This window comes from Qipengyuania algicida (assembly GCF_009828025.1).
GTDB classification, from domain to species: Bacteria; Pseudomonadota; Alphaproteobacteria; order Sphingomonadales; family Sphingomonadaceae; genus Qipengyuania; species Qipengyuania algicida.
In genome coordinates, this window is the sequence record NZ_WTYA01000007.1 from 173,015 (window position 1) to 214,544 (window position 41,530).

Sequence of the window (41,530 nt, forward strand, 5' to 3'; positions counted from 1 at the left end):
CAGGTGGCCACCCTCAGCGTGTCCCGTAGTACCGGCCATGCTTCCCCCTGCCTTCAGTCCAGCAATCATGCCAACAGAAGCGAGCAACATCGATCTTCGTTGCATCCAATGCGCTCCGGTCACGGCAAAACTTCTGCCAATGCTAGGGGCAGCGGCGCAATCCGCGCGAATAGATAGGCGAAGGTGGGCCATAGCCGGTGGTTATTCCGGCTCCGGTTGCGGGAAATGTGTCAGGGGCAATCAGGCACCGATTTGCGCAACAGCACACGTCCGGCGGTGGCGCCTGTCGTCTTGCTGTCAGACACCGCCAGCTTGCCGTTCACGAACAGCGCCTTGACCCCGACACTCAGTTCGCGCGGATGCACATAGGTGGCGCGAGGTGCGTAGGTCTTGGGATCGAACACCAGCACATCGGCAAAATTACCCGGCTTGAGATAACCGCGCTTCTCGATGCCGTAGATGTCCGCCGTTTTGCCGGTCGACTGGCGAATGAACTGGCCGAGCGTCAGCGTGTGGTTGTCCAGCACATATTTGCGATACTTCTTGGGGAAGGTCGCGAACATGCGCGGGTGGCCGTTCGATCCGTCGGACGAGGTGACGACCCACGGTTGCTTCATGAACAGCTCGACATCGCTTTCGGCCATGTTGAAGGATGCGACATCCATCCCGCCGCCACCCTTGGCGAGGCTTGTGCGCATGATCTTCACCGCCGCATCGATCGGCGAAATCCGCCAGACTTCGGCCATCTGTGCCAGCGTCTTGCCGGTCCATGGCTCATCCTGCGAGGTGAGCAGCATCGACGATGCCCCGCCACGTCGGCGCAAGTTTTCGACCATGGCTTTCTTGATCTTCGCCAGCTGTAACGGATCGTCCAGTCTCTTTGCCAAAGCCTTGCTGCCACCATCGTTGGCCCAGACCGGAAGCAAGGAGGCATCGACGCTCGTCCCGGAGGCCAGCCAAGGATATTGGTCTGCGGTGACCTTGAGGCCTTCCTTGCGCGCGGCATCGATCAGGGCGATCACCTGCGGCGCTTCGCCTTGCACGTCCACGCCCAGTGCCTTGATATGCGCGAAATGGACCGGCATTCCCGCCTCACGCCCGATGCGCAGCACTTCCTTGACCGAGTTGAGCAAGCCGATCGTATAGGATGATTCGTCGCGCTGGTGGGTGTCGTACATTCCTCCACGCTTGGCCGCTTCCTTGGCCACCGCGATCACTTCATCTGTCTTGGCGAAGCTCTGCGGGGCGTAAAACAGGCCCGTAGAAAAGCCGCGTGCGCCCTCACACATGGCGTTGGCGACGAGCTGCTTCATCTCACCCAGTTCCTTCGCAGTCGGAGCACGATCGGCCTGACCCAGAACACGGCTGCGCACGGCTCCGAAGCCGACGAAGGGAATGACATTGGTGCCGACCCGCGCCTTCGTCAGCTTGCTGGCGTAGTCCGTGACATCGGGCGTGCCTCCGCCATCCACGCCAACCACCACGGTGCTGACCCCCTGATCGAGCCAGGCGGCATTGACCCGCTCGGCCCGGGTCGGGGCCTCAAGGAAAACATCGGCGTGCGTATGCGCGTCGATAAAGCCGGGGGTGACGATCATGCCCTTGGCCTTGATCGTTTTGGTTGCCTCGATCGCGCGATGGGGCCCGACATAGGTGATGTGATCACCCACCAGCGCAACGTCTCCGACGAAAGGTGCTTTCCCGCTGCCATCGTAGATCGTGCCGCCTTCAATCAGGACGTCGACTGTTGGCGATGGCGCGGCATGCGCTGCGATCCCGCCGAGGAGGCCGATCGCGATGACGGCTATCGAAGCGTGAAAGGGTCCGCGGTGACGGGCTGAGATCAAGGGCAAGTCGAAAACTCCGGCTGGGCAGGGCTGGACGCGCCCCTGTTCATTTCCCCTGCGAAGTTCCGCGAAAGTGGGGGTAATGTCCATATCAGGGCTTGCGGCCCGGCATAGCCTGCCGGAATGTCCGCCGTGCTTGGGATCGTCAATGAGCATGTAAGGTCGGTAGTCGATGAATTTGCGCCAGATCGAGATTTTCCACGCGGTTTACCTGCACGGCACGGTGAGCGCGGCGGCGCGTGCACTGAATGTGTCGCAACCTTCGGTGACCAAGGTCCTGCGCCATGCGGAAAGGTCCATCGGCTTGCCGCTGTTCGAGCGGGCAAAAGGTCGTCTGGTGCCCACGCAGGATGCACGCACCCTGTTCGAGGAAGTGTCCGACATTCAGGACCGCGTGCGTTCGTTCCGGCGCGCTTGCCAGAACCTACGCCAGGGCGAGGGCAGCGTGTTGCGCATCTCCGCTTTGCCGTCGCTCGGGCTTGGCGCGATCCCCGAAGCGGTGGCGCGCTACATGGCGGGGCACGAGCACATATTGTTCGATCTCCAGACCTCGCATCATGACGAGATCCTGCGGCGCCTCTACGAACGCGAAACCGATATCGCGATCAGCTTCGACGTGCCTGCCTCCGCCCCAGTCTCGCACCAGGTGATCGGCGAGGGCGAGCTGGTCGTGTTGTTCCGCGAAGAGGATTATCCCGACGCGCCGCCACGCATTCATCTAGAGGATTTGCGCGATCGCAACTTCATCAGCCCGGTCCAGAGTGGCCCGATCGGCGATATGCTTGCAGCCGAACTCGACCGGCTGGATGTAAGCCTGACCGAAACGATTTCCGCCCGCACGTACTACATCGCCGCCGCATTGGTCCGCGCGGGGCTTGGTATGGCCATCGTTGACAATTTCACCGCCGAAGCCTCGCTCGCCGCGGGGCTCGCAAACCGGCCTTTGCAACCGGCACTGACCTTCAACGTCAATGCGGTGCATCTGGAAAACCGACCACCACCCCATGCTGCGACGGATTTTCTCTCCCTGCTGGCAGAGGTGATGGAGGAACTCTAGGACGATTCCATAGGATCAAGCTATAGGGTCGGGGGCGTGCGTTGTATGGGCGCAGCCGCACTATCGCGATAGGCTTTGTGGCCTGTTGGGGGATAGCGATACGATGACCATACCCACGCCCTATCTGCTGTATCTCGGCGATTCGGCCGATCCTGCCGACGTGAAGACTTCGCGCGGCATTGCGGCCTTCCGTCCGGATGTCTGCGTCGGTGAGTTCCGCCATGAAGATTGCGCGCTGACACTGAACCTGCCGCGCATGGGCTTTGAACAGGCGGTGGCGGCTGGTGCGAAAACGCTTGTCCTCGGTGTGGCCAATGCCGGAGGAAAGCTTGGAGAAGCGTTGATCGAGGATGCGCTCGCTGCTCTCAAGGCTGGACTCGATATTGCTGCTGGGCTGCACCAGCGCCTGGCAAACGAGCCCCGCCTTGCCGAAGCCGCACTGAAACACGGCAGGACCCTGCACGACGTGCGCGTACCGGCGAGCGACATTCCGGTCGGGACGGGCTTCCCGCGAGCAGGCAATCGCCTGCTGACCGTCGGAACCGACTGCTCGGTCGGCAAGATGTACACATCGCTAAGCCTCGTCGATGGACTGCGGGCGAGGGGCGTTTCGGCGGATTTCCGGGCGACCGGTCAGACCGGCATTCTGGTGTCGGGCAACGGCGTCCCGCTCGACGCGGTCGTGGCCGATTTCATGTCCGGCTCCATCGAGCAGCTTGCACCAGCCCGAAATGACGATGGCTGGGACGTGATCGAAGGGCAGGGATCGCTGTTTCACCCATCCTTCGCAGGTGTGTCCATGGGCCTGCTGCATGGCGCGCAGCCTGCTGCCTTGGTGATGTGCCATGATCCTTCGCGCGCGCATTTGCGCGGTATACCGGGACGCAGCTTGCCCGATGTTGCCGAATGTCTTGCCGCCAACCTCGAGGCGGCGCGTCTCACCAGCCCGAACGTGCGTGCGGTGGGCGTCGCGCTCAACACATCGGCAATGGACGAAGACAGCGCCAGACGCGCTTGCGAGACGATTGGCGCGGCAGTGCAACTGCCATGCAGCGATCCTTATCGTATGGGCGTTGACAGCATTCTTGACCGTCTGCTGGAGAGTGGCAAGTCATCGGTAGAGGTTGCCGCGTAGCAGCATGTCATGAGCCGCAAACTGACCATTGCCAGCGAATCCCTGCCGCTTTCCCGCCCGTTCCGCATTTCGCGCGGGGTGAAGAGTGCAGCCGACGTGGTCGTTGCAATGGTCGAGCAGGACGGTGTGGTCGGGCGCGGCGAATGCGTTCCCTATCCCCGGTATAACGAAACCGTCGAGACGACCGTCGCGGCGATCGGCAAGCAGCGTGAAGCGATCGAGGCCGGCGCCGGGCGGGATGACTTGCTCCGGTCAATGCGCGCCGGCGCGGCGCGCAATGCCCTCGACTGCGCCCTGTGGGATCTCGAACTGCGCTTGTCCGGGCAGGATATTTTTTCTGCCCTTGGCTTGCCCCGCCCTGAGCGCATCGCAACTGCGATGACGGTGGGGCTGGATCGGCCGGACAGGATGGCGATAGCGGCCAGGGACTTGGCCGATGTTCCACTTATCAAGGTGAAGGTCGACGCCAGTGATCCTGCGGCGCAATTGCTTGCCGTTCGTTCGGCAGCACCCGGACCGAAGATGATTGTCGATCCCAATGAAAGCTGGTCGATGGCAGAAGTTGACGGCCTGCAGGACCTGATGATCGAACTGCGGGTGGGCCTTCTCGAACAACCCTTGCCATCTGCAGATGACGCCGAGTTGCAAGGCTATCTTTCGCGTATCCCTGTTGCTGCGGATGAATCCCTGCACACCGTCGCGGACATCGGCAGCCTGCCCGATGGATACGGTGTTGCGAACATCAAGCTCGACAAGGCGGGCGGGCTGACGGCGGCGCTCGCGCTGGCAGATGCCGCGAAGGCGAGGGGAATGGAGTTGATGATCGGCTGCATGATCTCGTCCTCCCTATCCATCGCACCTGCGCTGGTGCTGGCTGCACGTTGCTCCTTCGTCGATCTAGATGGCCCGCTATGGCTGGCGCACGACAGGGCCGGCGGTGTCGGGGGAGACGCTGGCTATCTCACCGGCCCGGCAACGGGTTTTTGGGGGGAGCCGCGCAGCCGATAGCGCTTGCCAAGCGCTGCCATTCACGCGAGCGGAGGGCGATGATGGGATTATTCACGAAATGGCAGCGCTGGCCCTTGTGGCGGCGGGTACTGGTGGGCCTCGTCGGCGGCGTGCTGATGGGCGTGTTGTGGCCGAACGCGACGCCGTGGATCGCCTTTGCCGGTGACCTGTTCGTCCGGCTGATCCGGATGCTCGTGGTCCCGGTCGTTTTCGTCAGCATCGTATCCGGTGTCACGGCGCTGGCCGATCCACGCAGCCTTGGCGCGGTCGGCGGTCGGACGCTGCTGATTTTCGCCGCAACGACAGCCTGCGCGGTTGCCATCGGAATGGCGCTGGGTTTGACGATCCATCCAGGGGCCGGGGCTGCCATCGGCAGTGCGCAAGCCCATGTGCTGGGTGAACCCAAGCCGCTCTACGATCAGCTGATGGGCATTGTCCCGGTGAACATCGTCGATGCCTTGCTCAAGGGCGATATGCTGGCGATCATCTTCTTCGCCATGACCTTTGGTTTCAGCATCGTGCTGGCGGGGGAGGAAGGACAACCGCTTGCGCGCCTGTTCCAGTCCGCAGCCAGCGTGTTGTTCCGGCTGGTCGGGCTGGTAATGGAGCTGACACCCTATGGTGTCTTCGCATTGATCGCCAATGCCGTGGCGCAGAACGGCGTGGCGGTGTTCGCGAACATCGGCCTGCTGGCATTATGCACGGTTCTGGGCGTGATTGCACAGATCGTGCTGGTGCACATGCCGATGATCGCGCTGCTGGCGAAGCGTTCGATCCCACAGTTTTTCCGCGATGCGCTCGACGCGCTGATCGTGGCATTCTCGACAGCATCCTCCGCAGCGACGCTTCCCATCGCCTTGCGGATAGCGCTGGAGGACATGAAGATACCTCGCGGTGTCGCTTCCACGGTGCTGCCGATCGGCGCAAGCATCGGCAAGGATGGGACGGCGATGTATGTCGGCCTGCTCAGCGTTTTTGCTATTCAGTCGCTGGGCGTGGTGCCTGATCCCGCGATGCTTGGGATCGTGTTCGTCACTGGCGCTCTGGCCGCTTTCGGTACTGCACCGATCCCCTCGGCATCGCTGTTCATGCTGGCAGCGGTGATGGCCTCGGTCGGCATTTCGCCCGCTCAGACCGCGCTGGTCATTGGCTTCGTCCTGCCCTTCGACCGATTGCTCGATATGACCCGTACCGTTGCCAGCGCCAGTGCAAACCTGACGGTTACGGCGTCGGTCGCGCGCTTGCAGCGGGGCGAAGCTCCTGAGCAGTAAAAAATGTTCTCAGAGCCATTCTGGGTAGCGACCGATCTAGCTTATTTCATCACTGCCTAAGTGCGCTCCCTAACGCTGCGCACTTAGGCAAAAAGAAAGGCGCCGGGGCGATAACCCCGACGCCTGTTCCTCCTGACTGATCGTGCGATCAGAAGTTGACCTGAGCGAGGATCGTGAACGACCGCCCGCGAGGATCGGCTACACGCGGCTCCCACGAGCTGCCCGCGCCGGTGTTGCTGTCATAGGTGATCGCGAAGGGCGGGTCGGTGTTGAACACGTTCTTGATCCCGGCTGTGATCTTGAATGCTTTCGTGACCTGCTGGGACACGGTCATGTTGTAGATGATGTAGGGCTTCACCCGCGGGTTGAAGTCCGGTGGCGACACGGTGCCATTCGCAACACCGGGAAGCTCCTGGTTCTCATACCCGCTGCGGAAAATCTGCGAGAAGGTGAAAGTGAAGTTGTCCTTGCGATAATTGATCCAGGCGTTGTGCTTCCACTCCAGGCCGAGATCCCCGGCAAAGGTGAATACTCCCAGCTGGTCTTCGTAAGGTGCAGTCGGGAACAGTTTCTGCTTCTTTTCCAGCAGCCAGGTGCCATCCAGTCCGATGTCGACGCTTCCCCCGAACAAATCCGCTCCGCCGCGGAATGACACGTCAATGCCTTTCGTTCTGCGCGATCCGATGTTGTCGTAGGTCAGATCGACGAGCGTCAGCACTCCATTGGTTCGCGTGAAGCGCGACGGGTCTAGGTACTGGATATTGTCCAGAGCCTGCTGCAACGTCAGAGCACCAATCACATTGTCGACCGATATCGACCAAAAATCGGCGGTTGCGCTCCAGCGCCGTGCCGGGCGGAAGACCACTCCGACCGAATATTGCTTGGACGTTTCGGGCCCGAGGTTGAGATTGCCACCGAACAGCGTGTCCGGTGTGATCGCGGCACAGCCGGGCGCCGAACTTACCGCGCCGCCGGGGCAGGTGGTCGGATCGACCAGCGTATTACCCGGATTGGGGCTCTGGCTGACGGCATTGTAGATTTGGTTGAAGGTCGGGACGCGGAAACCGGTCCCGTACGATCCGCGGAACATCAGCCAGTTGGTGGGCGTGAACTTGACCGAGAATTTCGGATTGAACGTGCTACCGAAACCCGAATAGTCGTCCACACGGCCAGCCGCGCTCAATTCTAGCACGCTCAAAAGCGGGATTTGCAATTCTGCGTAAGCTGCCTTGACCGTGCGAGTCTTGTCCTGCAGCGCATTGGCATTGTCGAATGCCACGTTGAAGATCTCGGGTTGGTCGATGGCCGCATCGGGCGAGCCATTGAAGGTATAGCTCTCGCGCCGCCAATCAACACCGGCTGCGAGCTTGACCATGCCGCCCGGCAGTTCGAACAACGATCCGGAAACCGAGGCGTCGCCCTGCCAGACATCGTATATGCCGCCGTACAACACCGTGCCGTCGGCGGAAACCGACTGGAGAAGAGCGAGTTCTTCCGGCGTTTTCGTGTCGGAGAAAACATTGATCAAACCGCTGTTGAGCAGGCCGATGATGCCGGGCTCAGACGCGCCAGGGGCGGTTGGAGCGCGTGGGTCGACATCTCCACGCATTGCCCCCGCTACGCCCGAGGCGTCAGCACGCGATTGGGACGAAAAAATGCCGCGGTAGGAATAACCGGTTCCGAGAACGGAATTGGATTCGCTTCGCGCATAGGAAATTCCTGCGTTGTAATTCCAATCACCAGCGATTGGACCGTCAGCAAAAAGTCCTGCGCGATAGGTCTTGGTGTTGGTAATATATTCGCGCGGTCCGCAAGCGGTGCAGCGCCAGCGATAGGCAATTGGTCTGCCGTAGTTGCCAACATTATCAACAGTTCGATCACCCACCGCACCAATTGACGGGAAGACCGCCGCCAATTGATCGTAAACACTGTCATATGTCGTCTTTGTATTAGAATTCAGCGGGTAATAGAGCGGCGTTGTGCTCGTATTGCCGGCGTACTGGTTGGAAGAAAATATCTTCGATGAAGTCGCGTCCGAACCGGTGAATTCGGCTGAAATCCTGTGCTCACCGATCGCAACGGTCGCACGGCTATAATACGTCAAAGTGTCGATAGGTTGCTGCAGGACCGCGGCTCGACCGGTATCCCAAGCGCAAGCGTAATACGCAGGATTATTTGCCCAAAGTTCGTAATCGTAGGCCATGCCCCCGTCGAAGGACTCGCATCCGGCTCCGCCCGGCAGATTGAGTGTATTGACACCACCTGTCGCCTGAAATGTCTGGCCCGGAACTGTGAGGTCCGCGCCGCTCAGTAGACTGCCGTCTGGAGCGAAAATAGCATTGGCTCCATTTGGAAAAATTGTCGCAATCGGCGTCCCGCGGGTATCGATGGAAAGGCCCCTGTTGGGCTGGTTGCCGTTGACGAACGCACGATCGGACCCGCGCAAGATGCCATTCCAGCTCTTGCTGACCGAGGCCATGATGTTGAAGCCCTGCTTGTCCAGATCGCCGTAGCCGACGGTGCCCGTAAGACGGTATATTGGGCTGTCGCCTTCCTGAGTTATATCGCTGTAGCCCGATGCGGACACACCCTGAAAATCGGTCTTGGTGATGAAGTTGATCACGCCGCCGATTGCGTCCGTTCCGTAGATCGCGGAAGCGCCATCGTTGAGCACTTCGACACGTTCGAGCGCGGCGAAGGGGATCTGGTTGACGTCGACCGCCGACCCGGTGAGGCCGTGTGCGGCGACGCGGCGGCCATTCAGCAAGACGAGGGTCGATGCCGATCCCTGGCCGCGCAGGTTGGCGGCCGAAAGGCCGTTCGTACCGCGCTGGGCGCCACTGGTGACGTCGCTGTTGGACGCAAGGTTGTCCGCGCCGTTACCGTTCGAGGCGAGGTAGGAGATCAGCTGTTCGGGGCTGTTGATGCCTTCGCGCGTCAGATCTTCAGATGTGAAGATCTTCAGGGGCAGCGCACTGTTGGTGGGATCCTGCTTAATGCGCGAACCGGTAACGACGATTTCCTGACCGGATGCCGGCTGGCTATTGTCGTCGATCGTCCGGTCGCTGATCTCGGTGCTGGGGGCCGACGTCGCCTGATCTGCCGATTGATCCTGTGCCACCGCCGGTGCGGAGGCCGCAATGGCTGCAAATGCACAAGTTGTCGCGAGACCGATCCTGAGAGAAGTAATTGTACGCATGAAGACCCCCTGAGTGCCTTAAAAATTCACTCTGCATTAGATATCAGCACTGTTGCAAGCCGGTATAATTGTATTTCAGGTGCCCATAACCCAGCGGCATTGAGATAAATTATATCATTGTAATAAATACGAAAAATGCGAAAAATTTGAGGAGTTGGGCTCGCCTGGACAGCATAAATCGTGCTTTTGCGGCAACAGGTCCGGCGCAAGCGTAAAATGGCCTTACTGTGCGACAGGCAAAACAGGCATATTCGGTGCAACCGCGCAGCGTTCGATCGCATGCGATCTGGCTCAGGGAGATATGGATGTGTTCTGGCGAATTGCAGCGCTGGCCCTTGTTCCGGCCTTGCTGATGGCACCTGCCAACGCCACGGCGAGCGAAGTGGCTAAGGAGCCGAAACGGCAGGATCCGGTTGCGCAGGTATGGGTGCGTTTCGATCGATCGGGAATCGAGCAAGTGAAAGCGTCTGGCATTGCCGATCTGCGGACCGGAAGACCTGTCAGCGTCGACGATCCGGTGCGGGTCGCCTCGATCTCGAAACTGATCACATCGATTGCGGTCATGCGACTGGTGGAGCAGGGCAAGCTCGATCTCGATGCCGATGTGTCGCGCACACTCGGTTGGCGTTTGCGCAACCCTGCGTTCCCCGATGTCCCGATCACCTTGCGGCTGCTGCTGTCGCATCGCTCGAGCCTGACGGATACGATCGACTATGTTCTACCGCTCGACTCAGACATGCAAAAGGTGCTCGCCAATCCGGCGGCCTGGGATGCTGACCATGCTCCCGGTACCTATTTCCGCTACACCAATTTCAACTTCCCGGTCATCGCAGCGGTAATGGAAAAGGCGACCGGGAAGCGGTTCGACCTGCTGGTGAAGCGGATCGTGCTGAAGCCGCTGGGGATCGAGGCCTGCTTCAACTGGATCGCCTGCAACAGCGATTTTGCCGCCCGCGCAGTCGTCCTCTATCGCGAAGCGGTGCCGGTCAAGGACGACAATCACGGTGTGATGCCTGAGTGCCCGGTAACGCCCGCGCAGGACGGAAGCTGCGACATTGCCGCGAGGTGGTCGCCCGGCAGTAACGGCGCGATCTTCTCCCCGCAGGGAGGATTGCGGATCACGATGAAGGGGCTGGCGAAGATCGGCCGGATGCTGCTCGGCAATGGCAAGGTCGATGGGGTGCGCCTGTTGTCCCCCGGATCGATCCACACATTGCTGACCCCGGTCTGGACCTTCGACGGCAGCAATGGCGATACGCAGGATGGCTTCATTTGTCGCTACGGCCTTGCGAGTCAGACGCTCGCAACGTCCGTCGAGGGATGTCACGACGATCCTTTCGCAGATGGAGTGCCGCGTGCCGGCCATGCCGGAAGCGCTTATGGCCTGAAAGCCGGCCTGTGGATCGACCGCAAGCGCGGCACCGGTGTCGCCTATTACGCGACCGATGTGCTTGACGACGACAGCGGACTCCATTCCGCGTTCACAAGGATCGAAGAGCAGCTGGCGACAGCCGCGAAAAGTCCCGTCTCGATGAGCGAAGGGAAATGACGTAGGTCGCGATTTGGCCGGGAAGAAAAAATGGTCGGGGAGACAGGATTCGAACCCACTTTATCGATCACAAAAAGTGACGGTTTTCTGCGGTTTATAATAGCCCCTTCAAAGCGTGTGCTACATATTTGTGTACCGGTCCAGTGCACCGCTTTGTGCACCTGTGGATGCGGCATAGTCGGTACGACCTAATACCATTCCAACTCGACGATTCAGGGGAATGCCTGTTGCTCACCGCAATCTGAGTTGGGAGAAAACATTTTAAGCTTGAAATATATCACTCCTGCTCGCTACGGTGAGATCGTCGCATCGGACGTTGGAGACTCGCTCATGAAAGTCGCGTGCATCGGAGGTGGGCCGGCAGGCCTCTATTTTGCGATCTCTATGAAGTTGCGTAACCCGGAGCACGACGTCACCGTTTTCGAACGAAACCAGCCGGGCGACACATTTGGTTGGGGTGTCGTTTTTTCAGATCAGACAATGGAACAGCTCGTCTTGAATGATGAGCCGAGTGCGCGTTCGATGATCGATGAACTGGCTCATTGGGACGATATCGCAGTACATGTTGAGGATGGCGATGAGTGCAGCACGGTTCGCTCAGGGGGACACGGCTTCATTGGAATTGGGCGCAAACGCCTTCTTAATATTCTGCAGGAGCGCGCCTCGGAGTTAGGCGTCAATCTGGAATTTGCTACCGAGGTCGAACCGGACGCAGATTTCCTATCTGGCTATGATCTTGTCGTTGCCGCCGATGGCGCGAACAGCAAATTGCGTCGACGATATGAAGAGCATTTTCGTCCCGATATCGACATGAGGCGCAATCATTTCGTGTGGCTGGGTACGCGACAGAAATTCGATGCGTTCACATTCGTATTTCGCAAGACGCGGCACGGCTGGATATGGGCGCACGCATATCAATTCGATCGCGATACAGCGACATTCATCGTAGAATGCGAACCTGAGACGTTTGAGTCATTTGGCTTCGCCAACATGACACAAGAAGAGACATGCCGAGCGTGCGAAGAAATCTTCGAAGATCATCTTGGCGGTCACGAGCTGATGAGCAATGCAGGGCACATCAGGGGGTCTGCGTGGATCAATTTCCCGCGAATTATATGCGAGCACTGGAGCCACGAGAATATCGTTCTGCTGGGTGATGCGGCACACACTGCGCATTTTTCGATTGGTTCTGGGACGAAGCTGGCGTTGGAAGATGCGATCAAGCTTGCTGAGGTGATGAACCGCCCCAACATTGACCAAAAAGCTAAACTTGATGCGGCGCTGATTGATTATCGCGAGGAACGCCAGCTTGAGGTGCTCAAGCTGCAAAACGCCGCCCGTAATTCAACAGAGTGGTTCGAAAACCTCGATCGCTATCTGCATATGCCGCCCATGCAGTTTGCGTACACACTACTGACGCGCAGTCAGCGAGTAAGCCATGAGAATCTGCGCCTTCGCGATCCGGCTTGGCTGGCCGAATTGGAGCGACATTTGGCGGAGGCCGCACTCGGTCGCCCCGTAGAGGAACCGGTCCCACCTATGTTCCTACCACTCACGCTACGCGACATGACGGTTCGAAACCGGATCGTGGTGTCGCCGATGGCGATGTATTCGGCGATCGACGGAATACCCGACGAGTTTCATCTGGTGCACTATGGCGCGCGCGCGCTCGGAGGAGCGGGGCTTATCTTCACCGAGATGACCTGCGTATCACCTGAGGGTCGTATCACGCCCGGCTGCACTGGACTGTGGAATGACGAGCAAGCCGAGGCTTGGCGGCGGATTACTGATTTCGTCCATCGCACGCCGGGTGCTCGCATATGTCTGCAGCTCGGGCATAGCGGTTCGAAAGGATCGACAAGGATCGGTTGGGAAGGGATGGATCAGCCGCTAGATATCGGCAACTGGCCCCTTTTTGCTGCCTCGGATGTAGCGTGGGATGAAGTAAACCAGAAGCCGACACCTCTCGACCGAGAAGGCATGGATCAAATTCGTCAGCAGTTTGTCGCGGCGACACGTCGCGCAGAAACTGCAGGCTTTGACATGGTCGAGCTTCATTGTGCGCACGGCTATCTACTCTCCGGTTTTATCAGCCCCGTACAAAACAAGCGATCTGACGAATTTGGAGGCAGTCTGGAAAATCGCCTTCGCTATCCACTCGAGATCTTCAAGGCGATGAGAGACGTCTGGCCTGACCACAAGCCGATGTCGGTGCGCATCTCGGCCCATGACTGGATGGGTGAGCATGGCGTCACACCCGACGAGGCGGTGAAAATTGGCCGCGCGTTCGCGGATGTCGGAGTCGATCTGGTCGATGTGTCGGCTGGGCAGGTCAGCAAGGACCAGCAGCCTGTTTATGGCCGCATGTTCCAGACGCCCTTCTCAGACAGGATACGCAATGAAGCTGGCGTCGCGACCATGGCGGTAGGTAACATTTACGAGGTTGATCATGCCAATTCAATCGTCGCGGCGGGGCGCGCCGATCTAGTCGCACTGGCTCGTCCACACCTGATGGACCCCGCATGGACGATCCGCGCTGCGGCCGAGCAGCAACTCGACGATGCGCCGGTGCCGGTTCAGTATGAAAGCGGATATTCGCAGATGCGGCGTAATTTTGCGCGGGCGGCACAGATCGCGGCGCAATCATGAGCGATAGGCGCCATGTCATTGTTACCGGTGGAGGAAGCGGGATCGGTCTCGCGATTGCCCGCGCCCTTGCAGCGACTGGCGACAAAGTTACGATCATGGGCAGGGCGCTCGATCGGCTCGAACGCGCGAGCAGGGAATGCGGCAACGCACTTTTACCAGTGGCCTGTGATGTCGGCGATGAAACGGCGGTCGGCAATGCCTTTGCCGATGCCCTCACGCGAAATGGACCTGCGTCGATGCTAGTCAATGCGGCGGGCATTGTGCGGACCGCACCATTTGCGAAGACCGGGGATGATGTCTGGAATGCGCTCTGGCGAACAAATGTTCTCGGCGCAGTTCATGCTTGCCGCCAGGTGTTGCCGGGCATGCGCAGCCTGAAATCGGGACGCATCATAAACATTGCCAGTACGGCGTCGCTCAAGGGCTATGCCTATGTCAGCGCATATGCCGCGACCAAGCATGCGCTATTGGGGATGACGAGATCGCTGGCGCTCGAGCTCGCCAATACGCCGATCACGGTCAACGCCGTTTGTCCAGGATACACCGAAACCGACATCATTCGCGATGCCGTGGGCGACATAATAGCGAAGACGGGACGCAGCGAAGCAGAGGCGATGGCTACATTCACCGGTGCAAACCCACAGGGGAGACTGATCACCCCCGAGGAAGTGGCTGAAACCATATTATGGCTTGCGTCAGATGCGGCGCGATCGATGACCGGCCAAGCCATCGTGGTAGCCGGCGGCGAAATCATGTGAGGCAACAATGACCAGTTTCGATCCAGAAAATTATAGTCCTGACCATTTCGCCTATGCATTTGCAGATAAGGTGGCAACGATCACGCTCAACCGGCCCGAGCGCAAGAACCCGCTCACGTTCGAATCCTATGCCGAGCTGCGCGACCTGTTCCGCGCTCTTCGCTATGCTGATAAGGTGAAGGCGGTGGTGATCGCCGGAGCTGGCGGCAATTTCTGCTCCGGCGGCGACGTCCACGAGATCATAGGACCGCTTACCAAAATGGATATGCCGGGCTTGCTCGCGTTCACGCGAATGACCGGCGATCTGGTAAAGGCGATGCGGAGTTGTCCGCAGCCAATCATCGCGGCGGTCAATGGTGTCTGTGCGGGTGCAGGTGCGATTCTCGCGATGGCTTCGGACATCCGCTACGCTGCTCACGACGCGAAGACCGCGTTTCTGTTCACGAGGGTCGGGCTTGCCGGCGCGGACATGGGTGCGTGCGCTATCCTACCGCGCATCATTGGCCATGGCCGTGCTGCCGAACTACTCTATTCGGGCCGCTCGTTCAGCGCGGAAGAGGGCGAGCGCTGGGGATTCTTCAACCGCTTGTGCGCGACGGACGCGTTGTTGGGCGACGCGACCGACTTCGCTCAAAATCTGTCCGACGGGCCGAGTTTCGCGCACGGCATGACCAAGAACCAGCTCGACATGGAATGGGCGATGCCGCTCGATACTGCGATCGAGGCGGAAGCTCAGGCGCAGGCGATCTGCATGCAGACCCGCGATTTTGAGAGGGCGTATCACGCCTTCGTCGCGAAACAGCGCCCGCAGTTCGAGGGGAACTGAAATGGCCGATAGTAGCTACCTGACTTGGCCTTTTTTCGAAGATCGTCACCGTCAATTTCACGACATACTAACAGACTGGTGCGCGGCAAATGGGGACTCGCTCCATGTTGAGAGCGGCGATGTGAATGCCGATTGTCAGGCGCTCGCGAACTTGCTCGGCAATGCGGGTATTCTCGCTCATGCTGTGCCGGAAGCCTTCGGCGGTACGGGGGCAGGGCTGGACGTGCGTACACTCTGCCTTGCGCGTGAGACGCTAGGCTATCATTCGGGTCTCGCTGATTTTGTGATGGCAATGCAGGGGCTCGGCACTGGCGCGATCAGCCTGTTCGGCCATGACTCGGTCCGCCACGCCTATCTGCCAAAAGTGGCAAGTGGAGAGCTTATTGCTGGCTTTGCACTTTCGGAGAAGAAAGCGGGATCGGATGTCGCCGCGATGGAAACTACCGCGCGCCGCGTTGATGGTGGCTGGCGGATCGACGGGGAAAAGACTTGGATTTCGAATGGCCCTATTGCTGGGCTGCTGACCGTATTCGCGCGTACCGGTGAAAAGCAGGAAGGTGCACGCGGCATCTCAGCATTCGTCCTGCCGACCGATACGGTGGGCTTCTCCGTGACCGAAATCATAGACGTGATCGCGCCGCATCCACTGGCAACGATCAGGTTCGATGGCTGCGTCGTTCCGGACGATCACCTCATTGGCGAGATAGGGCAAGGGTTTAAGATTGCGATGGCGACGCTCGACACCTTCCGGCCCACAGTGGGCGCCGCGGCGCTGGGTTTCGCGCGGCGCGCGACTGACGAGGCGCTGAAGCGGGCGAAAGATCGCATACTGTTCGGCGCACCGCTCGCCGATATGCAGCTTACCCAGGCGGCGCTGGCCGACATGGCGCTGGGTAATGATACCAGCGCGCTGCTCGTCTATCGCGCGGCATGGGCGAAGGACAGTGGCAAGGTGCGGATCACGCGTGAGGCGGCGATGGCGAAGCTGTATGCTACCGAAACCGCACAGGCGACCATCGACAAGGCAGTGCAGCTGTTTGGCGGCGCAGGCGTCGTCAGTGGCAATATGGTCGAGCGGCTTTACCGTGAGGTTCGCGCGCTCAGAATCTATGAAGGGGCAAGCGAGGTGCAAAAAGTCATCATCGCGCGCGCTGCGCTGGCGGAGGCGGGGCGATGAAAATCCTACAACCTGAAGGCTGGCCACGTCCGCGCGGCTATTCCAACGCGATAGAAGCACGCGGACGCCAGATTTTTGTCGCCGGACTAGTCGGCTGGACCGCAGAGGAAGAGTTCTTAGCGACTGATCTTCCTGGCCAGTTCGAGCAGATATTGCTTAACCTGGTCGCGTTGCTTGCTGAGGGCGATGCGAAACCTGAACATGTCGTGCGAATGACCTGGTACGTCACCGACAAACAGGCCTATCTCACTAATGCGAAGCGCATCGGTGAAATCTATCGAACGATAATGGGCCGTGTTTTTCCGGTTATGGCGGTGGTTCAGGTGGTTGCGCTGGTCGAGGACGAGGCGCTGATCGAGATCGAGGCGACAGCCGTCATTCCCGACTGAGCTGGCTTTTGCGTAAGGACTATATGATGCACAGCTTCGACTGGCAGGACCCGTTTGCACTCGATGCACAGCTGACTGAGGAGGAGCGGATGGTGCGTGATACCGCGCACAATTACGCCCGCGAACAATTGCTGCCGCGCGTTCAGAAGGCCTATCTGGACGAAGATTTTGACCGTGCAATCATGTCGGAGATGGGCGAACTGGGCCTTCTCGGCCCGACGATCCCCACCGAATATGGCGGCGCTGGGCTCGGCTATGTCAGCTATGGCCTCGTCGCGCGCGAGGTCGAGGCGATCGATAGCGGCTATCGCAGCGCGATGAGCGTGCAGTCTAGCCTCGTCATGCATCCGATCAACGCATACGGCACCGAGGAACAGAAGCAGAAATATCTACCCAAGCTCGCGACCGGCGAATGGGTTGGCTGTTTCGGGCTGACTGAGCCCGATGCGGGTTCGGATCCCGGCGGCATGAAGACGCGCGCCAAGAAAATTGATGGTGGATATAGCATCTCCGGCGCGAAGATGTGGATTACGAACTCCCCGATCGCCGACGTGTTCGTGGTATGGGCCAAGTCCGACGCACATGAGGGTAAGATCAAGGGCTTTGTGCTCGAAAAGGACATGAAGGGGCTGTCGGCTCCAAAGATCGAAGGCAAGTTATCGCTTCGTGCCTCGATTACCGGCGAAATTGTGATGGACGAGGTCGAGGTCGGCGAGGATGCGATGCTCTCGAAGGTCGAGGGGCTTAAAGGTCCCTTCAGCTGCCTTAATCGCGCGCGCTACGGCATCGCCTGGGGCAGCATGGGCGCAGCCGAGTTTTGCATGCAGGCTGCGCGGCAATATACGCTAGACCGGCATCAGTTCGGCGTGCCGCTCGCATCCAAGCAGCTTGTGCAATTGAAGCTCGCCGAAATGATGACCGAGATCTCATTGGGGCTTCAGGCAACCTTGCGCGCTGGACGCATGTTTGATGAGGGCACGCTCGCGCCTGAGGCGATCAGTATTATCAAGCGAAACAATTGCGGCAAAGCGCTCGCCATCGCCCGAACTGCGCGCGACATGCACGGCGGTAATGGCATTTCAGGAGAGTTTCATGTCATCCGCCATGCCATCAACCTCGAAACGGTTAATACCTATGAAGGCACTCATGATGTCCATGGCCTCATACTCGGCCGCGCCATCACCGGTATCGCGGCGTTCTAGGAGGTTCGTTGCGCCTGAATCAGGCTGCTGCGTCGTTGCATTCTTCGGCGAGTGCATAGTCGAAGGCTTTGCCTTCCTCATCAGCCAGAGCCGCCTCGTTTAGGGTGCGCAGTCGTGACGCTGCGTCCGGCTTTCCGCGCAGCCCCCGCGCAAGCTGCTGTATCGCTTCAAACCGAGCGAAGCCGCGTTCGAATGTATCCGAATAGCCTTTCAGCAGGCGCTGCGCGTTGATGACTTCGATGGCAAGTGCCGAATCTTCGCTTGCGATGTCGGCCGCTAGGTCGAGCCACGCCTCGATCCGGTCCATTTCCGTCGTATAGCGCAGTGTCCCGCGCCGCCATCGCCTCAGCGACGCAATAAAACGAAGTGCAAAATACCAGCGCAGCCGCGTCGTCTCGACATGCCGCCCGCCAGAGAAAAAGCGGTTCAGCACCGAACGGAGAACCTTACCGTTCAGGATTGCGCTACCAAGTGCACGTGGCAAGATGTCGCAGACTTCCTCGATGCGTGGATGGAGATAATCGGTGACACGGACCAACTGATCATTGCCTGCCCGCGATTCTTCAGCGATGCGGCGCGATCGGCTCGCTCGAACCTTCAGATCGGCAACGCGGATCGTGTCTTCATACGCCATCCACAGCGCCAGATGGCGCGCCGTCACTTGCGTCAGCCGCCAGTCTTCGCTGCCGTCATCGCATTGGTAAATCCGGTCCAGCAGGTCGAGATATAGCTCAGCATATTGCCGATCCTGATAGTCCATCAGTCGTGCGACGCCTTCGAGTGCGATTGGCCGAGCGCTCTCTGGCAGCATTGTTTCGATTGCCTCGGCAAGGCTTCGCCCTGCTGTACTGGTCGGTCGTAGCGGTGCTGTATGTGTGCGGCTCGAAACTTGAGGATCCCTCGCCAGCGAGATACCCGCCTCGAAACCCGAAAGGTTCGCCTCAATCGCTTTGCCGCTGCGCCGGATCGCTTCCGCGAACGCGTCACGGGGGAAGGGCAGGGCCTTTGATCCCGCGAGCGCGCCTAGCATCACCGAACTGATGACGCTGCCGGCGTCGCTAGCGGCCTGTTCCATATCGAAGCCGATGAAGCGCGCTGCTCGCTGCTTTGCCGCATCGATGATCCTTTCGCTTGCACTGATTCCGTTTCCGGGTGCCGATTTTTCAGAAATCGCATAAATTCGATGTGTCGATCCGATCAACGTGGTGCGATCTTCGGTCACGAATCCCCGCAGGATGGCGCGGCCCGCTTCCATCAATTCGGACGCGACAACGATATCGACGTCACCGGGCGCGGGCATCATGGCTAGCACGGGATCGCTCTGATTGCCGCTGGTCGCGAGGCTTTTCATCATCTCGATATAATAGATGGTTGCGCCAGTGCGTTGAGCGACGCCGGGTACGGACGTGCCCTGCGCCACATAGCCGTTGGCGTTTGCGACATCGAGTATCCAGTTTGCGAGCACGCCGCCTCCTTGGCCGCCTAGTGCCATGATAGCGAGGGTGATACGGTCACGTTCAGTTGCTCGGGTCATCAAAAGGCCCTCGCCGCGATTGCGCGCTCGTGCTGCATCTGGAACCAGCCGATGATCCGGCGACGTAGGCTGTCGAGCAACCGCTCGAAAGCGCCCGGATTGCTAACAATCCTGGTGCGATAGAAAGAGGGACAAAGTACCGCCGCGTGCGAAACCTCACCGCAATTGCCACATCCGACGCAGCTTTGATCGATATGCGTGACCGGGTCTTGACGCAGCGGATCGGGATTCTGGCGCACGCTGAGCGAGGGACAGCCCGAAAGCCGGATACATGCATGGTCGCCGGTGCAAGTCTCCGGATCGATGCCGAAACGGTCGCGCACTACGCGACGTCCCTCCTTCTCTGCCCTCGCGCGCAGCGGCTTCTCACGGCGCTGGAGGTTGAGCATGCATTCGGAACTGGCGACAATGACCTTCGGTCCTGCCTCGCGACTGGTCAGAGCTTCCTTAAGCGTATCCCGCATTGCCGTTACGTCATAGGTGCGGTTGATCGAGCGGACCCAGTTCACCCCCATGCCGCGCACCGCGCGCTCGATTGGGTTCTTGGTCTTGCGACGGGGATTGTCGGCGCGCGACGACAATATGTCCTGCCCGCCGGTGGCGGCTGAATAGCCGTTGTCGACGATAATCGTAACCGTATCGTCCTTGTTGAAGACGGCGTTGCCGATGCCGGAAGTGAGTCCGTTGTGCCAGAAACCCCCATCTCCCATCATCGCGACCGCACGCCTGCCCGCAGGTTTGAACGCTGATGCGCCAGCCGTCCCAAGGCCGTAACCCATTGTCGTATTGCCGATATGGAAGGGCGGCAGGATCGAAAACAGATGGCAACCGATATCTGCTGATACGTGCAGCTCGCCGAGCTCGCGCTGGACCAACTTCATCGCGGAAAAGATCGGGCGTTCGGGACACCCTGTGCAGAAGCCTGCAGGGCGCGGCGGGACTTCCTTCGCCAGCTCTGTATCGGTAGGTGCGGGCATAGAGCGATCCGGCGCGCGCTCGGGTGACCATTTGTCTAGAAACGTGGCGACACCGTCGCACAACACCTGGCCTGTATATTCGCCCGCCCTAGGCAGGATGTCCTTCCCGACTATGCATGTATCGATCCCGGCCCGGCGCAGCATCGTGTTGAGTTCATGCTCTATGAATTCAGGCTGGCCTTCCTCGACTATAAGCACAGCCTTCTTGCCACGGCAAAAAGTAGTGACCTCTTCAGGAACCAGTGGATAGGTGACGTTGAGGCAGTAGATCGGCAGCTGTGCGGAGCCGTATCCGTCGGAAAGGCCGGAAAGCTCAAGCGCCCGATTGAGAGTATTAAACAGTCCGCCTTGGACGATGATGCCGATCTCGTCACGCTCGGGTCCGAACCACTCGTTGAGGTGGCTATCGCGCACAAAATTTACAGCGGCGGGCCAGCGCCGCTCGATTTTTTCATGCTCGTGGGCGAAATTCGCGGGCGGCAGGACAATGCGGTTAGTGTCACGCTTAGGGTTAGCAGCTGCTTCGCCGACGGTCATCGCTGGACGAACGTTATCTTTTGCAACGAAGCTACCTGTCACATGGCAGGCACGTACTCGAAGCTCCAGCATAACAGGAGTATTGGAGACTTCAGAAAGCTCGAATCCCTTTTCGACCATCGCGACGATACTCGGCAGGTTCGGCCGCGGGTCTAGCAGCCACATCTGCGACTTCATGGCGAAGGCATGCGTGCGCTCCTGCATGATCGAGGAACCTTCGCCATAGTCTTCGCCGACGATGATAAGTGCGCCACCTGTAACGCCGCCCGATGCGATGTTTGAGAGCGCATCGGAAGCAACATTTGTTCCTACCACCGACTTCCATGCAACCGCCCCGCGAAGAGGGTAATTTACTGATGCGGCCAGCATCGCCGCCGCCGCTGCTTCGCTAGCATTAGCCTCGAAATGAACACCAAGTTCGCGTAGCAGCGGATCGGCGTCCGCGAAGACATCCATCAAATGACTGATCGGTGATCCCTGATAGCCACCGACATAGGCAACACCTGCTTGAAGCAACCCTTTTGTAACTGCAAGGATGCCCTCTCCCTCAAAGGTTTCGCCGTCAGCCAGCCGAAGCTTCTCAACTTCTTTTGCGAATGAACGCTCCGCCATTGATTTAGTCCGCGACCAACGCGAGAACGCGTAGCGGACTGCCGGAGCCGCCGACGATCTTTAGCGGCGCGGCCACAATCACGGATCCCTTGGGAGGCAGCTGATCGAGATTCTGAAGGCATTGCAGCCCGAACTTGCCGGCGCCGTGGAACAGCGCATGTGCAGGGTATTGTGGATCGAGAAGATGAGCCTGGCCGGCATCGGTACCAATGGTCTCCACCCCAAAACCGCGAACGTTACGCTCCTCAATGAGAAATCGGCAGGCGCCGGCATCGGGGCCTGGCGTATGGGCACCGTCATCTTTGCGATTTGTATATTGCTCGACTGGCCGTTTTGACCAATCGGTGCGCATCAGCACCCAGCAATCCTCTGGGATCCGGCCATGTTCGGCTTCCCATAAGACCAGCTTGTCCCGAGTAAGTAGGAAGTCGGCATCTGCCGCCGACTCAGTTGAACAGTCGATGACGACAGCGGGCCCAACGAAGTTCTTGGGATCAACCGCATCTACCGTGTTGTGAGGCACGTCTTTCCCCGTGACCCAGTGGATGGGCGCGTCGAAGTGAGTGCCGCTATGCTCACCAACTGTGAAATTGTTCCAATACCAGGCGACGCCTCGATCATCATAACGTGAGATCTCCTCGCGCTTGAAGGCAGCCGTTTGGCCGAACGGTTCGGGAAGCACTAGCAACGGGGTATCTTCTGATAGGGGCTGGGTAATGTCGACTGTGCGGATCGTCCCGCTCATCAGCGCGTCAGAAAAGGCGGACAAGGTGCTCTGCGACATCATTCTCTCCCCAAATTGGATATTCCAATTAGCGAAAGGCTATCAGCAAAACGTGCAGATGCAACTAAATTTATGTCATGCATTGCGGGGACGACCAAGCAGGTCTAAACTTCATTCAAAAGAGGAATAGCTTGGACAATCGTGAACTTGGCGACCCTGGAACGCCTTCATTTCAGGTCGAAAAATACCCATTCTTTCTACTTAATCGGCTCGTCAGCCGGTATAATGGTGTGATCGAGCCTCGACTGCGTGGAATCGGTCTGGACATACCTTTTTGGCGCGTTCTGATGGTGCTTGGCGAGTGTTCGCCACGGGGTGTTCGTGACATATCACTCGCTGCAGTCATTCCGCTTTCGACAACGACGCGCATTGTCCAACGCATGGCGGGTGTCGGCTATATCGCAATAAGTGAAAGCTCACGCGATGCCCGGGTTACAGAGGTATCGCTAACAATATTGGGCGAGGAGAAACTGGTGGAGGCGCGTGCTGTGACCGCACCCGTATACGCGGGTATCATCAACGGAGTGAGCGCGAAGGACTTCAACCGCCTGATAACTATTCTTGATCGATTTTACGACAATCTCACAGCATTCGAAAACGTGCCTGCGCCGCGCCGCGGCAACAATGCAGGAACCTGAATTTCGGCATGTGCAGGCGGGCAATCGCATTGACTATTCAATTGGTTCAAGCTTGAAATGCCGGTAATGGCCAATCAATCTGAAATCTCCGATGATGATGCCCGTGCTGACCTGAGGCTTTGGTTGCGTTTGCTGACCTGTTCCACCGTGGTGGAAAAGCGATTGCGGCGTCGATTCATCGAGCAATTTGGTAGCACACTGCCGCGGTTCGATGTCTTGGCGGCTTTGGATCGTGCGTCCAATGGCTTGTCAATGGGAGAGCTGTCACGAGCATTACTCGTGTCGAACGGAAATGTGACGTCTCTCGTTCGACAGCTTGAGCAGCAGGGCTTGGTAGTTAGTCGACCAGCGAGCGATCGTCGTTCGTCCATCGTATCTATGACAGACGAAGGAAGTGAGCGCTTTGCCGAACTGGCATCCGCACACGGAGAATGGATACGAGGCATGTTTTCTCATATTTCGGCCGATGAGGAACGCCAACTCTTTGACCTGCTAGGAGTACTCCGACGATCAATCGCGGCCGAAGATCGCGAGGAGGGCGCGGAATGACGTTCGTTTCGTTTCAGCAGGTCAGATTTGCTCATGTGGACGCTGCGGGAATCGTCTTCTACCCCCGCTATTTTGAGATGCTGAACGCTGCCGTTGAAGATTACTTTGAACAGCGCCACGGAGTGAGCTTTAAGGAAATGCATCTACAACGTCGCGTTGGAGTCCCTACGGTAAAAGTAGATGTGACGTTCGAAGCCGCCAGCAAGCTTGGCGACGATCTGGAGTTCAATCTTTCGCCTATGAAAACTGGCCGCAGCTCGGTCGAATTCTCGGTTCAAGTCTTATGTGCTGGCGAGCAGCGGCTCTCCGGGACGGTTATAATCGTGTGTACCGATCTTGACCGCATGCGCTCGCTCCCGTGGCCGGATGACCTTCGGCCACATCCCGACACCTAACGTCGTGCATCATACGACAATAGGCGGCATTTTTTCTTATCGGCAAAATGGGCAACATCCTGTCCCCATCACGAGGCTGGTGAGCATAATCCTTATGTGCTTTGCGTTAAACGCAACGATTATGCACTTTCTACTGCATTGAACGAACGGTTCGGCTTCGACACTCTATCACTTGTAACGGCTCTGTAACGCAAACCGACAGAGCCGGACCATCTGGGATCAGAGGGGAAGGCGATGAGGAAATCTATTTACGCAGTTGGTGCCATTGTCGCATCGCTCGCGATGACCGGCTGTCAGCAATCGAATGATGTGCAGCCTAAAAACTCGATGACGGGTGAAATTGCTTCATCGGAAGAAAAAGTGCCACAGACCTTCAACTCTGTGGTCGAAAATGACGAACTTACGAAGATGTTTCGATGGTGGAATGAAGCCTACACGAAGCCCGACGGGTTCACAGCTGAAGCGTTTGGCCAATACTTTACCGATGATGCCGTGATGCGAATCAATGGTCATGAAAGTGCCCGAGGCCTTGAGGATCTCGCCAGTCATTTTCGCGAGATTCAAAAGAAGACCGATATGGTGAAGATCAATCTTCCCTTTATCGCGTCCTTCACCTCGCCCGACGGCAGCAAAATCTATACCTACCATACGCTTGATGCATCAGCGGACGGTAAGCCCAGCCACGAAATGGTGATGGGCTATGCCGAACTGCGCGGCGGAAAAATCGCATTAATCAACTTTCTGAACATGGACGGCGAACCTCAGGAGAGCGCCCGTTAGGACGGCGCTCTCTCGGGAATTTCAAAAGTAAGGCTGCATGTGACCGTGGGGATTGCGGAGCATGCTACAGGGAAGGGTAATTCTATGAACCGCAAGACTTTGCTTCGTTACTCGGCATTGGCGGGAGTATCTGCGCTGGCGTGCGCAACACAAGCAATCGCGCATACTGCGGATGCTTCGCCAAAAGATGAACAGGCACAGGTTGAGAATTCAGCACAAGACCGGACTAGTGACCCAAAGGTCGATCGCATCGCTAGCGATGACACTCGAGAAATCGTCGTAACGGCACAGCGGCGTGCACAGCTCGCAACAGACGTTCCAATCAGTCTCACGGCTTTTGATGCGGCTGCAATTCAAAAGCAGAACGTAAAAGGGCTAGATGATTACTTTGCTAAAGCACCCAATGTCAGTTTTCTCTCGACTGGTGCGCGAGATCGCAAGGAAATCAGTATTCGCGGCGTTACCAACCAGCTGAGTGCAGATGCAATTCCTAGAACGAGTACATTCGGATTCTATATCGATGACTTTAATGTCTCGACCGGCACGGTGAATCCCGAGATTGTAGACATCAAGCGTATTGAGGTGCTGCGCGGTCCACAAGGCACCTATTTCGGGCGCAACGCTGTGGGTGGTGCGATCAACATCGTTACCAATCAAGCAAACACTCAGCGCTTCGAAGGCGAGGCTTCCGCTGCTTATTCAAGCTTTAATACGATTGATGTCAGTGGTGTGCTCAACACGCCTATTGTGCGGGACAAGGTCGCGCTGCGTCTTGTCGGACGTTACGAGCACAGCGACGGAAATATCAAGAATATCAATCCGATCGGTGGAGGAAATGACTCCGATTACTATTACGGCAAGGCGATGTTGCGCTTCACGCCGACCGACCAGCTGACGATCGACCTTGTCGGTACCTACACAAAAGAACGAGTGGGCATGAGAGAGGGCGTGCCATCAGGAGTTTTAGGTCAGACCGCCCTTGCTGTGGTCTACCCTGGTGTTGTGGATCCGCAGGCCGATCCCGATGGCGTTGGATTCTTTCCGCAGAACGATAACCGTGTGAATTTCAACCGCCCACAGAGGGTGGGTACGGAATTTTATTATGTCACCGGCAGAATTAAATATGATACTGACGCCTTTTCTATCACCAGTATAACTGGTTACATCAACTCCAAGCAATTTCTTCAGGGCGATATTGATGGATCGAGTCACGACTACTATTACGAGACGAAGCCTATAGACCGCGATTCATTTAGTACTGAAACACGTATTCAATCTCCCGACGATGGACGCGCATTCTCTTGGACCGTCGGTGGTATGTACGCCAGGGATGCAGGAGCGATTAATCAGTTCACCTACACAGGCGCTGATAATCCATTTGGCCTACCGGCGGATTTGCAAATCACAAGCACGCAGAATTCAGGTAAGTCAGAGAGTTGGGCAATCTTCGCTCAAGGTCAGTATGATTTAACGCAGAAACTCTCATTTACTGCTGGCGGACGCTATACCCACGAAAAGGTAACCGTATCGCAATTCAACACCTCAAGCGGAAACGTTAATGGTGTCGTCAACGATAGTGCGTCATTCAACAACTTCTCGCCGCGGTTCACGCTTGCCTACAAGTTAGCTGATCGTACCAATGTCTACGCAACAGCTTCGCGCGGTTTCAAGGCTGGTGGTGTTCAGATCAACCCCAACATCAATGACACGTCCTATGCTCCTGAAACCCTTTGGAACTACGAGCTCGGATTTAAGACGCAAACTGCCGACCGTAAGCTTCTTTTGAATGTTGCTCTCTTTTACATGGACTGGAAGGATCTGCAGACGGAGTTCGCGGTGGCGCAGGTCAATGGCAGCGTTATTACCTTCTATTCGGGTATCGAGAACGCGGCATCTGCGCATAGCATGGGCGTTGAACTCGATGCGGCATATCGCATCACGCCTGACTTTCAAATCGGAGGTACGGTTGGTTATCTCGATGCGAAATTTGATAACTATCAAAACGCTTATATTAATGGGCAAGTTGTCGACTTATCTGACCGAAGGATGCCAAATTCGCCCAAGTGGACGCTCAGTGCGTTTACGGAGTATAACTTTACTCCCGTCAAGGATGTTGACGCCTATGTTCGAGGTGAATGGTTTTACCGCGACATGATATACTCAGATAAAGCAGCATTGCTGTACAACATCTGGCCATATCGGGTGCCAAGCTACGATCAATTCAATCTGCGGGCTGGGTTCACTAAGGGCAATCTTGATTTCCAAATTTATGGTGAGAACATCTTCAAAAATCGATATTTCACCAATGCTTATGAAAAGGCTTTCGCGGGTGGTCTGTATGTCCAGCCGTCGGTGCGGAACATTGGCGCTCGAGTGACGGTGCACTTCTGATGTTGCTAAAGAAAGGTATCGTGCGTCGGCAGATGCTCGGCGGTATTGCTTGGACGGCTCTCGCCCCTGCTTTGTTGGGCGGGAGAGCTTGGGCGCACGACCTTTCTGCAGGTGCTGATAGTCAACTTCGTGCATTACTTAAAGACGCATATCTGCGGATGCTCGAATTGAACCCGATGCTTGGTGCAACCGTCGGCACAAGCATCGGCAAGGACCGGTGGAATGATTTTTCTGAAGCGGGTGAAAAGGCGGTTGCTGACAGTGCAGCGCTGAACCTGGACCGTCTTCATTCGATCGACTTCGCCAATTTGTCGCCCGATGCCCAGGTGCAATATCGGGCGTTTGAAAATGATCAGAAGATTATCGCAGAAAGATATCGCTGGCGGCGACAAGATTATCCGCTCAATCAAATTGTCGGAATTCATCTCGATGTGCCGAATGTACTGATAAATCAGCATCCAATTAACGACATCGCCGATGCTGAAGCCTATATCAGCCGCCTTGATCTCGCGCCGCACGCCTTTGATCAAATGGTCGCAAGGCTTCGTGATCACGCGGCAGCGGGTTTCTACATGCCGGCCTCTGTCTATCCGCTGCTGATCGACGGGGCTCAGCAGGTTATAACTGGCTCGCCTTTCGGTGAGGGCAACGACAGCCCAGTCTGGTCTGACTTCAAGCGCAAGGTCGGCGAACTTAAGATCAACGAGGCCGCGGCGAAGGCACTGCTTGCGCGTGCCAGGAACGCGCTAACCGGCCCGTTTCGGGGTGGCTATGAACGGCTGATCGCTGAACTGAAGGCGCAATCGTCTAAGGTGACGAAGAGCGATGGCGTATGGGCGCTGCCCGATGGTGATGAATATTACGCGTTTCTGATCCGCCAATTCACGACCACGGAAATGACGCCGGAGGACATCCACCAGCTCGGCCTGTCGGAGGTAAAGCGCATCCATAGCGAGATGCAGGCGATCATGGACAAGGTCGGCTTTTCCGGAACGCTGCAGGCGTTCATGGCGAAACTGAAAAAGGACCCTCAATTTTATTATCCCAACACCGATGCAGGGCGGCAAAAGTATCTAGAGCGTGCGCGGTCAATCATCGGCGCGATGCAGGCTGCGTTGCCGCGGACTTTCCATCACAAGGCGCCTCTGCCGCTTGTGATCCGCCGTGCCGAAATTTATCGTGAGCCTTCACTACCCGCTGGTTATTACGACGCTGGATCGCCAGACGGTAAGCGGCCAGGTTATATCTACCTCAACCTACGAAACATGGCGGATCGGGCAACCTTCGACTTGGAGGACCTCCTTTACCATGAAGGGCTTCCGGGTCATCACATGCAGATCTCGACCATTCTAGTAAATGATCAGGTGCCTGAGCTGCGCAAGACTAACGAATGGTGGCAGAATACGGCATTCGTAGAAGGTTGGGCGCTATACGCGGAATCGCTGGCGAAGGAGATGGGATTTTACGACGATCCATATTCGGACTTCGGTCGGCTAGGCGGCGAATTGTGGCGTGCGTGTCGGCTCGTCGTCGACAGCGGACTACACTACAAGCGCTGGTCGCGCGAACAGGCGATTCAGTATTTCGACGACAACACTGCCAGCACCCACGCTGCAAACGTTCAGGAAATCGACCGGTATCTTGCGGTGCCGGGGCAAGCGACTGCCTTCACCGTTGGCATGCACGCTTTTCAGGAGCAGCGGGCACGCGCCAAAAAGGTGCTCGGCAGCGCTTATGATATTCGCGACTATCATCAGTTGGCGCTGAATTATGGCTTCGTGCCGCTCAATGCGCTCGCATTGGCGGTCGATCACTGGATAGCGGCGAAGAAGCCGTCATAATCGGGAGTTTATAACCGTGAAGCGTTCAGCCCTGCTCGCCGGTCTCGCCACCCTTGTCTTGGCCTCACCGGCCGTGGGTCAGTCGCATGACGGCGATGCGTCCAAACCGACAATGCGGATCAAGGCGCCGCTGCCGCCGGCAGTACCCTGGACGGGTAGAAGCGAGGCACTGATCGCAAAACCCAATGATCCTTGGATCACCCCGGCGGAGAAATCCGACATGGTGTCGACTACGACCTATGCCGAAATGCGCGCCTATATGGAGCGGCTGGCTAACGCATCGCCGTTGATCCATGTCGTCACCATCGGGAAGACCGCGTTGGGCCGCGACCTCATTGCAGTAGTCGCCAGCAAGGATTTGGGTGCCGATACGATCGATGGATTGGACAAGGTCAAGCCGACGGTCTTGGCACAGGCGGGCATTCACCCTGGCGAAAGTGATGGCACCGATGCAGGGATGATGCTGCTGCGCGACATCGCGCTGCGGGGTAAGGCAGATTTGCTCGACAAGGTCAATTTTGTGTTCGTTCCGATCTTCAACGTCGACGGACACGAAAACGCTTCGGAGTTCGGTCGTCCCAACCAACGCGGTCCGAAGGAGCAGGGCTGGCGGACGACGGCGCAGAACATCAACCTAAACCGCGACTATATCAAGGCTGATGCGCCCGCAATGCAAGCGATGCTGCGATTGATCAATCGTCTTGATCCCGAGCTCTATCTCGACCTGCACGTCTCCGACGGGGTTGATTTTGCCTATGACATAACCTTCGGTTTTCAAGACGCACCCTACGCCCATTCGCCAGCTGAAAATGAGTGGCTAGAGAATGTCTTTCGCAAGGAAGTGAATGGCGCACTCCAAGAGCAAGGTCATATTCCAGGACCTCTGGTGCTAGCTGTCGACGACCGGCATCCCGAGAACGGCCTGATGTTGCCTGCTTTCCCGCCGCGTTTTTCGCATTCGTATGGGGATCTGCGGCATATGCCAGCAGTCCTGGTCGAGGATCATGCTTTAAAACCTTACAAGCAACGTGTGTTGGGTGATTATATCTTACTCCAACAATCCTTGAAGACGGTTGCTGCCCATCGAGATGAGCTTGCGGGTGCGATTGCAAAAGACAAGTCGAGACGCGGCAAGATGGTCCTGACTTGGCAAACCAAAAAGAAGCCGGTCAGAATAGTCCCATTCCGTCAAATGAAGGCGGAGCATTTCCAATCATCTATTTCTGGTACTGAGGAAATCCGTTACTTGGGTAAAGCGGCCCCGGAAAGGCCTTATCCGCTTTATGGTTCGAAGCCCGATTTTGTGCTCGATCCTCCGAAGGCCTATTATGTATCGGTTGCTTATCCGAAGGTTATCGCACGACTGCGTGAACAAGGCATCAGGATGCAAGCGCTTGAAGCGCCGACAACAGTAAAAGTTGATATGATCCGCGTTCACGATCCAAAGTTATCCGACATGCCCCTTGGGGATAGGGTACGGGTAAGCGCGGGCAGCTTTACTCATGAAACCCATGAGCAGACCTATATGCCTGGCTCAGTCCGTATTCCCACCGACCAGCCGCTTGGCGAACTTGCGGAGACGATGCTCGAGCCACGCGCCGAGGATTCTCTCTTCCAATGGGGTTTCTTCATGGGAATGCTGACACGGACCGAATATATAGAAGGATATGTGATCGAGCCGCTCGCGGCGCAAATGATGGCGCGCGATCCGGCTCTGAAAAAGGCATTCCAAGCAAAGCTAAATAGTGATCCGAAGTTTGCCAAAGATCCAGACGCCCGACTTGCATGGTTCTACGAACGGACACCCTATTATGACTCGGATTATTTGCTGTACCCAGTTGGGCGCGAACTAGCCGATTGATTGCGGCTGTTATGTAAAAAGGGGCCGCCAGAGTTTGACAGCCCATTTTTGTCCTTGATCTAAGAGTCCACCCTTCAATCGATCACGGCCGTAGCCTCGATTTCCACAAGGAAATCTGGAAGAGCAAGCGCGGCGACGCCTAGAAAAGTGTTCGGGGCTGGCGTCGTGTTGCCGTAGAATTCGCCGATCGCTGGTAGAACCAAGGCCAGTTTGTCGGGGGAGTGATCCACGACATAGGTGCGCAGTCGAACGATATTGTCAGGACCGGCGCCGACTTCTTCAAGAACAGTCTGCAGATTGGCGAGCGCCTGATGCGTCTGTGCAGTGAGGTCACCGGCTCCGACTATGTTGCAGTCCTTGTCCCATGCGACCTGCCCAGCGAGATGTAGCGTGCGCCCACCTTCACTGAGCACGGCATGCGAGAAGCCATAGCTGACACTGTCGTATAGGCTGGCGGGGTTTATGCGCTTGTTGGCCATGTCTATCTCCAATAGGATCAGTCGACTATTTCCAGCGAATTGCCGAATGGGTCGCGAACATACAGATTCTTCTTGCCTGCCAGCGGTCCGTCATCGATCGCTATGATCTGCTGAACCTCACAGCCATTGTCGGCTAGATAACGTGCCGCCATTTCGACATCGTCGACACGAAGGCCAAGATGATGACCACCCAAATCGCAGTGACGTGGCCGTTCGCGCTTACGGTCGGCAGGTTTGTCATATTGGACAAACTGTAGATTTAGATTTTCAGTGAGCTTCATCATGACGAGAGTCAGTTTCGCTCCAGGGATGCCGATATGCGTTTCCATGAAATCGCGACCCTGATCATCCTTGGGAATCTCGTCAGCGTCTAACGGTCCTAGTCGGAACATCTCCTGCGCGCCGAACACACGCGAGTAGAAGTCGATCGCGGCATCAAGGTCGGCCACTGTGAAAGAAATATGATCGGCAGCCAGGAAAATCGGGCGGTTTGTGTCAGTCATCCACGAGTCTCCGGCTTTAAAGTGCCAAGGCATGGTAGGGCCACCACGCTTAGCAGCAATGTGGAGCTTTCGCGGACTTCGTTGCGTTGATCGCAAAGTTATCCAATTAGATCGCCAATTCGAGTTGGTCGAACAGGGAAGCGTGAGGTGAATCCTCGAAGTTCGTTGGGCCCGACGCCTCGCTTGTGCGCCGCAAGGCGCAGCAGCATATGTTCGCATCCCCGTCCCTGACATGTTCCCATCCCGCAACGCGTAACGAGCTTTACCGAATTGGGATCGCTGTCTTGTATCAATGCCGTTTCGACTGCCCCGATCGTGACGTCCTCACAGCGGCAAAGAATTGTGTTGGCGTCACGCAATGCGGTGAGCGCACTTGTGGGATCTGCAATGCGGTCCAGAAGGGCCGCGAAACGACTTACCCGAATCTGCTTCCTGGCGGCATCGCGGCGGATCGCCTCGGCCTCGTCCATAGGGATTAGTCCAAGGTCGAGCGCGATACCTGCGCCTGCTATCTGGCCCTCCAGCAGCGCGGCGGGTGCGCCCGCGACACCGCTTGTCTCGCCAGCGACAAAAATTTGCGAAACCGAACTTCGCATCCAGCCGTCATGCTCGGCTGCCCATCCTCCTGTCGGCTGTGCCCATCTTACAGAAAGTCCGGCAAGGCGGGGGAGATCCGATTGCGGCAAAAACCCATAGCATAGACCTACGGCGTCGCAGTGGACTGTTCGCTTGCCTATTCGAGCGGAGCTTACCCTGTTCAGTCCTTCTATCACTGAGAGGCGCTGACCGAAGGTCACCGGAACTCCGGCACGGCGAAGCGTTGCCCATGCAGAAGCGGCATCGAGCATTAGGCCGAAATTGCGCAGAGCTGTGCCTGCTCCCTTGATAAGTAGCCTTGCAAGAAACGATTGGCGCTGGTCGAACGCGACCTCGGCCACAGTGCCGCCGGCAGCGATCACCTGTGTTGCGACAATCAGCATAAGGGGGTGCGTACCAGCGAGAAGGACCCGTCCATCCGGTACCACAGCTTGAGCCTTAACTAATGCCTGCAGCCCTCCGGCACCCATTGCGCCGGGAAGCGTCCAGCCAGGAATCGGTATGGGTAAGTCATAGCATCCAGACGCAATTAGCAGGCGATTTGCGGAAACTTGAGTAATACCGTCTCCGCTGGCAAGGGTAAGATCGACAGTTCCACCGGACCGATCGATACCGATCACTGACTTCCCGCCAATCCAATCGCACCGGTTAAGTGCTTCAAACGCACGAAGCTGACTCTTCAATGACGTATAGCTTTTGCCCTTCATCGATTGGGCCATCGCAAATTCTTGCGGCGGTTGGCGCAGTATCTGACCGCCTGGACGCTGCTGTTCGTCGATTACTGCAATCCGAGCACCATTTTGATCGAGCACTAGTGCCGCGGCTTGTCCTGCTGGACCACCGCCAATGATGGCGACGTCGTAGTGATGGATTGAATTAGTCATAGGAGATACTTCGCGTCGCTATTCGCATGCCGTCTTCCACGGTGATCAGGCATGCGCGTATGCGACGGACTGGAGTCACGTCGAGACGGCTAACAAAACATTCAGAACAGGTGCCCATATTGCACCAGAATCCGCGCGGTTGTCCTTCTTGATCGTTGCGCAGACGCATGTGCCCGGCGGCAACTAAAGCGGCCAGCAGGGTTTCGCCCGAAAAAGAGTCGATCATCTGGCCATCGACCTCAATCGTCACTGGCATTCCGCGTGTAATATCCGCCTGCGATCGCATCAGCGCCCCATGAATCCATTGAGACTATCGAACCGTGCTGGCGATGCGACTGCGAGCAGCCGATCGGCTTCGTCACGTTCGCGCTCGAGCATTTGATCTGCTACCAGCCGCGCAAACGTGGGTCCAAGTGTGAAGGCGGATCCGCCAGCGGCACAGAAAAGTCCGGGCATCGTAGGAAACTCTCCGGCAATGGGCAGCTGATCGGGCGTAACTGCAGTCACACCAGTCCATGTGCGGATCAAGTTTAGGTCAGCTACGCGGGGGACCGTCTTAGTAGCTACGGAGAGATTATTACGAAGGGACTGGATGATAAGCTCGGCAGGGCGGGATAGATCGAAAATACCGTCAACGCGATGGAGGCGTGAAGGCCAACCGCCGCCGATCAAGATGTTGCCTGCCTCAGTTTGTTTCATTGATAGTCGCTGTGCGACGTGCTGCACGAGGTGCGGTAGGAAGTGGGGCGTCCGCTCGCTGGCACTCATCGTAAGTCCGACAGGGAATAGCGGCAGGTGCAGGTTGGCCATAGCCGCAATCCGTGCCGACCAAACACCTGCCGCGACCAGCACTTTTTTTGCGCCTACGGTAAAAGCCCCCTCCGAGCCGATAATTTCGGCTCGAAATGAGGCGCCCTGCCATTCGAGTTTTGTAAGCCGCGTACGGATCTGAATTTCAGCACCAGCTGCAGTAGCGGCTGTTGCAAATGCGGGCGCAATCTTGCGAGTGTCGGCATGGCCTTCGGCTGCCATGAAGTTTGCAGCCACTATGCCTTCCGAAAGATACGGTGCGCGGCGGCGTGCTTCGGCACCGTCGATGGTCTCGACCGACAGACCCATTGCACGTTCACGGTCCGCTTTGGCTTTGAGAATTGCCACCTGATCGGCGTTTTCCGCTACCATCAGTCCGCCATTCATATGGACATGCAGCGATACTCCAAGCCGATCTTCGAGTGTGCTCCAATCGTCGATTGCGATGCGACTAAGCGTCGCGGTTTGCTCCCCTTCCAGGCCAAGCCCACCTTTGCGCTCAAGAAAGCGACGTTCTATTTGGAAATGTAGTGACCCGGCGTTCTGACCAGATGCACCACTTCCAGTGCTAGCCTGCTCGACTAGCATAACCTCCATCCCGGCAAGGGCGAGGTGCCAAGCCGCCGCGCAGCCGATGAGCCCGCCGCCGACTATTAAGGCGTCGACTTTAGTTCGCAATGCGCCCCAACGACACGAGCGTTTCACGAATGCTGGCGCGGCCTTCCTCGCTGACATCGAGTAGAGGTGGGCGGACATGGCCACCCGGCAAACCCTGGGCGTTGAGAGCAGCCTTAAGAATAGCAGGACCAGAACCGAATTTCCCGACCAGCTCAGGTGTGTACCATGCGTCCATAATTACCCGGTCCTGTTGACCGCACGCTCTCGCTTCTTCGATCCTACCTGCCCATAGATTATTGTAGAAATCAGGCTGGACATGGCCAAGGACCGCGCCGGCTCCCATCGTTCCGTCGCCGCCACGTGCTTGTAATAGGGCTAAACCGTGCTCGTCCATCGCGTGGCCGAAGATACGCACCTTGTCGTTAAGTGCAAAGAAGGTCGCTACGAACCGCTCAAGTTTACTAGTTGACTGCTTGAGTGCGACAACATTGGGTAGGTCAGTCAGCTGCTCCAGCAGAGATAGCGGCATGTCGATGCCCGTTCCTGGAGGCCAGTTGTAAATACAAATTGGCAACGGGGTTTCTTTGTCAATCGCGGAGTAGAAGGCCAGTAATTCAACTGCGTTTGGGCGAAAATAGGGGGGCGGCGTAACGACGATGCCGTCGAAGTGCGCGTCGGCAGCGCTTCGCGCAAACTCCAGAACCCCTTCAGCAGTGAAGGCACTGCATCCGGCGAGCAAAGGTAGCTTGCCCGACAGTTGATTACCGGCTGCAGCGAATAGCCTGCAGCGCTCTTCTCCCCGCATCGACGGCCATTCACCAGTTGTTCCGGCAATCAGTAGACCGTGCATCCCTTCGCTATGCAGCCATTCGAGCAATCGGGAGAGCGCATCAAAATCGATCGCGCCTTCAGCATCAAACGGGGTGGTGATTGCTGGGATGTAGCCTTGCCACCCCACGATCGAGCGCTTGTCCAATGATCCTCCCTTTCACGATTCATCTATACTTAGGTCCAACCTTTGTGATGATGTCTGCTGAAGCTGCAATAACAACGAATGTTGAATGTCATTGCATCTAGTGCAAGGATGGTTGTGACCGAGGGAGTTTCGATGACCGATATCGCGCTGATGTATTTCTACGAGACCGCCATGTTGGGCACAATGCGGCAAGCAAGCGATAAGATCGGGGTCGCTGTCTCATCTATTAGTCGTCAAATTACTCAGCTCGAGCAACAGCTTGGCATGCCGTTGATCGAACGAGGACGCAGAACAATCAAAGTGACACCGGCTGGTGAGGTTGCTTTGGAATACTATCGTACCCAACAGGCCGACCGCGAAGCGTTTCTTAATCGGCTTGCAGATCTTCGGGGCTTTCGCACCGGTAATGTCGATCTGGCGGTAGGCGAGGGCTTTCTCGGTCGATCATTTACAGAGATCGTTGAACAGTTTCAGCGAGATAACCCGCGAATCGAACTTTCGATCGTAAGTGCATCGACGGCGGAGATCGTACGTATGGTGCTGAATGACGAAGCGCATATCGGTCTAATTTTTCAAAGTGAGAATGAGCCAAAGATCCGCGTCCGGACATCTGCACTTCAGCCGCTAATGGTCATCTGTTCTCCCACACACCCTCTAGCCGCCGATGATGGGGTGACACTGCCAGCGCTTGCCGAACAATCGCTGTGCCTACCGCCAAAAGGATTTCGCATTCGTCAAACGCTCGCTGCTGCAGAACTGCGCTTTAACGTTTGGCTGCAACCGCAACTCACTACCGGGTCGATCCACGTCATGCGAGAGATCGCTAAAGAGGGGCGGGCAGTCACCGTACTGCCGCCTATCAGCGTACTTTCGGATCTAGAGGAAGGTTCGTTGGTAGCGCTTCCGCTGATGGACGCTGACCTTGAGCATACCACCATTGGACTTATCCATCGACTTGGACGCCAGCTCAGTGGTCCTCCAGGTCGAATGTTGTCGTTGCTTGAAAAGCGAGTACGCGGTTGGACTGTCAGCTCCGCTGCCGACTAGTCGATCACGCTGTTCTGACAGCGGGCTCCTTTAGCCCACGAGATGTCGAAATTAGTGTCACCATTACGGTGACTAATGCGTTCGCTATCATAGCGACCAGACCGGTATCCCAATTTGGAAACAGTGAGAAAATGCGAACGGCCTGCGGAATGAGGAGAAGGCCATAACCTACTAAGATACCAGAAAATACCGCTGTCGCATTAGTGCGCGGCCAAAGAAAGGCAAGGAATACCCCAGGCGCTAGCATTCCAATCGATGCATAGGCCGTAAGACCGATATCTACCAGTGACTGAGTTGCGCCAATAGTCAGATAAACCGCCGCGGCGGCGAATAATATCATCGAAAGGCGGGAGATTAATAGTACCGCGCGGTCTTCAAGGTTAGGCACCAGAGGTAACACGACGTTGCGACTGAAGATCGATCCTGCAGTGAGTAGCAGTACGGCACCTGGAACCAGGGCAAGCAAGCATGCGGTTCCCGCAAAAATTCCAACTGCCCAGGCTGGATATCGGTCCGCGACAAACTGAAGCAGCGCGGCGTTTGGATCACCCCCCGGAGGCATAGTTCCCACCGCAAGAGCGCCGAAGCCGAGAAGAATAATGAAGAAATAGGAAAGTGAATAAAGTGGTTGGAACACTGCATTACGCCGGATCGCCCAAGGGTCGGCGGCTGAATAGGTGAGTTGAAACATGTGAGGGAAGATGAACGTACCTAGCGCGACGTTTATGGCGGCGGTCATCATCCATGTTGAAGTAAGGCCTGAGTTAGCAACGCGTCCAGGTAGATTGCCAATTCCTGGATGAGATGCCTCGACCTGTCGGAAAATATCGCCAATCGATGCGGCGCCGACATGGCTCGCAACTGTCGCACTGAGCGCGATGACGATCGCAACCATTAGTATATCTTTGACTGCGGCTGCGAATGCGGCCGAGCGCAATCCAGCGGAAAACACAAACAACAGCATTAGTACGGCACTCGCGATTGCCGCAGTCGTTGCCGAAATATCTTGATGTAGCGACAGACGCAGGACCAGTGCGAGCGCGGTGATCTGGATCTGCACATAGACAACTAATGCGGCAATGCCCGCTAATCCCACAATAACGCCCAGCCAACGTGCGTGGTAGTGATCAGCAAAGAAATCTGCTTGGGTTATTAAACCCCGGTCCTTTCCCGCTTTCCAGATTTTTGGCGTTAGCCAATATCCAACGGCCGCGCTTAACGAAACTGAGCAAAACGCAAGATAGGCAGGGCCGCCATAGGCCCACGCATATCCAGAAATGCCGAGAACGGCGAAGGTTGTGTAAATCTCACCCGCGTTGAGGAACCAAAATATCAGCGTTCCCATGCTGCGTCCGCCGACTGCCCATTCGGCTACAGATTGACCTTTGCGAGTGCGATTACCGTAAAATAGTGCACCCAAGACTGTTAGGATAACAACTGCAATTGTGAGCGAAAGGACGATCACTTCGGTTCGTCCTCGTTTTTTATTTGGTCGCCATCTGTATGGTCATTTTGGCGATCAATCCGAAACACCACGCCAATCGCGATGGTAGCGATCACGATACCCGCCATCTGCCAAACCATAGGGAAGGGGATGGCAAACCAGTCGACCTTCACGTCGTTGATGAACGGCAACAATGCGACCTGCCAAACAAAGGGAATTAGCAGCAGCGCAAGGTGCCAGCGGCGCGCTGGTCGCTGGTCGCTTTCATGCATCGAATTAGCCCTTTTTGCCCGCGAAGCCGATCAATGTGAGATTATGGCGGGTTCGAAATCGTCACGGACGATATCGCCGCCCTTCATAACGAAATCGATAGACCGCAGCGCAGAGATGTCCGCCGTAGGATCTGAATCAACCGCGACAATATCTGCATATTTGCCTGGCGCTATTCGCCCAATATCGTCGCGGCCGAGCATTTTTGCCGCGTTGATCGTGGCGGCTTGCAGTGCCTGAAGTGGCGTCATACCGGCTTTAACATAGAGTTCGGCTTCTCGAATCGTTGCTGTAGTCCCGCTGTTTGGTTCGAACGGGAATTGGTCGGTGCCGAGCGCGATGTTCACGCCTAATGAAATTGCATGTTTAAGCGTTTTCCAATGGTCCTCGCCAGTTTCGGCGACCCGCTTTAAATACCAGTCAGGCGAGCCGATCTTTTTGTAGAATTCTCGGGCTCCTGGTTGGGTTACGACGATGGTTGGGACAAGCCAAGTACCCTGCTTCTTCATTTTCGTCAGCACATCATCGTTCAAGTGATAGCCATGCTCAAACCCATCGATACCAAATTTAAGTGCCTGTTGTGCGGCTACGGAAGAGCCATTGTGAGCGGTGATCTTCACGTTATTGCGGTGCGCTACCTCAATGATCGTAGACATCTCCTCATCGGTCATCGGAGCTGCTGAGATTGCACCATGCGAATCCGAAATGCCTCCCGAAATTGCAATCTTGATCCAGGTTGCCCCCTGCTTGATCTGTTCACGAGCTGCCTTGGCTAGGCCATATGGACCGTCTGCTTCCAATGATCCGTGTCCACCAGTCGGGACGATCACTTCGCCTGCGGTCTCAATGCGCGGACCGATAATTTCGCCGCTTTCGATCGCCTTTTTAAGTGCAAAGTCGTTACCGTGATCTTCGCCTACAAGCCGCAAAGTGGTCACACCCGACATTAGAGACCGGTGGGCGTTGGCGGCCATGCGAAGCGTCTCTTCTGGATCCGTCTCATCGACCAGTGCTGCACCGGCGGCTCCGGGAAGTTTCAAGCCGAGATGAACGTGCATGTTCATCAAACCCGGAATTAGATACTTGCCATCCATGTGGGCAATCTTCGCGCCCTGGGGAATCGGGGTGTTTCCCGCTGAACCGATAGCCTCGATTCGATCTCCGCGAACGAGAACAACCGCGTTACGATCGACCTTTCCGGTATCTATATTAACAACTGCTCCCCCCACGAGTGCCGTAATCGGAGACTTTTCCGTTTCCTGAGAATGGACAGGGTAAGCGGACAAAGTCGCCAGAACACCGAAAAGTGCCAATGTTGACTTGGCAAGCAATCCTATACGTTCGATCATGACACCTCCCAAAAATCTCATTCCTGCTGCAGCGGCATGAAGCAAGGTCAATGATGTGTGCAATGCATTAACATCCGTGATGTCGTTGCGTTTGAGGCAAGTCTGCCGAGTGCTAGCGCTGCGAATTTAGTCGTTGAGCTGGTCGCCACGATATTGTGGTTGCGCCTGTGAACACACCATAAAACGGCTAGAAATTACCGTTTTTACGTTCGGGTCATTAGCTCAGCCATTCGTTCCAAGTTTCATGCAAACCGATATTCAGGCGTTCGTGTAGCTCGGTACAGGTTTCTCCATACCGCCGGTCGCCGACGACGCGCGAAGCTACCAGTATGTGCGCGTGGTTCGGTTGATACTGGGGCGTGTGAATCGCAATCTCGGCGACGATTCCCGGAAGTAGTGCCGCCCGGGTCATAGCCTCTACCCGATCCACCAACTGTCCGTTGCTGAGCCCTGGTGGAAGATCACCGCAGATGTGCCAAGCCCTGGTATCGTCACCGGTGCCAGCATTGTCGGCGGCTTCATCGGCCATCTGCCAACGAAGGTAGGGGCTCGAAACCCACCACGGCGCATTGTCGGGAACGATCGGCAGCAGCACAAAAAGATCTTCGGCACGCATCGTGAAGTCGTGAAGCGTACGGCCCGCCTTCGTGAAATGGGTTCTCCTGATGTATGCTGCTTCGCGTAGAGCTGTACGACGCTCGTCGATACGCTGGCTCCTGCCGAAGCTGCGACGGGCCACTGGCTCGCACACAAACGGCTTCCTGACTGCGATGTCGCTCATATCCCCAGCTCCGCCAAGTCGACTTCGCCAAGCGTCGATCCGCCGCGGTGGATTGGGGGCAGGGAGGCATAGGGGCTCAAGTGGGCTAGTCGCATCGCATCGGACTTGATCCAAGCGGCGAGGGCGTTCCAGCCTTCGACTATCAAATCGGGCGACGACCGCTCGGCGGAGCGCCAGTATAGTCCAGTCAGCCAAGTGGCGACCACGTCGGTCTCGCAATAGTTCTCGATCTGTGTCCACTCGCCGCGCTCGACCAGATCGGCAACCTGTTCACCGGACGTATCGATCTTTACCGGGATGCCGAAGTTGGCGCAGGCATCCGCCAGCCGAAAGCGTGGCGCCGCCCCGTAGCCGGCCATCTCTTGCAGGAAGTCGACGTGAACGCCCTGTCGGAAGCGCGGCTGCGCATGGAGCTTGGCAATGGTCGGCGCCGGTTCGCCGGTGATGGCAGAACGATTGAGCAGAACCGGAATGTCGAAGCCAGCTCCGTTGAAGGTCTGCACTTCGAAAGCCTTCTCGATCGTTCGCTCCACCGACGCGACGATCGCACGCTCGCCCATCATGGACCTACTGTAGGTTTCTACATTGAAGTTGAGCCTGCCGTCGCGATCGCGCTCCACGATCAACGTGGACGCGCAAACCAGCTGGTGCAGTGGCCATGCCGGAAAGCCCGTCGTGCTATCATTACCGGCGCGCGCGAGTGTCTCCGGGTCGGTCATGGTCTCGATATCTGAATAGCCCCGAGTTTTCTAGACGCCCTCGGTGCTCATCATCTGCTGCCGTTCGAACTCTACGGGTGACAGCAT

General features: G+C 57.1%; 36 protein-coding genes (1 of these 36 only partly in view). 19 read left to right on the forward strand and 17 right to left on the reverse strand.

Annotated features, from left to right (window positions below):
• Both GRI58_RS10540 and GRI58_RS10545 read right to left on the reverse strand, forming a co-directional pair.
• Positions 1-69, reverse strand: the beginning of a protein-coding gene (locus GRI58_RS10540; RefSeq protein WP_237452237.1) for a penicillin acylase family protein. Its footprint begins 2,277 nt before the window's first position; the window shows 69 of its 2,346 coding nt (coding positions 1-69); it begins with the start codon at positions 67-69; the stop codon falls past the left edge of the window.
• Positions 70-230: 161 nt separating this feature from the next.
• Entirely contained in the window at positions 231-2,003 is a 1,773-nt protein-coding gene (locus tag GRI58_RS10545; protein ID WP_237452238.1) for an N-acyl-D-amino-acid deacylase family protein, read from the reverse strand.
• Positions 2,004-2,019: 16 nt separating this feature from the next.
• On the opposite strand from GRI58_RS10545, the gene GRI58_RS10550 reads away from it, so the two are divergent.
• The 4 genes from GRI58_RS10550 (at position 2,020) to GRI58_RS10565 (ending at position 6,318) form a co-directional block, all read left to right on the forward strand.
• Positions 2,020-2,904 carry a LysR family transcriptional regulator gene (locus tag GRI58_RS10550; RefSeq protein ID WP_160753548.1) on the forward strand — a complete coding sequence of 295 codons (885 nt, stop codon included), beginning with the start codon at positions 2,020-2,022 and terminating at the stop codon, positions 2,902-2,904.
• A gap of 103 nt (positions 2,905-3,007) precedes the next feature.
• On the forward strand, positions 3,008-4,039 hold the full coding sequence (gene dgcN, locus GRI58_RS10555) for an N-acetyltransferase DgcN (protein ID WP_160753549.1): 1,032 nt from the start codon (positions 3,008-3,010) through the stop codon (positions 4,037-4,039).
• Between the two features lie 9 nt (positions 4,040-4,048).
• On the forward strand, positions 4,049-5,047 hold the full coding sequence (gene dgcA / locus GRI58_RS10560) for an N-acetyl-D-Glu racemase DgcA (protein WP_160753550.1): 999 nt from the start codon (positions 4,049-4,051) through the stop codon (positions 5,045-5,047).
• A 38-nt stretch (positions 5,048-5,085) separates the two neighbouring features.
• Positions 5,086-6,318: a dicarboxylate/amino acid:cation symporter gene (locus tag GRI58_RS10565; protein WP_237452239.1), complete on the forward strand. Its 1,233-nt coding sequence runs from the start codon at positions 5,086-5,088 to the stop codon at positions 6,316-6,318.
• A gap of 148 nt (positions 6,319-6,466) precedes the next feature.
• Here the strand turns inward: GRI58_RS10565 and GRI58_RS10570 are convergent, their stop codons facing one another.
• Entirely contained in the window at positions 6,467-9,517 is a 3,051-nt protein-coding gene (locus GRI58_RS10570; protein WP_160753551.1) for a TonB-dependent receptor domain-containing protein, read from the reverse strand.
• A 307-nt stretch (positions 9,518-9,824) separates the two neighbouring features.
• Between GRI58_RS10570 and GRI58_RS10575 the strand changes: the two genes are divergently transcribed.
• The 7 genes from GRI58_RS10575 to GRI58_RS10605 all read left to right on the forward strand — a co-directional run bounded on the left by GRI58_RS10575 (position 9,825) and on the right by GRI58_RS10605 (position 18,067).
• Positions 9,825-11,066: a serine hydrolase domain-containing protein gene (locus GRI58_RS10575; protein ID WP_337190952.1), complete on the forward strand. Its 1,242-nt coding sequence runs from the start codon at positions 9,825-9,827 to the stop codon at positions 11,064-11,066.
• A gap of 267 nt (positions 11,067-11,333) precedes the next feature.
• Entirely contained in the window at positions 11,334-13,715 is a 2,382-nt protein-coding gene (locus GRI58_RS10580; RefSeq protein ID WP_237452240.1) for a bifunctional salicylyl-CoA 5-hydroxylase/oxidoreductase, read from the forward strand.
• Positions 13,712-14,473, forward strand: a complete 762-nt coding sequence (locus GRI58_RS10585) for an SDR family NAD(P)-dependent oxidoreductase (protein WP_160753553.1) — start codon at positions 13,712-13,714, stop codon at positions 14,471-14,473. Before GRI58_RS10580 ends, GRI58_RS10585 begins: the two co-directional genes overlap by 4 nt.
• A 7-nt stretch (positions 14,474-14,480) precedes the next feature.
• On the forward strand, positions 14,481-15,299 hold the full coding sequence (locus GRI58_RS10590) for an enoyl-CoA hydratase family protein (RefSeq protein ID WP_160753554.1): 819 nt from the start codon (positions 14,481-14,483) through the stop codon (positions 15,297-15,299).
• Between the two features lies 1 nt (position 15,300).
• Positions 15,301-16,476, forward strand: coding sequence for an acyl-CoA dehydrogenase family protein (locus tag GRI58_RS10595; RefSeq protein WP_160753555.1), 1,176 nt, complete (start codon positions 15,301-15,303; stop codon positions 16,474-16,476).
• Entirely contained in the window at positions 16,473-16,865 is a 393-nt protein-coding gene (locus tag GRI58_RS10600) for a RidA family protein (protein WP_160753556.1), read from the forward strand. The genes GRI58_RS10595 and GRI58_RS10600 overlap by 4 nt, the downstream gene beginning before the upstream one ends.
• A 26-nt stretch (positions 16,866-16,891) precedes the next feature.
• Positions 16,892-18,067 (forward strand): acyl-CoA dehydrogenase, encoded by a 1,176-nt coding sequence (locus GRI58_RS10605; RefSeq protein ID WP_160753602.1) that lies wholly within the window; start codon positions 16,892-16,894, stop codon positions 18,065-18,067.
• A gap of 19 nt (positions 18,068-18,086) precedes the next feature.
• Here the strand turns inward: GRI58_RS10605 and GRI58_RS10610 are convergent, their stop codons facing one another.
• Genes GRI58_RS10610 through GRI58_RS10620 form a run of 3 tightly spaced genes read right to left on the reverse strand, consistent with a single transcriptional unit; the run spans position 18,087 to position 22,514 of the window.
• A complete protein-coding gene (locus GRI58_RS10610) occupies positions 18,087-19,601 on the reverse strand; it encodes an indolepyruvate oxidoreductase subunit beta family protein (protein ID WP_160753557.1) in 1,515 nt (504 codons plus the stop codon).
• The gene (locus GRI58_RS10615; RefSeq protein ID WP_160753558.1) at positions 19,601-21,727 is read right to left on the reverse strand and encodes an indolepyruvate ferredoxin oxidoreductase subunit alpha; all 2,127 of its coding nucleotides are present in this window, start codon (positions 21,725-21,727) and stop codon (positions 19,601-19,603) included. Before GRI58_RS10615 ends, GRI58_RS10610 begins: the two co-directional genes overlap by 1 nt.
• Before the next feature lie 4 nt (positions 21,728-21,731).
• The gene (locus GRI58_RS10620; protein WP_160753559.1) at positions 21,732-22,514 is read right to left on the reverse strand and encodes a cyclase family protein; all 783 of its coding nucleotides are present in this window, start codon (positions 22,512-22,514) and stop codon (positions 21,732-21,734) included.
• A gap of 128 nt (positions 22,515-22,642) precedes the next feature.
• Here GRI58_RS10620 and GRI58_RS10625 point away from each other — a divergent pair, with 128 nt between their 5' ends.
• The 7 genes from GRI58_RS10625 (at position 22,643) to GRI58_RS10655 (ending at position 30,966) form a co-directional block, all read left to right on the forward strand.
• Entirely contained in the window at positions 22,643-23,149 is a 507-nt protein-coding gene (locus tag GRI58_RS10625) for a MarR family winged helix-turn-helix transcriptional regulator (RefSeq protein ID WP_237452242.1), read from the forward strand.
• Positions 23,150-23,215: 66 nt separating this feature from the next.
• Entirely contained in the window at positions 23,216-23,698 is a 483-nt protein-coding gene (locus tag GRI58_RS10630) for a MarR family winged helix-turn-helix transcriptional regulator (protein ID WP_202386929.1), read from the forward strand.
• A complete protein-coding gene (locus GRI58_RS10635; protein WP_160753562.1) occupies positions 23,695-24,093 on the forward strand; it encodes an acyl-CoA thioesterase in 399 nt (132 codons plus the stop codon). Before GRI58_RS10630 ends, GRI58_RS10635 begins: the two co-directional genes overlap by 4 nt.
• A gap of 234 nt (positions 24,094-24,327) precedes the next feature.
• Positions 24,328-24,873, forward strand: a complete 546-nt coding sequence (locus GRI58_RS10640; protein ID WP_160753563.1) for a nuclear transport factor 2 family protein — start codon at positions 24,328-24,330, stop codon at positions 24,871-24,873.
• Positions 24,874-24,957: 84 nt separating this feature from the next.
• Positions 24,958-27,264 carry a TonB-dependent receptor gene (locus GRI58_RS10645; protein WP_160753564.1) on the forward strand — a complete coding sequence of 769 codons (2,307 nt, stop codon included), beginning with the start codon at positions 24,958-24,960 and terminating at the stop codon, positions 27,262-27,264.
• Entirely contained in the window at positions 27,264-29,105 is a 1,842-nt protein-coding gene (locus tag GRI58_RS10650) for a DUF885 domain-containing protein (protein ID WP_160753565.1), read from the forward strand. The genes GRI58_RS10645 and GRI58_RS10650 overlap by 1 nt, the downstream gene beginning before the upstream one ends.
• A 16-nt stretch (positions 29,106-29,121) precedes the next feature.
• Positions 29,122-30,966 carry a M14 family metallopeptidase gene (locus tag GRI58_RS10655; protein ID WP_337190953.1) on the forward strand — a complete coding sequence of 615 codons (1,845 nt, stop codon included), beginning with the start codon at positions 29,122-29,124 and terminating at the stop codon, positions 30,964-30,966.
• Positions 30,967-31,040: 74 nt separating this feature from the next.
• Here GRI58_RS10655 and GRI58_RS10660 read toward each other — a convergent pair whose 3' ends face one another.
• From GRI58_RS10660 to GRI58_RS10685, 6 genes are all read right to left on the reverse strand, one after another.
• A complete protein-coding gene (locus GRI58_RS10660; protein WP_160753566.1) occupies positions 31,041-31,445 on the reverse strand; it encodes a RidA family protein in 405 nt (134 codons plus the stop codon).
• A 17-nt stretch (positions 31,446-31,462) separates the two neighbouring features.
• Positions 31,463-31,948, reverse strand: coding sequence for a VOC family protein (locus tag GRI58_RS10665; protein ID WP_160753567.1), 486 nt, complete (start codon positions 31,946-31,948; stop codon positions 31,463-31,465).
• A gap of 98 nt (positions 31,949-32,046) precedes the next feature.
• Positions 32,047-33,429 carry an NAD(P)/FAD-dependent oxidoreductase gene (locus GRI58_RS10670; RefSeq protein ID WP_160753568.1) on the reverse strand — a complete coding sequence of 461 codons (1,383 nt, stop codon included), beginning with the start codon at positions 33,427-33,429 and terminating at the stop codon, positions 32,047-32,049.
• On the reverse strand, positions 33,422-33,679 hold the full coding sequence (locus GRI58_RS10675; RefSeq protein ID WP_160753569.1) for a 2Fe-2S iron-sulfur cluster-binding protein: 258 nt from the start codon (positions 33,677-33,679) through the stop codon (positions 33,422-33,424). The genes GRI58_RS10670 and GRI58_RS10675 overlap by 8 nt, the downstream gene beginning before the upstream one ends.
• A gap of 35 nt (positions 33,680-33,714) precedes the next feature.
• Complete coding sequence (locus GRI58_RS10680) at positions 33,715-34,944, reverse strand: NAD(P)/FAD-dependent oxidoreductase (RefSeq protein ID WP_337190958.1); 1,230 nt, start codon at positions 34,942-34,944, stop codon at positions 33,715-33,717.
• Positions 34,907-35,833, reverse strand: coding sequence for a dihydrodipicolinate synthase family protein (locus GRI58_RS10685; RefSeq protein WP_160753571.1), 927 nt, complete (start codon positions 35,831-35,833; stop codon positions 34,907-34,909). The genes GRI58_RS10680 and GRI58_RS10685 overlap by 38 nt, the downstream gene beginning before the upstream one ends.
• A 132-nt stretch (positions 35,834-35,965) precedes the next feature.
• On the opposite strand from GRI58_RS10685, the gene GRI58_RS10690 reads away from it, so the two are divergent.
• Positions 35,966-36,880, forward strand: a complete 915-nt coding sequence (locus GRI58_RS10690; RefSeq protein ID WP_160753572.1) for a LysR family transcriptional regulator — start codon at positions 35,966-35,968, stop codon at positions 36,878-36,880.
• A 4-nt stretch (positions 36,881-36,884) separates the two neighbouring features.
• Here the strand turns inward: GRI58_RS10690 and GRI58_RS10695 are convergent, their stop codons facing one another.
• From GRI58_RS10695 to GRI58_RS10715, 5 genes are all read right to left on the reverse strand, one after another.
• Positions 36,885-38,345 (reverse strand): sodium:solute symporter family protein, encoded by a 1,461-nt coding sequence (locus GRI58_RS10695; protein WP_337190954.1) that lies wholly within the window; start codon positions 38,343-38,345, stop codon positions 36,885-36,887.
• Entirely contained in the window at positions 38,342-38,596 is a 255-nt protein-coding gene (locus GRI58_RS10700) for a DUF3311 domain-containing protein (RefSeq protein ID WP_160753573.1), read from the reverse strand. The genes GRI58_RS10695 and GRI58_RS10700 overlap by 4 nt, the downstream gene beginning before the upstream one ends.
• A 30-nt stretch (positions 38,597-38,626) precedes the next feature.
• Complete coding sequence (locus tag GRI58_RS10705; RefSeq protein ID WP_237452243.1) at positions 38,627-39,943, reverse strand: amidohydrolase family protein; 1,317 nt, start codon at positions 39,941-39,943, stop codon at positions 38,627-38,629.
• A gap of 217 nt (positions 39,944-40,160) precedes the next feature.
• On the reverse strand, positions 40,161-40,724 hold the full coding sequence (locus GRI58_RS10710; protein WP_160753574.1) for a MobA/MobL family protein: 564 nt from the start codon (positions 40,722-40,724) through the stop codon (positions 40,161-40,163).
• Positions 40,721-41,443, reverse strand: coding sequence for a ribonuclease H-like domain-containing protein (locus tag GRI58_RS10715; protein WP_160753575.1), 723 nt, complete (start codon positions 41,441-41,443; stop codon positions 40,721-40,723). The genes GRI58_RS10710 and GRI58_RS10715 overlap by 4 nt, the downstream gene beginning before the upstream one ends.
• Between the last annotated feature and the right edge of the window lie 87 nt (positions 41,444-41,530).

What these genes read in the sequence shown, in the direction of transcription:
- GRI58_RS10630 (WP_202386929.1), top strand. Translation starts at nt 23,216, where the DNA reads ATGGCCAATCAATCTGAAATCTCCGATGATGATGCCCGTGCTGACCTG.
- GRI58_RS10550 (WP_160753548.1), top strand. Translation starts at nt 2,020, where the DNA reads ATGAATTTGCGCCAGATCGAGATTTTCCACGCGGTTTACCTGCACGGC.
- dgcA (WP_160753550.1), top strand. Translation starts at nt 4,049, where the DNA reads ATGAGCCGCAAACTGACCATTGCCAGCGAATCCCTGCCGCTTTCCCGC.
- GRI58_RS10665 (WP_160753567.1), bottom strand. Translation starts at nt 31,948, where the DNA reads ATGACTGACACAAACCGCCCGATTTTCCTGGCTGCCGATCATATTTCT.
- GRI58_RS10610 (WP_160753557.1), bottom strand. Translation starts at nt 19,601, where the DNA reads ATGACCCGAGCAACTGAACGTGACCGTATCACCCTCGCTATCATGGCA.
- GRI58_RS10660 (WP_160753566.1), bottom strand. Translation starts at nt 31,445, where the DNA reads ATGGCCAACAAGCGCATAAACCCCGCCAGCCTATACGACAGTGTCAGC.
- GRI58_RS10605 (WP_160753602.1), top strand. Translation starts at nt 16,892, where the DNA reads ATGCACAGCTTCGACTGGCAGGACCCGTTTGCACTCGATGCACAGCTG.
- GRI58_RS10620 (WP_160753559.1), bottom strand. Translation starts at nt 22,514, where the DNA reads ATGATGTCGCAGAGCACCTTGTCCGCCTTTTCTGACGCGCTGATGAGC.
- GRI58_RS10590 (WP_160753554.1), top strand. Translation starts at nt 14,481, where the DNA reads ATGACCAGTTTCGATCCAGAAAATTATAGTCCTGACCATTTCGCCTAT.
- GRI58_RS10615 (WP_160753558.1), bottom strand. Translation starts at nt 21,727, where the DNA reads ATGGCGGAGCGTTCATTCGCAAAAGAAGTTGAGAAGCTTCGGCTGGCT.
- GRI58_RS10635 (WP_160753562.1), top strand. Translation starts at nt 23,695, where the DNA reads ATGACGTTCGTTTCGTTTCAGCAGGTCAGATTTGCTCATGTGGACGCT.
- GRI58_RS10570 (WP_160753551.1), bottom strand. Translation starts at nt 9,517, where the DNA reads ATGCGTACAATTACTTCTCTCAGGATCGGTCTCGCGACAACTTGTGCA.
- GRI58_RS10690 (WP_160753572.1), top strand. Translation starts at nt 35,966, where the DNA reads ATGACCGATATCGCGCTGATGTATTTCTACGAGACCGCCATGTTGGGC.
- GRI58_RS10700 (WP_160753573.1), bottom strand. Translation starts at nt 38,596, where the DNA reads ATGCATGAAAGCGACCAGCGACCAGCGCGCCGCTGGCACCTTGCGCTG.
- GRI58_RS10545 (WP_237452238.1), bottom strand. Translation starts at nt 2,003, where the DNA reads ATGCTCATTGACGATCCCAAGCACGGCGGACATTCCGGCAGGCTATGC.
- GRI58_RS10600 (WP_160753556.1), top strand. Translation starts at nt 16,473, where the DNA reads ATGAAAATCCTACAACCTGAAGGCTGGCCACGTCCGCGCGGCTATTCC.
- GRI58_RS10670 (WP_160753568.1), bottom strand. Translation starts at nt 33,429, where the DNA reads ATGACTAATTCAATCCATCACTACGACGTCGCCATCATTGGCGGTGGT.
- GRI58_RS10640 (WP_160753563.1), top strand. Translation starts at nt 24,328, where the DNA reads ATGAGGAAATCTATTTACGCAGTTGGTGCCATTGTCGCATCGCTCGCG.
- GRI58_RS10595 (WP_160753555.1), top strand. Translation starts at nt 15,301, where the DNA reads ATGGCCGATAGTAGCTACCTGACTTGGCCTTTTTTCGAAGATCGTCAC.
- dgcN (WP_160753549.1), top strand. Translation starts at nt 3,008, where the DNA reads ATGACCATACCCACGCCCTATCTGCTGTATCTCGGCGATTCGGCCGAT.
- GRI58_RS10710 (WP_160753574.1), bottom strand. Translation starts at nt 40,724, where the DNA reads ATGAGCGACATCGCAGTCAGGAAGCCGTTTGTGTGCGAGCCAGTGGCC.
- GRI58_RS10650 (WP_160753565.1), top strand. Translation starts at nt 27,264, where the DNA reads ATGTTGCTAAAGAAAGGTATCGTGCGTCGGCAGATGCTCGGCGGTATT.
- GRI58_RS10645 (WP_160753564.1), top strand. Translation starts at nt 24,958, where the DNA reads ATGAACCGCAAGACTTTGCTTCGTTACTCGGCATTGGCGGGAGTATCT.
- GRI58_RS10715 (WP_160753575.1), bottom strand. Translation starts at nt 41,443, where the DNA reads ATGACCGACCCGGAGACACTCGCGCGCGCCGGTAATGATAGCACGACG.
- GRI58_RS10705 (WP_237452243.1), bottom strand. Translation starts at nt 39,943, where the DNA reads ATGATCGAACGTATAGGATTGCTTGCCAAGTCAACATTGGCACTTTTC.
- GRI58_RS10585 (WP_160753553.1), top strand. Translation starts at nt 13,712, where the DNA reads ATGAGCGATAGGCGCCATGTCATTGTTACCGGTGGAGGAAGCGGGATC.
- GRI58_RS10565 (WP_237452239.1), top strand. Translation starts at nt 5,086, where the DNA reads ATGATGGGATTATTCACGAAATGGCAGCGCTGGCCCTTGTGGCGGCGG.